This is a genomic window from Rhizobium sp. R693, from assembly GCF_002211315.1.
Classification (GTDB): Bacteria; Pseudomonadota; Alphaproteobacteria; order Rhizobiales; family Rhizobiaceae; genus Rhizobium.
On sequence record NZ_LOKY01000011.1, the window covers coordinates 55,342 to 110,893 of the forward strand.

At 61.5% G+C, this 55,552-nt stretch carries 54 protein-coding genes and 3 pseudogenes (2 of these 57 running past the window's edge); 29 read left to right on the plus strand and 28 right to left on the minus strand.

The window, feature by feature from the left end; all coding sequences use genetic code 11:
- Window positions 1-1,435, plus strand: the final stretch of a protein-coding gene (locus tag ATY79_RS11585) for a PAS-domain containing protein (protein ID WP_088703958.1). Its footprint begins 2,069 nt before the window's first position; the window shows 1,435 of its 3,504 coding nt (coding positions 2,070-3,504); its start codon lies beyond the left edge, outside the window; the stop codon is at window positions 1,433-1,435.
- Between the two features lie 75 nt (window positions 1,436-1,510).
- Here the strand turns inward: ATY79_RS11585 and ATY79_RS11590 are convergent, their stop codons facing one another.
- Window positions 1,511-1,915: a GFA family protein gene (locus tag ATY79_RS11590; protein ID WP_088691316.1), complete on the minus strand. Its 405-nt coding sequence runs from the start codon at window positions 1,913-1,915 to the stop codon at window positions 1,511-1,513.
- Between the two features lie 53 nt (window positions 1,916-1,968).
- Between ATY79_RS11590 and ATY79_RS11595 the strand changes: the two genes are divergently transcribed.
- Window positions 1,969-2,469 (plus strand): MarR family transcriptional regulator, encoded by a 501-nt coding sequence (locus tag ATY79_RS11595; RefSeq protein WP_088691315.1) that lies wholly within the window; start codon window positions 1,969-1,971, stop codon window positions 2,467-2,469.
- A gap of 117 nt (window positions 2,470-2,586) precedes the next feature.
- On the opposite strand, the gene ATY79_RS11600 is transcribed toward ATY79_RS11595, so the two are convergent.
- From ATY79_RS11600 to ATY79_RS11625, 6 genes and pseudogenes are all read right to left on the minus strand, one after another.
- Complete coding sequence (locus ATY79_RS11600) at window positions 2,587-2,802, minus strand: hypothetical protein (RefSeq protein ID WP_088691314.1); 216 nt, start codon at window positions 2,800-2,802, stop codon at window positions 2,587-2,589.
- A 307-nt stretch (window positions 2,803-3,109) separates the two neighbouring features.
- Window positions 3,110-6,904, minus strand: a complete 3,795-nt coding sequence (locus ATY79_RS11605; RefSeq protein WP_088703959.1) for an SEL1-like repeat protein — start codon at window positions 6,902-6,904, stop codon at window positions 3,110-3,112.
- A 331-nt stretch (window positions 6,905-7,235) separates the two neighbouring features.
- Window positions 7,236-7,937 (minus strand): SDR family NAD(P)-dependent oxidoreductase, encoded by a 702-nt coding sequence (locus tag ATY79_RS11610; protein WP_088703960.1) that lies wholly within the window; start codon window positions 7,935-7,937, stop codon window positions 7,236-7,238.
- Between the two features lie 139 nt (window positions 7,938-8,076).
- On the minus strand, window positions 8,077-8,424 hold the full coding sequence (locus ATY79_RS11615) for a hypothetical protein (RefSeq protein ID WP_088691501.1): 348 nt from the start codon (window positions 8,422-8,424) through the stop codon (window positions 8,077-8,079).
- A 204-nt stretch (window positions 8,425-8,628) separates the two neighbouring features.
- Window positions 8,629-10,024, minus strand: a pseudogene (locus ATY79_RS11620) (sulfatase-like hydrolase/transferase).
- Window positions 10,025-10,335: 311 nt separating this feature from the next.
- Window positions 10,336-10,794 (minus strand): Lrp/AsnC family transcriptional regulator, encoded by a 459-nt coding sequence (locus tag ATY79_RS11625; RefSeq protein WP_088691311.1) that lies wholly within the window; start codon window positions 10,792-10,794, stop codon window positions 10,336-10,338.
- 120 nt (window positions 10,795-10,914) lie between these two features.
- On the opposite strand from ATY79_RS11625, the gene ATY79_RS11630 reads away from it, so the two are divergent.
- Window positions 10,915-12,198 (plus strand): cystathionine gamma-synthase family protein, encoded by a 1,284-nt coding sequence (locus ATY79_RS11630; protein WP_088691310.1) that lies wholly within the window; start codon window positions 10,915-10,917, stop codon window positions 12,196-12,198.
- 13 nt (window positions 12,199-12,211) lie between these two features.
- On the opposite strand, the gene ATY79_RS11635 is transcribed toward ATY79_RS11630, so the two are convergent.
- Window positions 12,212-12,583, minus strand: a complete 372-nt coding sequence (locus ATY79_RS11635) for a hypothetical protein (RefSeq protein ID WP_088703961.1) — start codon at window positions 12,581-12,583, stop codon at window positions 12,212-12,214.
- Between the two features lie 365 nt (window positions 12,584-12,948).
- Between ATY79_RS11635 and ATY79_RS11640 the strand changes: the two are divergent.
- Window positions 12,949-13,906 (plus strand): annotated as a pseudogene (locus tag ATY79_RS11640) (hypothetical protein).
- 131 nt (window positions 13,907-14,037) lie between these two features.
- Here the strand turns inward: ATY79_RS11640 and ATY79_RS11645 are convergent.
- Window positions 14,038-14,511, minus strand: a complete 474-nt coding sequence (locus tag ATY79_RS11645; RefSeq protein WP_088691308.1) for a VOC family protein — start codon at window positions 14,509-14,511, stop codon at window positions 14,038-14,040.
- 202 nt (window positions 14,512-14,713) lie between these two features.
- On the opposite strand from ATY79_RS11645, the gene ATY79_RS11650 reads away from it, so the two are divergent.
- From ATY79_RS11650 to ATY79_RS11660, 3 genes are read left to right on the plus strand one after another with little or no spacing between them, the layout of a single operon-like run.
- Entirely contained in the window at window positions 14,714-16,510 is a 1,797-nt protein-coding gene (locus ATY79_RS11650; RefSeq protein WP_088703962.1) for an acyl-CoA dehydrogenase C-terminal domain-containing protein, read from the plus strand.
- A 36-nt stretch (window positions 16,511-16,546) separates the two neighbouring features.
- Window positions 16,547-17,755, plus strand: a complete 1,209-nt coding sequence (locus ATY79_RS11655) for an acetyl-CoA C-acetyltransferase (RefSeq protein WP_088691306.1) — start codon at window positions 16,547-16,549, stop codon at window positions 17,753-17,755.
- A gap of 12 nt (window positions 17,756-17,767) precedes the next feature.
- Entirely contained in the window at window positions 17,768-19,981 is a 2,214-nt protein-coding gene (locus ATY79_RS11660; protein ID WP_088703963.1) for a 3-hydroxyacyl-CoA dehydrogenase NAD-binding domain-containing protein, read from the plus strand.
- 68 nt (window positions 19,982-20,049) lie between these two features.
- Here ATY79_RS11660 and ATY79_RS11665 read toward each other — a convergent pair whose 3' ends face one another.
- The 5 genes from ATY79_RS11665 to ATY79_RS11685 all read right to left on the minus strand — a co-directional run bounded on the left by ATY79_RS11665 (window position 20,050) and on the right by ATY79_RS11685 (window position 25,701).
- Window positions 20,050-20,478 carry a plastocyanin/azurin family copper-binding protein gene (locus tag ATY79_RS11665; RefSeq protein ID WP_088691304.1) on the minus strand — a complete coding sequence of 143 codons (429 nt, stop codon included), beginning with the start codon at window positions 20,476-20,478 and terminating at the stop codon, window positions 20,050-20,052.
- A gap of 131 nt (window positions 20,479-20,609) precedes the next feature.
- Window positions 20,610-21,725: an NAD(P)/FAD-dependent oxidoreductase gene (locus ATY79_RS11670; RefSeq protein WP_088691303.1), complete on the minus strand. Its 1,116-nt coding sequence runs from the start codon at window positions 21,723-21,725 to the stop codon at window positions 20,610-20,612.
- A 45-nt stretch (window positions 21,726-21,770) separates the two neighbouring features.
- On the minus strand, window positions 21,771-22,244 hold the full coding sequence (locus ATY79_RS11675) for a VOC family protein (protein ID WP_088691302.1): 474 nt from the start codon (window positions 22,242-22,244) through the stop codon (window positions 21,771-21,773).
- 70 nt (window positions 22,245-22,314) lie between these two features.
- A complete protein-coding gene (locus tag ATY79_RS11680; protein ID WP_088691301.1) occupies window positions 22,315-23,724 on the minus strand; it encodes a DUF1254 domain-containing protein in 1,410 nt (469 codons plus the stop codon).
- Window positions 23,725-24,078: 354 nt separating this feature from the next.
- Window positions 24,079-25,701 carry an ABC-F family ATP-binding cassette domain-containing protein gene (locus ATY79_RS11685; protein ID WP_088691500.1) on the minus strand — a complete coding sequence of 541 codons (1,623 nt, stop codon included), beginning with the start codon at window positions 25,699-25,701 and terminating at the stop codon, window positions 24,079-24,081.
- Between the two features lie 280 nt (window positions 25,702-25,981).
- Here ATY79_RS11685 and ATY79_RS11690 point away from each other — a divergent pair, with 280 nt between their 5' ends.
- Window positions 25,982-26,617, plus strand: coding sequence for a TerC family protein (locus ATY79_RS11690; RefSeq protein WP_088691300.1), 636 nt, complete (start codon window positions 25,982-25,984; stop codon window positions 26,615-26,617).
- 23 nt (window positions 26,618-26,640) lie between these two features.
- Here ATY79_RS11690 and ATY79_RS11695 read toward each other — a convergent pair whose 3' ends face one another.
- Complete coding sequence (locus ATY79_RS11695; protein ID WP_088691299.1) at window positions 26,641-27,252, minus strand: DUF922 domain-containing protein; 612 nt, start codon at window positions 27,250-27,252, stop codon at window positions 26,641-26,643.
- 255 nt (window positions 27,253-27,507) lie between these two features.
- Here ATY79_RS11695 and ATY79_RS11700 point away from each other — a divergent pair, with 255 nt between their 5' ends.
- Together ATY79_RS11700 and ATY79_RS11705 are read left to right on the plus strand one after the other, a co-directional pair.
- Complete coding sequence (locus ATY79_RS11700; protein WP_088691298.1) at window positions 27,508-28,428, plus strand: sulfite exporter TauE/SafE family protein; 921 nt, start codon at window positions 27,508-27,510, stop codon at window positions 28,426-28,428.
- Window positions 28,428-29,234, plus strand: coding sequence for a TIGR02186 family protein (locus tag ATY79_RS11705; protein WP_088691297.1), 807 nt, complete (start codon window positions 28,428-28,430; stop codon window positions 29,232-29,234). Before ATY79_RS11700 ends, ATY79_RS11705 begins: the two co-directional genes overlap by 1 nt.
- Here the strand turns inward: ATY79_RS11705 and ATY79_RS11710 are convergent, their stop codons facing one another.
- Entirely contained in the window at window positions 29,235-29,741 is a 507-nt protein-coding gene (locus ATY79_RS11710) for a helix-turn-helix domain-containing protein (protein WP_088691296.1), read from the minus strand.
- Window positions 29,742-29,836: 95 nt separating this feature from the next.
- On the opposite strand from ATY79_RS11710, the gene ATY79_RS11715 reads away from it, so the two are divergent.
- Complete coding sequence (locus ATY79_RS11715; RefSeq protein WP_088691295.1) at window positions 29,837-30,400, plus strand: dihydrofolate reductase family protein; 564 nt, start codon at window positions 29,837-29,839, stop codon at window positions 30,398-30,400.
- Window positions 30,401-30,443: 43 nt separating this feature from the next.
- On the opposite strand, the gene ATY79_RS11720 is transcribed toward ATY79_RS11715, so the two are convergent.
- A complete protein-coding gene (locus ATY79_RS11720; RefSeq protein WP_088691294.1) occupies window positions 30,444-31,511 on the minus strand; it encodes a cyclic nucleotide-gated ion channel in 1,068 nt (355 codons plus the stop codon).
- 175 nt (window positions 31,512-31,686) lie between these two features.
- Here ATY79_RS11720 and ATY79_RS11725 point away from each other — a divergent pair, with 175 nt between their 5' ends.
- From ATY79_RS11725 to ATY79_RS11735, 3 genes are all read left to right on the plus strand, one after another.
- A complete protein-coding gene (locus tag ATY79_RS11725; protein WP_088703977.1) occupies window positions 31,687-32,151 on the plus strand; it encodes a GNAT family N-acetyltransferase in 465 nt (154 codons plus the stop codon).
- Between the two features lie 106 nt (window positions 32,152-32,257).
- On the plus strand, window positions 32,258-32,839 hold the full coding sequence (locus ATY79_RS11730; protein WP_088691292.1) for a transglycosylase SLT domain-containing protein: 582 nt from the start codon (window positions 32,258-32,260) through the stop codon (window positions 32,837-32,839).
- A 148-nt stretch (window positions 32,840-32,987) separates the two neighbouring features.
- Complete coding sequence (locus ATY79_RS11735) at window positions 32,988-33,218, plus strand: hypothetical protein (protein WP_088691291.1); 231 nt, start codon at window positions 32,988-32,990, stop codon at window positions 33,216-33,218.
- Window positions 33,219-33,247: 29 nt separating this feature from the next.
- Here ATY79_RS11735 and pdeM read toward each other — a convergent pair whose 3' ends face one another.
- From pdeM to ATY79_RS11755, 4 genes are all read right to left on the minus strand, one after another.
- A complete protein-coding gene (pdeM, locus tag ATY79_RS11740) occupies window positions 33,248-33,973 on the minus strand; it encodes a ligase-associated DNA damage response endonuclease PdeM (protein WP_088691290.1) in 726 nt (241 codons plus the stop codon).
- 118 nt (window positions 33,974-34,091) lie between these two features.
- Entirely contained in the window at window positions 34,092-36,602 is a 2,511-nt protein-coding gene (locus tag ATY79_RS11745; RefSeq protein ID WP_088691289.1) for a ligase-associated DNA damage response DEXH box helicase, read from the minus strand.
- Between the two features lie 51 nt (window positions 36,603-36,653).
- Complete coding sequence (locus ATY79_RS11750; protein ID WP_088691288.1) at window positions 36,654-37,904, minus strand: FAD-dependent oxidoreductase; 1,251 nt, start codon at window positions 37,902-37,904, stop codon at window positions 36,654-36,656.
- A 63-nt stretch (window positions 37,905-37,967) separates the two neighbouring features.
- Window positions 37,968-38,723 carry an ABC transporter substrate-binding protein gene (locus ATY79_RS11755; RefSeq protein WP_088691287.1) on the minus strand — a complete coding sequence of 252 codons (756 nt, stop codon included), beginning with the start codon at window positions 38,721-38,723 and terminating at the stop codon, window positions 37,968-37,970.
- A gap of 173 nt (window positions 38,724-38,896) precedes the next feature.
- On the opposite strand from ATY79_RS11755, the gene ATY79_RS11760 reads away from it, so the two are divergent.
- Window positions 38,897-39,397, plus strand: a complete 501-nt coding sequence (locus ATY79_RS11760) for an Rrf2 family transcriptional regulator (RefSeq protein WP_088691286.1) — start codon at window positions 38,897-38,899, stop codon at window positions 39,395-39,397.
- A gap of 25 nt (window positions 39,398-39,422) precedes the next feature.
- A complete protein-coding gene (locus tag ATY79_RS11765) occupies window positions 39,423-39,884 on the plus strand; it encodes a carboxymuconolactone decarboxylase family protein (RefSeq protein ID WP_088691285.1) in 462 nt (153 codons plus the stop codon).
- Between the two features lie 44 nt (window positions 39,885-39,928).
- Here ATY79_RS11765 and ATY79_RS11770 read toward each other — a convergent pair whose 3' ends face one another.
- Together ATY79_RS11770 and ATY79_RS11775 are read right to left on the minus strand one after the other, a co-directional pair.
- The gene (locus ATY79_RS11770) at window positions 39,929-40,564 is read right to left on the minus strand and encodes a YitT family protein (protein ID WP_088691284.1); all 636 of its coding nucleotides are present in this window, start codon (window positions 40,562-40,564) and stop codon (window positions 39,929-39,931) included.
- Window positions 40,565-40,774: 210 nt separating this feature from the next.
- Window positions 40,775-41,707, minus strand: coding sequence for a methyltransferase domain-containing protein (locus tag ATY79_RS11775; RefSeq protein WP_088691499.1), 933 nt, complete (start codon window positions 41,705-41,707; stop codon window positions 40,775-40,777).
- 145 nt (window positions 41,708-41,852) lie between these two features.
- Here ATY79_RS11775 and ATY79_RS11780 point away from each other — a divergent pair, with 145 nt between their 5' ends.
- The 3 genes from ATY79_RS11780 to ATY79_RS11790 are packed head-to-tail and all read left to right on the plus strand — an operon-like array spanning window position 41,853 to window position 43,996.
- Window positions 41,853-42,119, plus strand: coding sequence for a DUF6460 domain-containing protein (locus tag ATY79_RS11780; protein WP_088691283.1), 267 nt, complete (start codon window positions 41,853-41,855; stop codon window positions 42,117-42,119).
- A gap of 1 nt (window position 42,120) precedes the next feature.
- Window positions 42,121-42,618, plus strand: a complete 498-nt coding sequence (locus ATY79_RS11785) for a CAP domain-containing protein (protein WP_088691282.1) — start codon at window positions 42,121-42,123, stop codon at window positions 42,616-42,618.
- 31 nt (window positions 42,619-42,649) lie between these two features.
- On the plus strand, window positions 42,650-43,996 hold the full coding sequence (locus ATY79_RS11790; protein ID WP_088703964.1) for an MATE family efflux transporter: 1,347 nt from the start codon (window positions 42,650-42,652) through the stop codon (window positions 43,994-43,996).
- Here ATY79_RS11790 and ATY79_RS11795 read toward each other — a convergent pair.
- The gene (locus tag ATY79_RS11795) at window positions 43,972-45,060 is read right to left on the minus strand and encodes a quinone-dependent dihydroorotate dehydrogenase (protein WP_088691281.1); all 1,089 of its coding nucleotides are present in this window, start codon (window positions 45,058-45,060) and stop codon (window positions 43,972-43,974) included. The two genes, ATY79_RS11790 and ATY79_RS11795, sit on opposite strands and share 25 nt — an antisense overlap.
- Window positions 45,057-45,470: a DUF952 domain-containing protein gene (locus tag ATY79_RS11800; RefSeq protein WP_088691280.1), complete on the minus strand. Its 414-nt coding sequence runs from the start codon at window positions 45,468-45,470 to the stop codon at window positions 45,057-45,059. The genes ATY79_RS11795 and ATY79_RS11800 overlap by 4 nt, the downstream gene beginning before the upstream one ends.
- Before the next feature lie 48 nt (window positions 45,471-45,518).
- Between ATY79_RS11800 and ATY79_RS11805 the strand changes: the two genes are divergently transcribed.
- The 5 genes from ATY79_RS11805 (at window position 45,519) to ATY79_RS11825 (ending at window position 48,638) form a co-directional block, all read left to right on the plus strand.
- On the plus strand, window positions 45,519-45,917 hold the full coding sequence (locus tag ATY79_RS11805; RefSeq protein WP_088691279.1) for a hypothetical protein: 399 nt from the start codon (window positions 45,519-45,521) through the stop codon (window positions 45,915-45,917).
- 89 nt (window positions 45,918-46,006) lie between these two features.
- Window positions 46,007-46,654 (plus strand): response regulator transcription factor, encoded by a 648-nt coding sequence (locus tag ATY79_RS11810; RefSeq protein ID WP_088703965.1) that lies wholly within the window; start codon window positions 46,007-46,009, stop codon window positions 46,652-46,654.
- A 102-nt stretch (window positions 46,655-46,756) separates the two neighbouring features.
- A complete protein-coding gene (locus ATY79_RS11815; protein WP_088691277.1) occupies window positions 46,757-47,422 on the plus strand; it encodes a helix-turn-helix transcriptional regulator in 666 nt (221 codons plus the stop codon).
- 11 nt (window positions 47,423-47,433) lie between these two features.
- Window positions 47,434-48,171, plus strand: a complete 738-nt coding sequence (locus ATY79_RS11820; RefSeq protein WP_088703966.1) for a thermonuclease family protein — start codon at window positions 47,434-47,436, stop codon at window positions 48,169-48,171.
- Window positions 48,172-48,224: 53 nt separating this feature from the next.
- Window positions 48,225-48,638, plus strand: coding sequence for a tellurite resistance TerB family protein (locus ATY79_RS11825; RefSeq protein WP_088691275.1), 414 nt, complete (start codon window positions 48,225-48,227; stop codon window positions 48,636-48,638).
- Here ATY79_RS11825 and ATY79_RS11830 read toward each other — a convergent pair.
- Complete coding sequence (locus ATY79_RS11830; protein WP_088691274.1) at window positions 48,635-49,510, minus strand: transporter substrate-binding domain-containing protein; 876 nt, start codon at window positions 49,508-49,510, stop codon at window positions 48,635-48,637. The two genes, ATY79_RS11825 and ATY79_RS11830, sit on opposite strands and share 4 nt — an antisense overlap.
- Window positions 49,511-49,786: 276 nt before the next feature.
- On the opposite strand from ATY79_RS11830, the gene ATY79_RS31485 reads away from it, so the two are divergent.
- From ATY79_RS31485 to ATY79_RS11840, 4 genes and pseudogenes are all read left to right on the plus strand, one after another.
- Window positions 49,787-50,413: a hypothetical protein gene (locus tag ATY79_RS31485; protein ID WP_245312367.1), complete on the plus strand. Its 627-nt coding sequence runs from the start codon at window positions 49,787-49,789 to the stop codon at window positions 50,411-50,413.
- Window positions 50,397-50,723 carry a hypothetical protein gene (locus tag ATY79_RS31890; RefSeq protein WP_280950881.1) on the plus strand — a complete coding sequence of 109 codons (327 nt, stop codon included), beginning with the start codon at window positions 50,397-50,399 and terminating at the stop codon, window positions 50,721-50,723. Before ATY79_RS31485 ends, ATY79_RS31890 begins: the two co-directional genes overlap by 17 nt.
- Window positions 50,720-51,145 (plus strand): annotated as a pseudogene (locus ATY79_RS31895) (glycosyltransferase family 2 protein); the annotation flags it as partial. The gene ATY79_RS31890 and the pseudogene ATY79_RS31895, both read left to right, overlap by 4 nt.
- A gap of 585 nt (window positions 51,146-51,730) precedes the next feature.
- Complete coding sequence (locus ATY79_RS11840) at window positions 51,731-53,752, plus strand: methyl-accepting chemotaxis protein (protein ID WP_088703967.1); 2,022 nt, start codon at window positions 51,731-51,733, stop codon at window positions 53,750-53,752.
- Window positions 53,753-53,886: 134 nt separating this feature from the next.
- Here ATY79_RS11840 and ATY79_RS11845 read toward each other — a convergent pair whose 3' ends face one another.
- Window positions 53,887-54,072 (minus strand): hypothetical protein, encoded by a 186-nt coding sequence (locus ATY79_RS11845; RefSeq protein WP_088703968.1) that lies wholly within the window; start codon window positions 54,070-54,072, stop codon window positions 53,887-53,889.
- 333 nt (window positions 54,073-54,405) lie between these two features.
- On the opposite strand from ATY79_RS11845, the gene ATY79_RS11850 reads away from it, so the two are divergent.
- Window positions 54,406-55,431 (plus strand): glycosyltransferase family 2 protein, encoded by a 1,026-nt coding sequence (locus tag ATY79_RS11850; protein WP_088703969.1) that lies wholly within the window; start codon window positions 54,406-54,408, stop codon window positions 55,429-55,431.
- 43 nt (window positions 55,432-55,474) lie between these two features.
- On the opposite strand, the gene ATY79_RS11855 is transcribed toward ATY79_RS11850, so the two are convergent.
- A protein-coding gene (locus ATY79_RS11855) for a CsbD family protein (protein ID WP_088691270.1) crosses the window boundary here: on the minus strand, window positions 55,475-55,552 show its final stretch. The gene runs 129 nt beyond the window's last position; only the last 78 of its 207 coding nucleotides appear in the window; its start codon lies off the right edge, out of view; the stop codon is at window positions 55,475-55,477.

The following is a 55,552-nucleotide window of genomic DNA, read 5'->3' on the forward strand; positions in this document are numbered from 1 at the left end:
GCTGGCCGACATCGTGGCGATCCTCAGCCAGCGCGGCGACATTGCGGCCGGCGACGTCAACCAGACAGTCCGGCATTTCCTGACGCTGGACAAGCCCTTCGCGCTGGTGCTTGGCGGTGGCGAGCGCATCATCGAAGTGCGATCCAATGCCATGCCTGATAAGGGCATCGTTGCGACTTTCACCGACATCACCCAGCGGGTCGCCGCCGACCGGGCATTGAAGCAGGCGAATGAAACGCTGGAACAGCGCGTCGTCGAGCGCACGGCAGAGCTCACCCGCGTCAACCACGAACTCGGCGAGGCGCGGGCTGCGGCTGACGAGGCCAATCTCGGCAAGACACGGTTCTTCGCCGCCGCCGGCCACGACATCCTGCAACCGCTCAATGCCGCCCGGCTCTATTCCTCGGCGCTGGTCGAGCGCATGGGCCAATCGGAAAGCAGCGCCATCGTCCGCAATATCGATTCCGCGCTGGAATCGGTCGAGACCATCCTTGGCGCCGTGCTCGATATTTCGCGGCTCGATACCGGGGCCATGCGGCCACGCCTCGCCTCCGTGCCCCTCTCCGATCTGCTGGAGCGTATCCAGACCGATTTCGCACCGATCGCCCGCGAGAAAAGGCTGAAGCTGGTGGTGATGCCGACCTCGCTGCGGGTTCGCTCCGACCCCAACCTGCTGCGCCGCCTCGTGCAAAATCTGGTCTCCAACGCGATCAAATACACGATCGACGGCAAGGTGCTGGTCGGTGCGCGCCGGCGCGGACACCAGGTCGTCATTCAGGTGATGGATTCGGGGATCGGAATTCCGCCGTCGAAGTTCCGGACCGTCTTCAAGGAATTCGCCCGCCTCGACGAAGGCGCCAAAACAGCCTCGGGGCTCGGCCTTGGCCTTTCAATCGTCGATCGCATCGCGCGCGTCCTCAACCATCCGGTGGAATTGCACTCGACACACGGCAAGGGCACGGATTTCCGCATCATCATGCCGCGCGACGCGTCGCGACTTCCCGAGCGGTTGGGTGTTGCTCAAACGGTGGAACATTCAGCGCAGAACCTCAAGGGGCTGAAGGTCCTCTGCGTCGACAACGAACTGCATATTTTGGAAGGTATGCAGCTCCTGATCAGCGGCTGGGGCTGCGAAGTTCGATGCCTGGGCTCGCTGGCAGAGGTCGACGCACTCGATGCGCGCCAGGCGCCGCCCGACCTTGTTATCGCGGACTATCACCTTGGCGACGGCACCGGCGTTTCGGCCATCCTGACGCTCCGAGAGCGGTTCATGGCGTTCATTCCAGCGCTGATCGTCACCGCGGATCGCACGCCGGAAGTCCGCGCCGAAGTCGAGCGGCACGGCATCGGCCTCCAGCACAAACCGGTCCGCCCGGCGGCGCTGAGGGCCTACATTACACAGATTTCCGCTCAGAAGCGTGCAGCGGCGGAGTGACATTCCCGTCCGTCGTCAGGACCCCGGGATCGCAAGTCGCCGAACGCAGTAGCGCTGCGCGGCTGCCGGTCTGAGTTAAAGGTAGCTCGTCACCGCGGGTTCGTTCCACCAGTTGTCGTGACGCCCGTCCATATAGCGAACCGGCAGAGCCGCAAGCTCTTCGGGCGATATGTCATCAAGGCAGGCGATGTTGATCGAAACATAGTCTCCGCCAATCTCTGGAATTTGACCATGCCCATAGGCATGAAGGCCGCATGTCGGGCAGAAGCGGTGATGGCCGCTCATCGTTGCGAACTGATAGTCAGCGGCCGCCGTCTCCTCGCACAGCAGACGGAAATCCTCGGGCTTCACGACCGCGCCCCAATAGCGCCGCTTGCCGCAGACGGTGCAATTGCAGCGGCCGGTGCCGGCCTGGAGATCGGCATCGACCTCGTAGCGGATTTTGCCGCAATGGCAGCTGCCCGTGTAGGTTTTCTTCATGGATTTCCTCCTCCGCCCTTTGCAAGGGTCAATCGTCATGACAATATGTTGTCATGACCGATGAAATACCAATACGACAACATATTGTCAAACAAAACCGCCCGAGACGGACCGCCGAAGGCGATGCCTTCTCGCTGTTCACCATCGCTGCGCTGCGGCTCGCAGGCCGGTTGACCGCCGCCGGCGACGAGTTGGCGAAGCCCGCCGGACAGACGAGCGCCCGCTGGCAGGTACTTGCCGGTGCGCGAAGTGGCGCGCATTCCGTCGCGCAGATTGCGCGCCTGCTCGGGGTCGCCCGACAGGGCGTGCAACGGCTGGCGGATGCACTCGAAGGCGACGGGCTGATCAGCTATGTCGATAACCCGCAGCATCAGCGCGCCAAACTGGTAAAATTGACGGAGGAAGGCGAATCCCGCCTCGCCGCGATCGAGACAGCGCAGGCGGAGTGGGCCGACAGGCTCGGGCAGTCATTTGCCGTCGCAGAGATGGAGGCAGCCCTGGCCGTCATGACCAGAGTGATCGAAACCCTCGACACGGAAACTGGCAAGGCATAGGCCGGCTATGGCGCCGATCGGCCTGAAGCAAGTAGCTTATGGATATCTGCTAAAGGACGCGAGCAATCGCGGGGTGGCCCCTAAGCCGGAGGCTACAGTACATAGAGCAACGCGGTATCAGGTTCCCTGGACGGCCTGCGCCCCATTGGAACTGACATTGGCTGCATGCGCTTCGAGGATTGCGGCGGCTATGACCTTCTGAAGCTCGTAAACCAGTGTGCGCGAGCGCTTGCGATCCAGATCCTGCGCCGCCTTCGCAAGATTCAATCCTTCGTTCAGGACGATATGGTGAGCTCGCGTCAGCGCCCAGCTTTCAATATCAAGACTTATCATTCGGAATCTCCGCCAAATCATTCAGCATCAACGACATTCACCGAATCACGATACGCAGAGCGCTTACACAGCAAGAAGAATCACAGTTGCAATATTTCGCAAATAACATTTTCCGAAGAATACGCGCGCAATGCGAAATTTCTTCTTGAGCTGCGATAGATACAACCGCACTACCTCTGAGCCCGCACAACTGAGTCCGGGCTCTGCTCAAAAATATTCGGCGAAGCTTGCACGGACCTGCACACACCACGGCGCGCATTTTTATCGATCGCCCGTAAGCGCACGGAAGACCGGGAGGGCGCCGCAATCAGACTTTCGTGGCCGGGCCCTTGTTGCGATCCAAGAGGGCCTTCACCGTAACATCGTTGATCTTGCCGCTCGGCTCCTGGCCGATCGACTTCTGGAAGCTCTTGATCGCCGCAACGGTCTTCGCGCCCATCTCGCCGTCCGGCTGGCCGGCGTCGAAGCCGTTGTTGTTGAGAATCGCCTGGATGTTGCGGATCGCTCTCTTCATGTCGACCGTCGAGGTCTTGGTGGCATTGCCGACCCATTCATCCGGAACGTCGACGCCGTTCGCCTTGCTGTCGAGCGGCGCGGCCTTCCAGAGGTCTGCCTTGGCACGCGCCTTTTCCAGCTGGTCCGGCTTCATCGCGTTGGCAACTTCGTCGCGCTTCTGTGCCGCGTCCTTGTCACCGCCCTTGGCCGCAACCGCGAACCACTTGTAGGATTCGGTCAGATCCTGCGTGACCCCATTGCCGCGAGCGCAGAGGATCGCCAGATTGAACTGGCTGTCGGTAACGCCGAGGTCGGCCGCCTTGATGAACCAGTCCGCCGCCACCTTGTAGTCCTGCTGGCCGAGCGCACCGGACGCGTAGAGCACGGCGAGATTGTGCATCGCACTGGCATTGCCCTGGTTGGCGGCCTGTTCGTAATATTGCGTCGCCTTGGCGATATCGCGTCCGACGCCCGTGCCCTTCTCGTAAATGTTGCCGAGACGATATTCGGCCGGCGCGAAGCCCTTGTTTGCGGCGAGCTGATACCAATTTGCCGCTTCCTTCGCATCGACGGCGACACCGGCACGGCCCTCGCTATAGCGGGCACCAATTTCGAAGAGTGCCAGCGGATCGCCGCTCTTGGCTGCATCGGCGAGTGACTTCGGCTGCACCGTATCCGGGACGGCAATGCTTGCCGTTTCCGCGGTCGGTGTGGTGGCCACTCCAGCCGCAACCGGCGCAGTATCCTTGGCAACGAAACCGGAGGCGTCCTGAGGAGCGCCGGAAGGCGCAAGCGGCGCCGCCGCATCACCGTTCAGCGGCGCGGTCGCAGTCAGATGGTCGGGTGCTGCCGGTGCGGGTGCCTGATCGCTGCTCGTCATCGGCGCGACAGGGGCCGCTGCAGCCGGGACTTCCGGAGCGATTGCAGCGACTTGGTCCGGCGCGGTTTCGCTGTCGGGCGGCAGCGAATTGCTTGATGTATCCGTCAGCACGGCAACTTCGGCGGACGGCGCCGGCTGACCGCTCGTCAGCGTGCGTGCGAGCGGAAACGCCATGATCGCCAGAAGCACGGCGCCGACGGCAAGCAGGATCGGACGGCGGAAGCGCGAGAAGGCGCCTCCCTTGGTCGAATCCTTAACCTTTGCCTTCTTGTCGGCTTTGGCGGGCTGCGGCTTGGCGCCGGGTTCGGTCTCCATTGCCGCGGCCTGCGCGGCGCGGCGGGCGGCGGCAATGTAGTCGGCGCGCTCGTTTTCCGTTGCGGGCTTGGCGTTCGTTCGCGCAGCGTTCTGGCTGGCGCGCACGCGTTCCAGGATTTTCTTGACATCGGGCGCACCCGAGCCCGGCTCCAGTGGCTCATTGGCGGCTTCGGGCGGCATCACATCGACGGGATCGATGGATGGAGCCGGATCGATCACAGTGCGCTCGGCGGCAGTGGTTTCCGCCTTCACCTTTTTGCTTGGCAGCAGACGCTTGCCGAGGCTCGCAAGGAGGCTGCTCTTTGAGGCATCGGCGGATGCGACAGGCTTCGTCGCCGCCTCAATGGCGACCACGCTGGTATCGGTCGCAGCCATAACCGGTATGGCCAGCGCTTGCTCGGTGACCTCTGGCTGGCGGCCTGCAGGGGCGCGGGTTCCGAACACCGCCGGTCTCTGCGCGTCCTCGGTACCGGCCTGCATCATCGCGTAGGTATCGACCGCGAAATCGACATCGGCGCTCGGCATTCTCGGCGCAGGCCTTGCGGCGGCGCGATCTTCCATCGTGTCCAATCGCTCGGCGATCTGGACCAGTGTTTCGTGCAGGGCCTGGAAGGTCTTGTGCGTGCGCTCCTCGCTGCTGCGGCTGAGGTCCTCAAGCTGGCGGAGATCTTCGGCAAGCGCAGTGAGCGCAGAGATGTCGGCTGCGGCCGGCGCACCGCCCTGGAAGACGCCGCTTCTCGCATAGGCTTCGACCACCGCTTCCGCCGCCTGGCGGGCGGCCTCGATGATATATTCGTCGCTGGTCGCCATGTAGTCTTCGATCGCACCCATGCGGCGGTCGAAATCCAGCGGCAACTCGGCTGCGGGCCGCGGCTCGCTCATCAGGGCCGAGAGGTTTGCGATCTGGTCTTCAAGGTTCTTCAGCGCATAGGAATCGGCCGCCGGCGCGGCGGTGCTTTCCTCAAGGCGTGCGGCGATATCGCCGAGCCGGCTTTCGATGCGACGGATGGCGCTATCGTCCGCGGGAGCGGCGACAGGTTGAAGCGGCTGGAAATCCATTTCGTCGATGCGGCGTGCGAGATAGTCCAGGCGCTGCGCCAGCGCATCGTTGACCGAGCCGACCTCGAGCGCATCGATCTTGCGCGAGATGTCGGCAAGCGCGCCGGTCAGTTCCGGTTGCGGCGCGGCCTTGTGGCTTCGCTCGAGCAGGTAGGACAGATGCTCCAGGCGTTCGTCGAGGCGCGAGGCGGCCTCGGCGTTGGCGAGTTCCTCGACGCGCAGCGTCAGCGTTTCGAGCCGATCCGCCATGGCATCGGTCGGAACTGCGCGGCTCGCGACGCTATGGCCCATCATGTCGATCTGCTCGCCCAAGGCGTTCAGGCGGCCTTCGAGGCGATGCATCATGGCGGGATCGCCGCTGGTGGCAGCGCGGCCGGTTGCCGCAATGGCGCGGCTGATTTCGTCGAGCCGGCTATCGACCGCCGCAAACTGCTCGGCCATCGCCCGATCATGCGGCTGGATCATCGTGCCAAACTGCTCCATCGCCGTCGCGATAGAGAGAAGCTTGTCTTCCAGCGCCCGCACGGCCGGGCTTTCGCCCAAGCCGCCGATATGGCGCTTGATGTCGTCGAGCCGGTAGGCAAGCGCCACCAGCTCTTCCTGCAGGCCCGCCGTATCGAGCGCATGCAGCTGGTTCTCGAAGCCGTCCCAGCGCGTCTCCATATGGCGGATTGAATCTTCCCGCGCGAGCCCGTCCATCAGCGAGCGCAGCTCTTCGAACTCGCCGCGCAACCCTTGCGCTTCGGGCGCATTGGAGCGACCGGCAAGCTGGTCGATGCTGCTGGCGAGACGGCCCATATCGGCGCGAATGTCATCGGCGAAACGGCGGTCTTCGGCACCGACCTTGATGCTGCGGATCTCCTCGCGCAGCGCGTTCATTTCCCGCGTCACACCATCGGAGATGTCGCGTTTCAGGTCCTGACGAAGATTGACGAGCGCCTGAGCGATCTCGGTCATGGTGTCGTCTGCGGCGCGATAGGCCGGCTTTGGATCGGCCGGACGCAGGGCGCGTTCGGCAACCGGAAGCGGCGCGCGCGATGGGGCCGGCTGCTCGCGCGTATGTGATACGGGCTCGTGCACTACAGGGCGTTCCCGGCTTGCCTCCAGAACGCGCTGGCGCTGGCGAATTTCGGCGAAAGGATCCGGCCGGGCTTCAGCGCCATAGGGTGCGCGGCCGGCATAGGGATCAGCGTAGGCCTCGCGCTCCGGCGACGGGGCGCGCTGGCGCTGGTCGCGAGCGCTCGCGCCCATCAAACCCTCGATCCTCGCTTCCAGACCTTCGATGGTGCGGTTCAGCGCATCGAGCGACGCCCTGTCGGAGTGCCGTGGGGAATTTGATCGCGATCCGTTCATTTTCTTGCTCGCTTCATCTGTCCGAACCCTCGTCAGGGCCGATCATTGGCTTCCGTCAGCGCCGCATCGAGATGCGGACGTGAGCACCGTTCATGAAGGGATAATCAATTAGACTTTCCTCAACCTGTGCGGCGTAGCGGCATTCCATGAAACGCGAGACTGAAAAAAGGAATGCAAGTCGCCAATGCTCAGACAGCACCTTTCATGAAACGTGGTAAACAACCCGTTAATCGGCGTGAGATTTTTTTAACTTTTCAGTATTTTCAGCCGTTTCCGTGCTGAAACGGGCCGCAAGCGCTCCGCGCGCGTCCAGCGGCATGTTAGGCGGATATCAGAAGGATTCCGTCCACGGCCGCACCTCGATTTCCTGCGACCAGGCGCTCCGGTGTTGCAGGAGCACATTGATATAGGTCTGCGCGATGGCGTCAGGATCGAGCGTCGCATCCGGCTTGGTCGGGTCTTCCCGGCGCATCTCCGAACGGATTCCACCGTCGATGATGAAATGGGCGACGTGAATGCCCTTTGGCCCGAGCTCACGGGCAGCGCTCTGGGCAAGACCGCGAAGCGCAAACTTGCCCATGGCGAACGCGGCCGACTGGGCATATCCCTTGATGCTCGCCGTCGCCCCGGTAAACAGGATCGCGCCGCGCCCATGCGGAAGCATGCGCCTTGCGGCCTGCTGGCTGACCAGGAAGCCCCCGTAGGCGCTGATGGCGATTGCCTGTTCCACGGCGGCTGGATCGAGTTCCGCCAAAGGACCGCGCAGGCGGCCACTGGCGTTATAGATGACGACATCGGGATCACCGATCGCAGCCGCGACGTCGTCAAAGAGTGCGGCGACGGAAGCTGGCTGCGCGGCATCCGCGGCAAAGGTCAACGCGCCGGTTTCGCCGGCGAGTTTGCTCAGCTTGTCGGTGTTGCGCGCCGCCAGCGCAACCTTGACGCCGCGCTCGCTCAACTGACGCGTAAGCGAGGCGCTGAGCCCCGGGCCTGCGCCGACGATGAGAGCGGAACTGTAAGGAAACTCGGTCATGGCTGTCCTCCGGTCGTTGTCGCCGAAACCTGCGGCTCAGAATACCCGTCGTGTTTGCCTGCGGATACCAGGCGAACCAGCATATGAAGCCAATTGCGGGTAAGCGCGTGTGCTGCTCGCTTGCATGATCCGCCGACACTCACTCGATCGCGCCGCCACGCCAAGCGCGTGCGAGCAGGATCGACAGGACAAAATGCAGGACGACTGCTGGCCAAAGCAGGACGCCCGTCAGCCCATGGGCGAGGCCGAGATAGGCGAGATATAGTGCCACGAGCGCGCTGTAGAACAGCATGCCTTCGAGGGGCCGACTCCGCCAGCAGGCGATCCCCAGTCCGATCAGCGCGAGGCCTGCAACGCGCGCGGCGGCCGCCGCCACGCCCACCAGCGCCTCCCCAAGCAATAACTCACCGACGAGCGCGGGAATGGCCACCAACGCGAGGCCAGTCACGATTTCACCGATGGCCGCGACAGCCAGCGCCCTGTTCATCACGCCGATCCTCCTCTCGGACCTCGGGTCAAGACGACACTGCAGCACTAGCACGGAGGCAGCAGATAGTAGCCGCAGGCCCGTGGCGGTGCCGATGGACTTCGTCGCCGGGCGCGGCAATGGCATTTTCGGCCAAAGCCGTCGACGATATGAGAACGCCGGGTGTCGCGGCTACAGCTATGGTGCTGATGGCGTGCTTGAGGCTCATTGGTTGCTCCTCCCTAGCTTGAAGGTCAGCTTGTCGATCTTGCCTGTGAACTTGAACGGCGTGTCGTAGCGATACTCCAGCAGCGCCACGCTGGTGCGGGTGCCCTGGCCGATGTCAAAAGTTTCGTCCTCGGGGCAGGTCACCGGAATGCCGTGCTCCAGGGAGTTCGTGGCCACTTGCTTTCCGTCGACGGAGAGGACGCCCGTGCCACCCGTACCAAGTTCGGTGCCGGCCGTTTTGTAGTCGAAGACGACGGTGTGCTTGCCGGCCTCGAGTTCCGGCCCCTCCCACATCGTGCGCTTGAGGTCGAGGAGGTTGTAGAGGTACACGACCCGGCCTCTGCCGACGCCGAAGTCCCCCCTGCTGAGGAACAGACCGTAGCCGCCGAAGCGCCCGCCCTGCGTGACGATCATGCCATCCGCGCCGCCTTCGGGAATCTCGATGTCGGCGGTGATCGTATAGGACTTGTTCAGGATATCAGGGGCGGCGCTGGCCGGCACGCCGGTCAACCCCCCGGGATAGGTGAATTCCGTCCCGAAAATCGTCTCGCGCAGCTTGTTCCAGTCGTCGTCGAACAGGTGCATGTCGCCGATCTTCTTGATCCATTCCGGCGTCGGGTGGTGTGGCGCATGGGTGGCACCAGGCACGTAATAGACGAGCCAGGGCTTGCCAGGAGCAACCTCCTTGAGCTGTTTGATGTAGCCGATGGCCTCGTCGGCCATTGCCGTCTCCATGTTCCAGCCGGGATTTCCTTCGAAGGGGTAGATGGCGGTTGTGTTGCGGAAGAGGTTCGGCTGCCACTGACTGGCATCGCCGCCGACGAGGCCATAGAAGTAATCGAAGCCCATGCAGTTCGGCCACTGATTGAACGGCCCAGCCTGGCTTGATTGATAGTACGGCGTGCTGTGGTCCTTGCCGAACCATGAGGTAGCGTATCCATTCTCCTTGAGGATCGTGCCCTTTTCGATGGGGATGATCGAATCGTACCCTGGATACCCTGTCGCTAATTCGCCGATGACGCCGAAGCCGACCGAATGATGGTTGCGCCCGGTGATCAGGGCAGCCCGCGTCGGCGAGCAGAGCGACGTGGAGTGGAAATTGGTGAAGCGCAGCCCCTGCTTGGCGATACGATCCATCGCAGGCGTAGGAATGACACCGCCAAAGGTACTCGGAGCACCGAAACCCTGGTCGTCCGTCATGATCAGGAGCACATTGGGGCGCCTTTCGGCGCACACCGCCGAAATTCGGATCGGGCGGTGGAAGTTGTTTTCCGGTGATCGTGGCGGTGGCTTCGGGCGAACCTGGAGTACCGGTGACCTGTTGAGCCCATCCTGAGGCACAACCAAGAGCTAGGAAGCCCGCACATGCAAGCAAACTGCGAACGATCGGTATCTCGGTAGCCCCCTCAAGCGTTGCAACCGGATTTCTCGCACAACTCGCACAATTAGAAGTTTCTAATATACCATGAGGGCGAAGCCAGGTCGAGCCTTGCCTTTGGGTCCACAACCCCAAAGGCAGTGACGGCAGCCCGATCCCCACCTGCAGCCCGCGCTGCAATGTTTGTGTTGAAACATGCCTCTGCTGCGGGTACCCAGTCAGCGATTCCCGCTGCATCCGGGTCCAATGAAATAGAGGCGCGAATGGTGACAAGTCGACTGGGGCGGCTGCGGTTTAGCATCTTAAAGCGGCCCGGGCCGCGGGGGCTACACCCGCCGCGCCTTGATCGTATTCATCACGAAGCTCGTCTCGATCGTATCGACGCATTTCAGGCGGGCGATCTTTTCCTTGATGAACCGCTCGTAGTCTTCGAGGCCCGAACTCATCACCTTCAGCACGTAGTCGCGCGACCCGGTCACCAGATGGCATTCGAGTACCTCGTCCCACTCGCGCACGGCGCTCTCGAACATCTCGATCTCGTCCTCGTGCTGGCGGCTGAGGCGAATGGAGGCCAGCGCCGTCATCGTCCAGCCGTCGATGGCAGGATCGACGAGCGTGGTGTAGCCCTTGATAATCTCCGCGTCCTCAAGCCGGCGTAGGCGACGCAGGCAGGCCGATGCGGAAAGCCCAACGCGTTCCGCAAGCTCGTTGTTCGGAAGGCGGGCATCGACCATCAGTTCTTTCAGGATCTTCCGGTCCATATCGTCAGCAATTTTCTGCGTCACAATTCGCCATTCTCCGCACTAAGTTGCTCAAGAGAGCATGGCGACGCGGCAAATAGCAAGAACAGCCCGCGCGTTCTGATATAATTTGCGAGCATCACGGCATCTCTCGAGGAGACGACAATGACCGCACCGCACCCTTCCAAGACTCATATCGGCAATCATGCGCTGCATCCCGAGACGCAGATGCTGAATTATGGCTACGACCCGGAACTGTCGGAAGGGGCGGTGAAGCCGCCGGTATTCCTGACGTCGACATTCGTCTTCAAATCCGCCGAGGATGGCCGGGATTTCTTCGACTACGTATCCGGCCGCAAGGAGCCACCGGCCGGCAAGGGTGCGGGTCTCGTCTATTCGCGTTTCAATCATCCCAACAGCGAGATCGTCGAGGACCGGCTTGCCGTCTATGAGCGTACCGAAAGCTGCGCCCTCTTCTCGTCCGGCATGTCGGCGATCGCCACGACCCTCTTGGCCTTCGTTCGTCCTGGTGATGCGGTGCTCCACTCCCAGCCGCTCTATGGTGGAACGGAAACCCTGCTGGCAAGGACGTTTCTCAATCTCGGCGTTGCGGCTGTCGGCTTTGCAGACGGCGTCAGCGAGGCATCGGTGCAGGCGGCTGCGGAAGACGCCATGGCAAAGGGCCGCGTGTCTGTCATCCTCGTCGAGACGCCAGCCAATCCGACGAATAGCCTCGTCGACGTCGTAATGATCCGCCGTGTCGCCGACGCGATCGGCCGGAAGCAGGGCCATACGCCAATTATCGCTTGCGACAACACGCTGCTTGGCCCCGTCTTCCAGCGGCCGATCGAACACGGCGCCGATATCTCGCTCTATTCGCTGACCAAGTATGTCGGCGGCCATTCGGATCTGATCGCCGGTGCGGCACTCGGCTCGAAGGCCGTGATGAAGCAGGTCAAGGCGCTGCGCGGTGCCATCGGCACGCAGCTTGACCCGCATTCGTGCTGGATGCTGGGCCGTTCGTTGGAAACGCTGCAGATCCGCATGGAGCGAGCCGATAGCAACGCCCGCGTGGTCGCCGACTTCCTGCGCGAGCACCCGAAGGTCGAGGGGATTCACTACCTGCCCTATCACGATGCCAATTCGCCAGTCGGGCGCGTCTTCGCGGCGCAGTGCAGCGGCGCCGGATCGACCTTCTCCTTCGACATCAAAGGCGGCCAGCCCGCATCCTTCAAGTTCCTGAACGCCCTGCAGATCTTCAAGCTGGCGGTCAGCCTGGGCGGTACGGAATCGCTTGCCAGCCACCCGGCAACGATGACCCATTCCGGCGTGCCGGCCGACGTTCGCCAACGGATCGGCGTCCTGGAATCAACCATCCGCCTATCGATCGGCATCGAGCATCCGGACGATCTCGTCGCCGATCTGCAGCAGGCGCTGGACGCCGCGTGATTTTAGTGGCGGCTCAGGCGGCCGCCGTTTCCCTTACATCGTCGAGCAGGAAATGCACGACGACATATTTCGTCGTGTAGTGTCGGCCGCTGTCGGAAACATTGTCGACGCTGCCGCCATCGGCGGGGTGCCAGCGATGATAGTGCGGACTGGTGGTGATCAGCGTGATCGCCTTGCCGGCCATCTTGCCGTCGAGACGGTAGCGCATCTCGGCGAGCGGCCAGATGCGTTCATAGTCATCCATTGAAATGCGGACTTTCAGTGCCTTGCGGCTGACCGCTTCGCTGCGCGAGCCGTCCTCGTGCTCCACCGCCGGCAGTTCCAGCGTGACTTCCTCGGCTCCGTCGAGAATGGAATTGAACTCCTCCGGCCATATCCGTCTCATAAAATCGCTCCTCCAAGCTCTTTCATCGGTCTGCCTGTGAAATGTAGCCGGTCCCGCCGCAGAAGCAACCGGTAGCGGGCGCTGTGAGGAGGATTCGGCCTCCCCCGCGGTGGCCATTCACTGCGACAAGATAACGCGCCGTCGGGAAGAACTATCGGATGGCCAGCGCAACACTCGCCCGACGCAGTGCAAATGCTTCACCGCACTCGACATGGACCAATGACTGCCAGAATAAGGGATACATCAATTATTCTAGAATATACACGGCCTCATATTGCATTGCATCATTGCGGTGAGCTGTCTAGTCTGGACCAGCGTCAGGGGGGAAACGCCATAAGAAGCCATCTTCGCGAGAAGGATGTTAGATGCTTGATACGCCGAGCTCAAAAGACCTGGAAACCATAGCGCGCACAGGTGGGACCTTTAGACGTATGGCCGCCCGCGTTCCGACCTATTTGAAACGGATCTGAGGGAAAACCCCACCTGGTTGCCGATGTTCCTTTTCGCCCGAATGATACCGTTTCGTCGGGCACACTCACCGCCAAACGTGTTCCACCGGTGGTGGACGATGCTCCGTCGATGTTCGGCGAGATAAAAGCGGCGGACGTCGCGGCGGAACTGAGAAGAACCGGTATCTTTTCCGGTCTGACACTCCCCACAGCAGTTCAAGAGGAAATTGCGCGCTTCGCCAACGAGACACCGTGCTTCGGCAACTTCGACCGGAGAATCGAATTTCTAGCCAGCGAGCATGCCGAAGCCGAGCAGCGCTTCGGGCGCACGATATTGAGCGGCCATCATTTCGATCGGATTGTAAGATGCGAGGCAGCGCTTGCCGTGCAGAAGGACCCGCTGCTTCTGAACGTGGCAAAGCATTGTCTTGGCGGCGAAACGAAGCTGATCACAACCCGTACCTGGTGGAGCTTTCCGACCAAGACCGCTTCGGAAGCCGATCTAAGCCGGGCATCGTTCAAGTTCCATTTCGATCTCGATGATTGGCGAATGCTGAAATTCTTCTTCTATCTGTCGGATGTGGACGCCGATGCTGTGCCGCATGTCTACGTCCGGGGCAGCCACAACCGACGTCGCATGAAACACCAGTTGACGCTGCTCGTCGGGCATCCATCGGAAGAGGTCCTGGGCTTTTACGGCGAAGAGAATGCCGTCACGCTGACCGGGAAAGCCGGTACCGGTTTTGTCGAAGACCCCTTCGGCTTCCACATGGGAACCCTGGCGAAGCACACGCCGCGCCTGATGATGGAAGCCGGATTTGGAGTATCGAAACCGTCGAAACGCCGCTATCACGGAGAGCCCGTGATACGCTAGGCGATCACTTCGCCCGCAGGCCACGGCGCCTTTAACCCCAGGGAGCCATTCTCGACCACATGGCCGAAGCGGCTCCCAGGAATTCCCAGTGAGCCGACGTGGCCCACTACGGCCATAGTCGCCGCCGCCTCTTACCGATAGGCCTGCTCCAGTTGCGCGATATCGAGCTTGATCATGCCGAGCATGACTTCGGTAACCCGCTTTGCGCGCTCCCGGTCGGGATCGGCAACCATCTCGATCAGCGCACGCGGAACGATCTGCCAGCAAAGGCCCCAGCGATCCCGCAGCCAGCCGCACTGCTCCTCCGCCGCGCCGTTGTCAAGGAAGGCGTTCCAGATCCTGTCGATCTCCGCCTGCGTCTCGCACTGTACCGAGATTGAGAAGGCGTGGTTGAAGGCATCGAGCGGACCGGCTTGCATGGCCACGAAATCTTGGCTCCCGAGCTTGAACTCGGTGATGATGACGCTGCCCGGAGGGCCGCTAGGTGTCTCGGCCGGAAGGACGGTCGTGCGGCCCCTCGACGAATTTGGAATCGTCGCCACATAGAATTCGACGGCTTCCTGGACATCCTTCTCGAACCAGAGATTCGACGTCACCTTAAGCATGGATTGTCCTCCTCATTGCTGCTCTGACGAAATGTTCGACAGTTCGAGGACGTTCCGGCCCGGCTCTTTCCGACAACGGCGCGGATCATTTTCACAAATTCGCGCGACATCAACATTTGACGTTTACGCAAACGTCAATATTTTGTAAGAGACTCTCAAATGCCGGTTTCGTCCGGCGTGCCGAATTGGAGGAATTCGAACGATGCCAGTCTACAAGGCCCCGGTTAACGACACGCTCTTCGTGCTGAACGACGTGCTCGGCCTGGAACGCTACAATAATCTCCCGGGGTTTGCCGACGCGACGCCTGACATGATCGAGGCGATCCTCGGCGAGGCCGCGAAGGTTGCCGAGGAAGCGCTCTTCCCGCTCAACTATTCCGGCGATCAGGAAGGCTGCGTACGCCACGACGATGGTTCGGTCTCCGTGCCTAATGGTTTCAAGGGCGGCTATGACGCCTATTGCCAGGGCGGCTGGATCGGGCTTGCCGTTCCCGAGGAATTCGGCGGCCAGGGTCTTCCCTATGCGCTGCATGCCGCCGTCGGCGAATATACCTCCGCCGCCAACATGTCGCTGATGATGTATCCCGGGCTGACCCAGGGTGCGATCGCGGCTATCCTCGTTCATGGATCGGACGAGCAGAAGCAGACTTACCTGCCGAAGATGGTCTCCGGCGAATGGTCCGGCACCATGAACCTCACCGAGCCGCATTGCGGCACCGATCTCGGCCTCCTGCGCACCAAGGCGGTGCCTCAAGGTGACGGCAGCTACAAGATCTCCGGCCAGAAGATCTTCATCTCCGCCGGTGAGCACGACATGACGGACAACATCGTGCATCTCGTACTGGCCCGCATCGAGGGTGCACCCGAGGGCACCAAGGGCATTTCGTTGTTCATCGTGCCGAAATATCTCGTCACGGCGGATGGCACGGTTGGCGAGCGCAACCAGGTCTCCTGCGGTGCGATCGAGCACAAGATGGGCATTCACGGCAATGCCACCTGCGTCATGAATTATGACGGGGCGACCGGCTTCCTCATCGGCGCTGAGAACAGGGGCCTCAGTGCCATGTTCGTGATGATGAACGAGGCGCGTCTCAGCGTCGGCCTGCAGGGACTGGCAATCTCCGAGATCGCCTACCAGAACGCCGTCAACTACGCCCGCGAGCGCATCCAGGGCCGTTCTCTGTCAGGCCCGAAGGCGCCGGACAGACAAGCCGATCCGATCATCGTGCATCCCGACATCCGCCGCTCGCTGATGACGATCCGCGCCTTCAACGAGGCCGGCCGCGCCTTCCTGCTATGGACGGCGCTGAAATCCGATATCGCCCACCGTTCGGCGGACGAGAAGGAGCGCCAGACGGCCGACGACATTCTCGGCCTCGTCACCCCAATCCTCAAGGGCGTCCTGACCGACAAGGGCTTCGACCACGCCGTCATGGCCCAGCAGGTCTTCGGCGGCCACGGCTACATCGAAGAGCACGGCATGAGCCAGTATGTGCGCGATGCGCGCATCGCCATGATCTACGAAGGCGCCAACGGCATTCAGGCGCTCGATCTCGTTGGCCGCAAGCTTGCACAGAACGGTGGCCGCGCCGTCATGGCGCTGTTCAAGGAGATCGGTGATTTCTGCGAAGAGAAGCGCAACGACGAGCAGATGACCTTCTTCACCAAGAACCTGAAGAAGGGCTTGAACGACGTGCAGGCGGCGACCATGTGGTTCATGCAGCACGCCATGGCCAAGCCTGACAATGCCGGCGCCGGCTCGACCGACTACATGCACCTCTTCGGCCTTGTCGTACTCGGCTATATGTGGGCGAAGATGGCGAAGGCTGCCGAGGACGGCCTTGCGGCAGGAGAGGCGGAGCGCGAGGCGTTCCTTCGCAACAAGCTGATCACCGCCCGTTTCTTCATGGAGCGGATCATGCCGGAAACGGCGCTGCGCAAGGCCCGGATCGAGACCGGCGCGGAAACGATGATGACCTTGGCCGCCGAGGCCTTTTGAGTTCAACGGCGCCCGCGCCGATAGGGAGATAGAGGAATGACCGAGGTTTTCATTTACGACCACGTGCGTACGCCACGCGGCCGGGGCAAGAAGGATGGCTCGCTGCACGAGGTGCCGTCGGTGCGGCTGGCAGCAAAGACGCTGGAGGCGATCCGCGATCGCAACGGGCTTGATACGGCAACGGTTGACGACATCGTCATGGGCTGCGTCGACCCTGTCATGGAAGCAGGCGCGGTGATCCCACGCGGTGCCGCCTTCGAGGCAGGCTACTCCACCAAGGCGCCCGGCATGCAGATCTCCCGCTTTTGCGCCTCCGGTCTCGACGCGGTGAATTTCGGCGCGGCGAAGATCGCCCAGGGTGCCGATGACATCGTCATCGCAGGCGGCGTCGAAAGCATGTCGCGCGTCGGCCTCGGCATGTCCGGCGGCGCATGGTTCATGGACCCGTCGGTGAACTTCCCTGCCTACTTCATGCCGCAAGGCGTATCGGCCGACCTGATCGCCACCAAGTACGGCTTCTCGCGCGACGACGTCGACGCCTATGCTGTCGAGAGCCAGAAGCGCGCGGCAAATGCCTGGGAGAAGGGCTACTTCAAGAATTCCGTCATCCCGGTGAAAGACCAGAACGGCCTTGTTATCCTCGCCCATGACGAGCATATGCGCCCGGGTACAGACATGCAGGCCCTGGCGGCGCTCAACCCCTCCTTCCAGATGCCGGGCGAGATGGGCGGCTTCGAAGCCGTCGCCATCCAGGCCCATCCGGAAGTAGAGCGCCTCAACTATGTCCACCACGCCGGCAATTCCTCCGGCATCGTCGATGGCGCGGCCGCCGTGCTGCTCGGCTCCAAGGCCGGCGGCGAGAGCATGGGCGTGAAGCCCCGCGGCCGCATCAAGGCCTTCGCCAACATCGGCTCCGACCCGGCGCTGATGCTGACCGGCCCGGTCGACGTTACCGAGAAACTGCTGAAGCGCACGGGCATGACGCTTGCCGACATCGATCTCTTCGAACTCAACGAGGCCTTTGCCGCCGTCGTGCTGCGCTTCATGCAGGCCTTCGAGGTCCCGCACGACAAGATCAACGTCAATGGCGGCGCAATCGCCATGGGCCACCCGCTCGGCGCCACCGGTGCGATGATCCTGGGCACGGTGCTGGACGAACTGGAGCGGCGCGACCTGAACACCGCGCTCGTCACGCTCTGCATCGGCGCCGGCATGGGCACGGCAACGGTAATCGAACGCGTCTAAGGGAGAGAGACGATGACCTACAAGAACTTCACCGTCGAAACAGACGCAGACGGCATCGCGCTTGTCACTTGGGACATGCCCGGCAAGTCCATGAACGTCTTCACCGAGGAGGTGATGGACGAGTTGAATGCCATCGTCGACGCCGTGGTTGCGGATGGCGCCGTCAAGGGCGCGGTCATCACCTCGGGCAAGTCGAGCTTTTCCGGCGGCGCGGATCTCTCGATGATCAAGTCGATGTTCTCGCTCTACCAGCACGAGAAGGCCACCAACCCTGATGGCGCCGCCCAGAAGCTGTTCGATCTCGTCGGCCGCATGACCGGCCTGTTCCGCAAGATCGAAACCTCGGGCAAACCCTGGGTCTCGGCGATCAACGGCACCTGCATGGGCGGCGCCTTCGAAATGTCGCTCGCCTGCCACGGTCGCGTCGCCTCGAATGCCAAGTCGGTGAAGATGGCACTGCCCGAGGTCAAGGTCGGCATTTTCCCCGGCGCCGGCGGCACGCAGCGCGTCTCGCGCCTGGCGGATGCCCAGTCTGCCCTGCAGATGATGACGACGGGCCAATCGCTGACGGCAGCGCGCGCCAAGGCGATGAACCTCGTGCATCAGGTCGTCGAGCCGGATCAGCTGATCCCTGCCGCCAAACAGATGATCAAGGACGGACTGAAGCCTGTCGCCCCCTGGGACGAGAAGGGCTTCAAGGCGCCCGGCGGCGGCATCTGGACGCCGGCGGCAGCGCAGCTCTGGCCGGCCGCACCGGCGATCCTGCGCCGCGAGACATCAGGCAACTATCCGGCAGCCCTCGCCATCCTCAAATGCGTCTATGAAGGCCTGCAGGTGCCCTTCGACACCGGCCTCAAGATCGAACAGCGCTACTTCACCGAGATCCTGCAGACCAGCGAAGCCTTCTCGATGATCCGTTCGCTCTTCATCTCCATGCAGGAGCTCGGCAAAGGGGCCCGCCGCCCCGCCGGAGTCCCAAAAGCGGAGTTGAAGAAAGTGGGTGTCGTCGGCGCCGGTTTCATGGGAGCCTCGATCGCCTATGTAACCGCCGCCGCCGGCATCCCCGTCACCCTTGTTGACCGTGACATCGAGGCCGCAACCAAGGGCAAGGGCGTCGGCGAAGGCTTGGTGAAGGACTCAATCGGTAAGGGCCGCCTTACGCAAGATGAGGGTGCAGCACTACTCTCGCGCATCATCCCCTCCGCTGATTATGCCGACCTTGCCGATGCCGATCTCGTCATCGAGGCCGTGTTCGAGGATCGTGAGGTCAAGAAGGCCGTCATCGAGGCCGTTGAGGCCGTGTTGCCTGAAGGCGCCATCTTCGCCTCCAACACCTCGACGCTGCCGATCACGGGTCTTGCTAAGAACTCCAAGCGCCCGGCCGATTTCATCGGCGTGCATTTCTTCTCGCCGGTCGAGAAGATGATGCTGACGGAGGTCATTCTCGGCAAGCAGACCGGCGACAAGGCGCTGGCCGTCGCGCTCGATTATGTCGCCGCGATCAGGAAGACGCCGATCGTTGTCAACGACACGCGTGGCTTCTTCGTCAACCGCTGCGTCTTCCGCTACATCCACGAAGCCTATGATATGCTGATCGAGGGCGTCCCGCCCGCGATGATCGAGAATGCCGCCAAGATGGCCGGCATGCCGGTTGGACCGCTATCCCTCAATGACGAGGTGGCGATCGATCTGTCGCAGAAGATCCTCAAGGCCACCGTCGCCGATCTCGGCGAGGCCGCCGTCGATCCGAAGCACATGGCGCTGATCAACAAGATGGTCGACGAGCTCGACCGTCGCGGCCGCAAGAATGGCAAGGGCTTCTACGATTATCCAGCGAAACCGGCCAAGAAGTCGCTTTGGCCGGACCTGAAGACCTTCTACCCGCAGAAGAAGGCGGAGGAGGTCGATGTCGAAGTTCTGAAGCAACGTTTCCTCGCCACTATCGCGCTGGAGGCGGCGCGTACCATCGAGGAAGGCATCGTTACCGATCCGCGCGAGGCCGACGTCGGCTCCATCCTCGGCTTCGGCTTCGCCCCCTACACCGGCGGCGTACTCTCCTACATCGACGGCATGGGCGTGAAGACCTTCGTGGGGCTCTGCGAGAAGCTTGCGGCAACCTACGGCGCACACTTCAAGCCGACGGCACTGCTGAAGGACATGGCCGCCAAGGGCGAGACCTTCTATGGCCGTTTTGATCCTTATACGAAGGAGAAGGCGGCGGCTTAATCCGCCCCGGGCACTCTCAAGCAAAAGCCAGCCGGTGCTTTCGGCTGGCTTTCGGTCTCCGCTGACAGCTATCTGGTAACCGTCAGGCCGGCCTGCATGCCAGCTTCGTAATGCCCTTTGATATTGCATAGCAGCAGATAGGCGCCGGGGGCGAGTTTCGCTTTCAACTGCCCGTCTGCACCCGGCTTAAGGTCCGAGACTTCGCCGATGCTCTTGAGCTGCTTTTCGTCGACCCGATGTCTGGAAGCAATCACCGGGATCTTCTGGTCGGGAGATTTCAGCTTGACGAGCACCATCTCGTGCTCCTCGGTCATCGCGTCGTTGTGAACGGCGAAGATCGTTTCGCCCGCCTTGATCGTGGTCTGGTCCAGCGTCAGCGTCATCGGCCCTCCGCCCTCGCCACCTTCGGTGACCTTCACGGTCGTCGCCGCCCATGATGGCGAAGCAATTGCGACCGCGGCAGATGCGGCGAGAGCGTACCATGCGTACCTGTTCATCAAATCAGCCTTTCCGTTGCAGCCCGCGCTTCGTGTAGGCAGCACGTCTGACACTCACCTGAAGGGCTGGTTCAACCGTCACAGGCTCCGCAACGCGACGTCGGCGCTCGGAACGGGCGGTGTGCAACGCCTCATCTGCCGGCGATCGATGCGGCAATCTTCTCCGCCTCACGGCCTATTTCCCGGAGCAGGCCGGTCGGCACGGCGGTGAAGCCGCAAAAGTAAAGGCCGTCATTCGCCGGCTGCAGCACGCCGCGGCCAGGGCCGTCGGCGTCGCCAAATCGCTGTGGGAAATCGGGCAGAAGCGCCTCGAGCCCGGGCCGGCAACCGGTCGCCAGGACGATCGCGTCGAAGATCGCGGATCGGCCGTCGACGAAATGCACGCGCCACTCCTCTGACGTCGAGATTGCGGGGAACACCTTGATATCCCCCGACCGGATGCGCTCGATCGTTCCGATATTGATCAGAGGCGTGCGGCCCCGTTCGATGATACCGGCCAGTGGCCCGTCTTTTGCCCGCTTCAGCCCAAATTTCCCGAGATCGCCGAACCGCAGGCTGAGGATCAGCGCGTTCACAGCATCGACCAGGCGATAGGGAAGGAACTGCTCAGCGATGGCGATGCTGGCGCTCGTCAGTCCGAACAGCTCGAGCGGCACGACATTGACCGGGCCGCGCACGGACATCGCGACATCGAAGCCGGCCTCGGCGCATTCAAGCGCGATCTCGCCGGCCGAGTTGCCAAAACCGACAACGAGGACGCGCTCGGCCGCAAGCTCCCCAGCATTCCTGAACTCCGAGGAGTGCAGAAGCTTGCCGGCAAACCGCCCCTGCCCTTCCCAGGTCGGCCGTATCGGCGCGTTCGCGAGGCCGGTCGCCATGATGATATTGCTTGCCTCGAATGTTCCGTCGGAACTCTCCACGGTCCACGTCTTGTGCTTTCGGATCGCCGTCGCGAGCACGCCAAATCTGACCTCGATGTCGTTCGACGAGCTGTAGGTTTCGAGATACTCGATGACCTGCAGCCGCGACGGGTACCTTGGAAACCGTCGCGGCATCGGCATTCCCGGCAGCGCTGAGTGCATCTTGTGGGTGTGCAGACGAAGGCGGTCGTAGTGGTGATGCCAGGACGCTGCCAACGTATCGCCCTTCTCGAGCACCAGAAACGAGCGGCCCCGTACGTGCAGCGCCGCGGCGCAGGCCAATCCCGCCGGTCCGGCTCCGATGATGATCGTCTCTGCATCCGTCATGGAGATCTCGCAGCTGCCAGAGGTCTGCGCGAATTATACTATGGACTAGCCGCGCCGCGCCGCTTCGATCGCCGCGACGTCGATCTTCCTCATGGTCATCATCGCATCGAAGGCGCGCTTTGCCTCGTCACCGCCGATCGCCAGCGCTTCGGTCAGCACCCGTGGGGTGATCTGCCAGGACAGGCCCCATCTGTCCTTGCACCAGCCGCACTCGCTTTCCTGGCCGCCGTTGCCGACGATTGCGTTCCAATAGCGGTCGGTTTCCTCCTGGTTGTCGGTGGCGATCTGAAACGAGAAGGCTTCGTTGTGCTTGAACACAGGCCCTCCGTTCAGGCCGATACAGGGAATGCCGGCAACGGTGAACTCGACCACCAGCACATCTCCCTGCTTGCCGTCGGGATAATCTCCGGGCGCACGGATGACGGCACCCACCGCGCTGTCGGGAAAAGTTTCGGCGTAGAACCGGGCTGCAGCCTCGGCGTCCTTGTCGTACCACAGGCAGATCGTGTTCTTGGCCATTGCGCGAGTCCTTTCGCTCTTCGCTTGCTATTCCCTTCCTTGACATAAGAGGCAAGCCACCTTTCTCCACCTAGCGCGTGGTGATTTTGACCACATCGGGTAGAATCCATTTCTTGTCGAAGAACTCCTTCGTCGGACCATAGGCGCGGAACATCAGTTCGAACGACCGCTTCGGATCGGTCGGCACCCAGTTGGCGTCCTTGCCCTTCGGGGCCTTGGGACCAAAGTAGAGATCGACAGAACCATCGCTGTTCTTCACTAGATCGGGAATCTGCGATGAGCGGCTTGCACGCGCGACATTCTTGATCAGCGCGTGCGTCTGCCGGTCATAGGCCGTCACCGACCAATACTGCTGAACGGGAACATCGGCGGGTATATTCAGGTGATAGGTCCCGCTGCCGTCGAAGGCGTCGCCGTTCTTGTCGCGGATCGAGATCGAATAGAATTGGCCGGCCCCCAGCCTCTTGATGCCGATATAGGCGTAGCTGTAAGCGACGCCGCGATGGTCGACCGGATAGGCGTCCGGCGCATCGAAGTTGGATTGCGCGGCGGTGATAAGATCCGGATAGGCCGGGAAAGTCCATCGGCTCTTTTCGGTAAAGAATGGCGGCAGGCCGGCATCGTATTTTGCCTCCAGCAGCGTCTCGGCCTCCTTGATGCCCTTGGTCAGCAAGGATTTCGTGTGCTGATCCGGCTCAAATGGTTTGCCCTTCTCGATTCCGAGGGACTTCAGCTGGTCGATCATCACGCGGTCGCGGGCGATCCAGGGTTCTTCCTGGATGACACGATTCAGATTGTCGAAAAAGCTCTCGTCCCATCTGATCGTGGAGTCGAACACGGTATCCTTGACGTCGGAGAAGACGGTCTCCGACGGATTGCCTGCGGTCGACAGGGGATAGACCCTAAGCTTCCTTCCGTAGTCGATGGAGGCCTGGACATCGGCATCGTCATGGCTTGCGAGGTTCGAACGAAACAGCATGTAGCCGCCGTAGACTTCGGACTGCAGTGGAATGAACCCGTCCGGCAGCTTTTCCTTGTAGCCTGGAGGCAGGACGACGAACTTGCCGCCCTTGCCCTTGTCGTATCCAAGCAGGCCGGCATCCTCGAGCGGCAACTGCCATGCGGTAACGATGTTGCCGTTGAAGGAGGCCTTTTCCCCGGCCGGTGGCAGATCGAGAACGACAGGGCCATCCTTCGTGCTGAAGAAAACCATGAAGTACAGGGCGTCGGGATTGGGCGTCAGCGTCTGGTTTCTCCAATCCAGCGGACGCCCCCAGTAGATGACCTGTCCGACCTTCCCTGGTGTCTTGGCAAGCATTTCCTGCCGCATCAGATCGTAGTTGACTGCCGGTATTCCCCATACGACGGCCTGGACCGCCTTGCGCTCTATTTCCTGGTCAAATGTCTGCCGCATCGCCTTGTCCGCAGAAAGCGCGGGGCCCGCGAGCAGCAATGTGCACAGTAAAGCGATGAACCTCATGATGGCATTCCTCCGATCCTGATGCGCTTTGGGGAGTGAATGCCTGAGAAACGCAAATCGGAAGTACGTTACGGTAAATCGGCCCGCAAAAGGCGGCGGCCATCCCCGCCTGCTGCCGCGGCCGCGCATGCCGGGCAAGCTGGCGACGGCACAGCGCGATTCCGGCTATCACCTCTATTCCCGCCTTACGCGCCAACGAGGACCGGCGCCAGATCATTCACGGCGGAATACCGTGATCTGGAGCGCCGCTTGGCCGAGGCGGCGAGGGATAGCCGGGCCGACCTCAAAGGACGGCATCCCGGCGAGGCATCTGCTTTGTATCGAACGCACAGGCCGGCGGTCGCGACGTTCTTCTCAGCCCTGCAGGCCGGGTGCCTCGTAACCGGTGCGCTCGACGTATTCCGTATAGCCACCGCCATACTGATGGATGCCGTCAGGGGTCAGCTCCAGCACGCGGTTGGAGAGCGCCGCGAGGAAATGCCGGTCGTGCGAGACGAACAGCATCGTGCCCTCATATTGCGACAGCGCCTTGATCAGCATTTCCTTGGTATCGAGATCCAGATGGTTGGTCGGCTCGTCGAGGACGAGCAAGTTCGGCGGATCGAAGAGCATCTTGGCCATGACCAGCCGCGCTTTTTCGCCACCCGACAACACGCGGCACTTCTTTTCGACGTCGTCGCCGGAGAAGCCGAAGCATCCGGCAAGTGCGCGCAGCGGGGCCTGCCCCGCCTGCGGGAAGGAATCTTCCAGCCATTCCAGCACCGTCCGCTCGCCGTCGAGCAGATCCATCGCATGCTGCGCAAAATAGCCCATCTTGACGCTGGCGCCGAGAGCGACGCTGCCCTGATCCGGTTCGGTGGAGCCAGCCACCAGCTTCAGCAGGGTCGACTTGCCGGCGCCGTTGATGCCCATGATGCACCAGCGTTCCTTGCGGCGGACCATGAAGTCCAGACCTTCGTAGATGGTCCGGCTGCCGTACTTCTTGTGAACATTCTTGAGGTTGATCACGTCTTCGCCGGAGCGTGGTGCCGGCAGGAAGTCGAAGGCGACGGTTTGGCGGCGCTTCGGCGGCTCGACCCGGTCGATTTTCTCAAGTTTTTTCACGCGGCTCTGCACCTGCGAGGCGTGCGAGGCGCGCGCCTTGAAGCGCTCGATGAACTTGATTTCCTTGGCAAGCATCGCCTGCTGGCGCTCGAACTGCGCCTGCTGCTGCTTCTCGTTCTGCGCCCGCTGCTGCTCGTAGAACCCGTAATCGCCGGAGTAGCTGTTCAGCGAGCCGGCGTCGATCTCGATGATCTTGCCGACGATGCGGTTCATGAACTCGCGGTCGTGCGAGGTCATCAGCAACGCGCCGTCGTAGGTCTTCAGGAAATCTTCCAGCCAGATCAGGCTCTCGAGGTCCAAGTGGTTGCTCGGTTCGTCGAGCAGCATGACATCAGGGCGCATCAGCAGAATGCGCGCGAGTGCCACGCGCATCTTCCAGCCGCCCGACAGCGCACCGACATCGCCATCCATCATTTCCTGCGTGAAGCTCAGGCCGGCCAAAACTTCGCGCGCACGGCCCTCGAGCGCATAGCCGTCTAGCTCCTCGTAGCGCGCCTGGACTTCGCCGTAGCGCTCGATGATCCGGTCCATCTTGTCGAGCTTGTCGGGGTCGATCATTTCCGCTTCGAGCTCACGCAGCTCCGCTGCGACGACGCTGACGGGGCCGGCGCCTTCCATGACCTCGGCCACGGCGCTGCGGCCCTCCATCTCGCCGACATCCTGATTGAAATAGCCGATCGTCACACCCTTTTCGGCGGCGACTTGGCCTTCGTCGGGCTGCTCCTGCCCCGTGATCATGCGAAAGAGCGTCGTCTTGCCGGCGCCGTTCGGGCCGACGAGACCAATCTTCTCGCCTTTGTTGAGGGCTGCGGAGGCCTCGATAAAGAGGATCCGGTGGCTGTTTTGCTTGCTGATATTCTCGATGCGAATCATGTCTGCGTGGAGTCCGAAAGCGTTGCTATGCCCCTCGACCATGCGGGCCGGGGCGTTTTGCGGCTCTCGCTAGCACGTTCGCCGCGTCATGGCCAATCCCGGCCCGTGCAAAGAAGCTTAAGTCAGGAAAATGAAGGGCGTTTGTCGGCTGGACGGAACTGCAACGGCCGGCAGAACTTTTCCACAATGCGCCCACGCCACTTGATCAGCCGATCAGCGATCATTTATGCGTTGTCAGCACGCCGGGGGGCGTTTTGCATATGTCAGGGATTGTCACATCATGGAAATCTTCACTTCGGCCGGCTTGCTGGCACTTCTGCAGGTCGTTCTCATCGACCTCGTGCTCGCCGGCGACAACGCCGTAGTCATCGGCCTTGCCGCGGCCGGGCTGCCGGCCGACCAGCGCAAGAAGGCGATTCTCGTCGGTATTCTTGCTGCCACCGTGCTGCGCATCGCGCTTGCCAGCGTCACCGTCCAGCTTCTCGAGATCATCGGCCTGCTGCTGGCCGGTGGTATTCTCCTGCTCTGGGTCTGCTGGAAGATGTGGCGCGATCTGCGCAACGGCAGCAGCGGCGAAGCAGATGGTGCCGAGGGCGGCGCGGCGGCACCGAAGAAGACCTTCTTCCAGGCAGCCAGCCAGATCGTCATCGCCGACGTGTCGATGTCGCTCGACAACGTGCTTGCCGTCGCAGGGGCCGCCCGCGAGCACCCGACGATCCTTGTCATCGGCCTGATCCTGTCGATCGCCATGATGGGGATCGCGGCGAACTTCATCGCACGCCTGCTCAACCGCTACCACTGGATCGCTTATCTTGGTCTGGCCATCATCATCTATGTGGCGCTGAACATGATCTATCGCGGCACCCTGGAAGTCTGGCCGCACCTGGCTCCGGTCGCTGCTGCCGCCTTGGGCTAATCCGGCCTAGGTTCGAACGGCCCTCAGGGGCCGTTCACCAGCTGCAGGACGAGACGGCGGATATTGCCACCCTCGCTCATCTCCAGCTTGTCGAAATCGCGCCCCTGCTGTCGCTGTCGCGCGGAAAGTTCGCCAAGCCGCTTCGTGAGTTCGACCCGGATCTTGCTACAGTCAGGGTCATCGTCGGCGGAAAAACCGATGCTCATCGCCTCGATGTCCCTGACCATTTCCTTGATATAGTCGCCGTGCACCCGCTCATGCGTTTCAATTCCGGCAATGAAAGTCGCCCAGCTTGCCTGCGTGGCCGTGGGAAGCTTTGTGGCGGGCTTCGGCAGTGTATAGGTGATAATCAGCTTCGGCCGCGCCACGGCAAGTACGCAGGCGTTTCCCCGGCGCTCGTATTTTCTGGTCCAAGTCAGCTTAAACGTCGTATGCGCCACCGCGCGACCGCCGCCAAGCTCGGGACCGTGCTCGCCGATGGAATCGTAGAGCGCCGCACCGGAACTGCCGGTCACCGCATATGTCTGCACCTGTTCAACCGGTTGCCATTCCGCCCTTGCTGCGATCGGCTGCAAGACCGAAGCAGCCAACAACCAACGAACCAATCCTGCCTTCACGCGAATCCCCCGGATCATGCCGTGTCGACCCTAGTTGGCAGGTGCGTCACGTTCAACTGCAACGGATCAAGCATAACGATGGATCGGGCTCACCTCTCTAAAGGTCTGTCATAAAACCCAAAAAAAGCCTGAATATTCGAGAGTGATCACACTATCGAGCGGATTACGTCGCGTATCGAAATCCTCTGGCAACGATTTCACCGTATGATGCGCCATTCGAACGGGATGTAGGAACGCCTGCCTGCGGGGGCAGTTCATAGATCGGGGTCTGCTGTGACAATCTATCTGCCTATCGCAGAATTGTCGGTGAACATCTTCATCATTCTCGGCATGGGGGCAGCCGTCGGCTTTCTCTCCGGAATGTTCGGTGTCGGCGGCGGCTTCCTGATCACGCCGCTGCTGATCTTCTACAACATCCCACCGGTCGTCGCCGTCGCCACCGGCGCCAACCAGGTTGTCGCCTCCTCCATATCGGGTGCCATCACGCATTTCCGGCGCGGAACGCTCGACGTGAAACTCGGAACCGTGCTGCTCATCGGCGGTCTGACCGGCGCGACGGTCGGCATCTGGATCTTCTCGCTGCTCAGGCAAATCGGCCAGCTCGATCTTATCATCTCGCTGCTATACGTCATCTTTCTCGGCATGGTTGGCGGGCTCATGCTGCTCGAAAGCATCAATGCCATGCGCCGAGCGGCGAAGAACGTGCCGCCGACACCACGACGCCCCGGCCATCATCATTGGGTGCACAAGCTACCGCTCAAGATGCGGTTCAAGAAGTCGAAGATCTTCCTGAGCGTGATCCCTGTCGTTGCCCTTGGCTTCGGCATCGGCATCCTGACGTCGGTCATGGGCGTCGGCGGCGGCTTCATCATGGTGCCGGCGATGATCTATCTCCTGCGCATCCCGACGAACGTGGTTGTTGGTACATCGCTGTTCCAGATCATCTTCGTGACCGCCTATACAACGGTCGTACAAGCCGCCACCAACTTCTCGGTCGATATCGTGCTCGCGTTCATCCTGATGATTGCCGGCGTGGTCGGCGCACAATATGGCGTGCGTGTGGGACAGAAGCTGCGCGGCGAGCAACTGCGTGCGCTGCTCGGGCTTCTCGTACTCGCCGTTGGCCTTCGCCTTGCCATTGCGCTCGTCGTAACGCCGGCGGATGTCTATTCCGTGGTCATGGGAGCTAATTGATGCGCCGCTTCCTCGCCGCTCTGCTGTTCTGCGCCACGATGCTACCTGGTATCGCGACCGCGCAGATGCTGCTCCCGGGCCAGGCTACACAAGCGACCGCCGAAGGGCTTGAGATCGGTACATCCACCAGCGAAATCGCCATCACCTCGGATTTCCGCGGCGCGGATCTGACGATCTTTGGAGCCGTGACCAACACCGACAGCCTGCTTTTGGCGATCGGCCAGTATGATGTGGTCGTTGTTCTTGAGGGGCCACGGGAAAATGCGACAGTGCGCCGGAAGGAGCGCGTGTTCGGCATTTGGGTCAATACGCGCTCGATGACCTTCGAGGCTGTGCCACACTCCTATTCGATGTCGAGTTCGCGCATGCTGGATGATATCACCACGCCGCTCGACCTGACGGATATGGGGATCGGAATCGACCATATTCCGCTGACACCGGTCGGCTTCGTCGGCAATGCCAGCAATCTCGGCGAGTTTCGGCAGGCCTTTCGCCGGCTGCAGGAAAACGGGGGGCTCTACGATCGCGACCCGAGCGGTGTGCGTTTCGTCAGTTCCAGCCTCTTCAAGGCAAGTCTGCGACTACCGGCAAACATTCCGAACGGGGTGCACACCGTACGCGCCTATCTCTTCAAGAGTGGTAGCTTCGTCACTGAGAAGTCGGTTCCGCTGCGCGTTATCAAGACCGGGATCGAGCAAATGATTACCGACGCGGCGCACGCGCAGCCGATCGCCTACGGCCTGCTCTCTGTCTTCCTGGCGCTGATCACCGGCTGGGGCGCCAGCGTGGTGTTCCGCAAGGATTAGTCAGGCCGATTTCACCTTGCGGGCCACGACATCGAGATAGGCTTCGGTCAGGCGTGCGAGCACGGACGGCGTTCCAGCGGCCAGCTTCTTGCCTAGATGCTTGGCGCGCAACTCGTCCATGAAAGCGTCCCAGAGCTCTGCACCTCCGGTCTCCAGAAGCTCGGCCCGGATGGAAAGCTCCTCGGAAACTGGGAGATGTCGTCTGCCCCAGGCCCCCATATGCGCGAAGATCGGCACCAGCTGGATCGCCATTTCGGTCAGACTGTAGATTGCCTTCTGCTTATGGCTTGGATCGTCCTCACGGGTCAGCAATCCTCTGTCGACCAAGCGACGCAAGCGATCGGCCAGAATGTTCGAGGCAATCCTCTCCTCCGAATTCTGCAGCAGTTCGCGGAAATGGCGTCGATTGCCGAACATGATGTCGCGGATGACAATCAGGCTCCAGCGATCGCCGAGAACCTCGAGCGTCAGATTGATCGGGCAGCCGGAGCGGTGAGCGTCGTCCATTAGCACCTTCCAAGAAACTGCTTGCATTTTGCCACCGGTCGATCTAGCTTTCAACCAGTTGCTAATTGCAATCAGTTTCGAGAGAGGACGAAGGGATGAGAAAGCTTATCGTTTGGAATCTGATGACGCTTGACGGCTATTTCGAAGGCACGAAGCCTTGGGATATCGATTTTCACACTCTTGTCTGGGGTCCCGAACTGCAACAGTACTCCGAGCGTCTTGGCGAAGAGGGCGACCTGCTCATCTTCGGCCGCAAGACATATGAGGGTATGGCCGCCTATTGGCCGACGGCCACGGACGAGGAAGGCGAGAAGATCAAGACCTATATGAACGGCATTGCCAAGATAGCCGTCTCGAGGTCGATGACGACAGCCGACTGGAACAATACCCGCGTCGTGAGTGAACCCGTCTCGGAACTCAAGAAGCTGAAGGCCGAAACCGGCAAGTCGATCTTCATTTTCGGCAGCGCCGAACTGGCGGATTCACTCCTGAAGGAAGGACTGGTGGATGAAATCCGCATCTGCCTTGTGCCTATCATCCTCGGCGGCGGCAATCCGCATTTCAAACCGGCCAAGCAGCGGCTTCCACTGAAGCTACTCGACAGCGCGACGACCGCGGCCGGCGCAGTTATCCTGCGCTATGAGCCGGCCACGGCGTAACGCCGCCGGCTGCGGCAAGCCGCAGCCATCCCCCAGGCTTGAATCAATCCTTCGGCATCCCGCCCCGTCGCTCCAGCGCCGTCTTGCGGATGGTCTCCGCGATCTCCGGACTACTGCTCGACAGCATCTGGAAGTCCACCGCGTAGAGCGACAGCAGCGACACCTCCGTTGCTGCGCTGACCGTCGCTGAGCGCGGTTCGCCACTGATGAGCGCCATCTCGCCGAAAAAGCTTCCGGCACCGAGTTCCACCGGACGGTCGGGTGTCGCCACGCTGACCCGCCCCTCAACGATGAAAAACATCTGATCGCCAACATCGCCCTTGCGACAGATCACAGCACCGGCGGGGACAATGCGCGGTCGCAACGCCCGAACGATCTCGATCAGTGCCGCGGAGCCAAGCTTCTGGAACAGGGGTACGGCGGCGACCAATTGCCAGTTGCGAACGAAGTCCTGGCGGCGAACCTCTTCGTAGAAGCCGGTGGCGAGGATGCCGGCCCAAAGCGCAAAAATGCCGATCCCGCTCATCATCACCAATCCGGCAAGAACTCGACCTGCGAGGCTCTGCGGGATCTCGTCGCCATAGCCGGTCGTCGACAGCGTCACGACCGCCCACCACATCGCCTGCGGGATGCTGCCGAACTTATCCGGCTGGACATCTCGCTCGATGACGTAACCGGCCAGCGCGGCGCCAAAGAGAACGATACCGAACACCGACGTCACACCAAGCAGATTGCGCGATTCGTTCGCGACCACCTTTGCCAGCAGCCTGAAGAAGGTCGAATCCCGCAATGGCTTGAGAAGCCAAATGGCGCAAAAGAGGTTTCGATCACGGGACCCGACGAACAAGAATGCAGCAGCTGGAACCAGAACCGCGAGCAAATCAATCAAAAGGGCCAGCATCCCGTCCGACAGGCGGTGTCGCCGTGAAAGCAATGTGCCGCTCAATTGAAGGACATAGGCCAGCCAAATTGCCGCAAGTAGCAGCTCAAAGGCGAGCCTCTCCTGTTCAGCAAGGCCCTGCGTCGTCAACGCGGCAACGACCAAGAGACCGATTGCAGCGAGCAGCGCATTGAGCGGCGTCGAAATTTTCGAGAAAGGCACTGCCGACATCACATACTCCCAACCGCTCAGGCATTAGTCGACAATAGATGCCTTCGGGCCACACGCAAGGGACACAGGGACTGCGCTGTGTCCTCCGTACCAAGCAATTTGGCAACCTGAATCGCGTTACAGCATTTCCCAAAGAGTGTAGATCATCCAGCCAGCGAAACGGATGCTTGCGACCATGCTAACCTTGCGACGCTATGTGCCGGCAGACTGCGATAATGCGGCGGAGATTTTCCTCCGCGCGATCCGCGAGGTTGCATCCCGGGACTACACGCCGGCGCAGATCGAAGCCTGGGCTAGGGTAGACGACCGACAGGTCTGGACGGAGCGCCGGGCAAGCCGGCCAACCTGGATTGCCGAAGTGCAGGATTTGCCGATTGGCTTTGCCGACCTGGAGCCCGACGGGCATCTGGACATGATGTTCGTTCACCCCGACCATCAAGGGATCGGTGCGGCGAGTACGCTGCTGCAAAGGATAGAGGCAGAAGCTCAGAAACTCGGCCTCAAACGCATCTCTACCGAAGCAAGCCTGACGGCCAGGCCCTTCTTCGAACGGCGAGGTTTCGTCGTGTTGGCACGACAAAGCGTCGAGAAGCGCGGACAGACGCTGGCCAATTTCCGGATGGAAAAGCTGCTCTCATAAATGGACTGGCCCCTGTCGCCATTTGCTGCGGCAACTCGCATCGACTAAAAACCGCTCGTTAATATTTACGAGTTAGTAATCTCTCGGAAACGAGAGGTTCCTTGTAATGCGTATCCGTGCCCTCCCCGTTCTCGTGCTTCTGGCACTTGTTGCCGGCTGCGCGACGGCTCCCAAACAGACCCGAAACATCTGCGCCGTTTTCGACCAGCGCGACGGGCTTTTCACGAGCTGGCAGCACGCGGCGGAAAAGACCGAGCGCAAATATGGGGTTCCGGTTCCGATCCTGATGGCGACTATGTACACCGAGTCCGGCTTCCAGCCTTATGCGCGACCGCCGCGCACCAAGCTGTTCGGCTTTATTCCCTGGACGCGCCCATCCACCGCCTACGGCTATTCGCAGGCGCTCGACGGCACCTGGGATCACTATCAATCCGCCACCGGCAGCTGGGCGGCGCGCCGCACCAACTTCGCCGATGCGATCGACTTCATCGGCTGGTACCATTCACAAAACAGCCAGTTGACGGGCATCCCGCTGAACGATGCCTACAACCTCTACCTCGCCTACTATTCCGGCCCGAAAGGCTATATGCGCGGCGACTGGCGCTCGAATGCGCAATTGCAGAAGACGGCGCAGCGGTTCAACAACATGGCAGTGACCTATCAGCGGCAGCTGCAGGAATGCAACTAAACTCTTCGGAGCGAACTGAAACCTAGTAAAAGTCGTATGTAACAGCCCAGTACGAGAAAAATTGGGTTGATCGGCACATAGCGACAGTATTGTTTGACACTATAAGACTTATCGTGGGATTCCTTCTGACATAGAATCAGGAGAATAGATGGCCGAGCGCTACTTATACGACTACAGCTCGCACCAAGCCGTCATGTATGAGGTTGGCGACTATCTCTATGCGCTTTCTGGCAGCAAGGCGGAGCACTGGATCTCCGGCGACTATATCTTCAGCCTGAAGACCCAGGCGATTTCGTTCTGGATCCTGGGAAACGATGTGTACGGCCATCTCGGCCGCGGCGAGCTGACGCGCCAGCCTCTCTACTATTTCGGTGACTGAGGTGAAGACGGCCGGCAGCCTATGGGTGTTTAGCCCACGAGGTTGCAAAATCTGACGGAGTAGATCCGATCACGCCCGAGGAGATGGGCAATCAGCGCGGTGTGATCGAACAGACCTCTCATCGCCTTGTGGCGAAGGTCGAGGCCGCCGGTCATGACGCCGAATGCAGGCATCAGCAAGCGGGCGCCGTCGGTGGCAAAGCACGGGCGGCGGACCGATTTTTCGCGGCGCCGCACGGTTGCGGCTGGATGCAGGTGTCCCGCGATCTCGCCTTTCTGCAGGCCGCCTTTCGGCTCGTGGCGGAAGGTCAGGCCGCCATAATGCATTTCATCGGCAGATGTGCCCGGCAGGTCGACTGTGCCATCCGGATCGTGGTTGCCGTTGATCCAGATCCATTCGCGACCGCGCGCCATTTCGGCAATCAGGCTGCGGAATGCCTCGGGCAGATGCGCCGAGCCGACGCGGTCGTGGAAACTATCGCCGAGCGACACCACCAGCTTCGGGTCGTAGCGGGTGATGACGGCCGAAAGCACGGTCAGTGTTGCCAGCGTGTCGTAGGGCGGCAACATCATGCCGCGGCGGGCGAACGCCGCGCCCTTCTCGAGATGCAAATCGGAAACGACGAGAATGCCGGCATCGGGCATGTAGAGCGCGCCGAGCGGATCGCAAACAGCGGCGACGCCATGCACGGAGGTCTCGACGCCCGGTAGCGCGGCCAGTCCGTTCAGTTCACGCGCGAGCGCCAAGCGGTTCATCACGTCTCGTATCTTTCCAGTGTGCGGGCGGCGTGTTGCCGTCGGTTCCTTTTGTTCGATTGCCCGAGGATCCAAACGCAAACCCAGTGTCACGCCGGCTTTCGCCGTTAAATCGTCTTCACGCCATCGCTTCCGCAATCAAGTCATCTGCGGCTTCCGCCAGCACCGCATCGTGGGCCTCGCCATGCACCGGCTCCTTGCCGATCTCCAGCATGACCGGCACCGCCAGCGGCGAGATGTGGTCGAGCGCACGATGCGTGATGTGGCCCTTGATTCGCCTGAGCATATCGCCAAGCCGGGAGATATCCAAAAGCCCGGTTGCCGCATCCTGCCGCGTCGCTTGCAGGAGGATGTGATCCGGCTCGTGGGTTCTGAGCACATCATAGATCAGATCGGCCGAGACCGTGACCTGTCGCCCGGTTTTTTCCTTGCCCGGGTGACGGCGCTCGATCAAGCCTGCAATCACGGCGCAGTTGCGGAAGGTGCGCTTCAAAAGGAAGGATTCCGCGAGCCAGCTTTCGAGATCGTCGCCCAGCATGTCCTCGTCGAAGAGATCAGCGAGGCTGAGCCGGCCGTTGCGGATCATCAGCCCCATGTCTTCGAAGCCCCAGATACCGAGCGAATAGTCCGTCGCGACGAAGCCGAGGGGCTTGGCGCCGGCCCGCTCGAGCCGCCGCGTCAACAGCATGCCGAGCGTCTGGTGCGCCAGCCGCCCCTCGAAGGGATAAATGACCATGTAGCAGCGGCTGCCGCGTGGGAAGGTTTCGATCAGCAGTTCGTCGCGCTTCGGCAGCATCGACTTTTCCTGCTGGATCGCCAGCCAGTCGCGCACCTGCTCCGGCAGGCGGCGCCAGCGATCGGGATCGGCGATCATCGAGCGCACCTGGTCCGCCAGATAGGTGGAAAGAGGAAACTTGCCGCCGGCATAGGATGGGATCTTCGGATCCATCGAGAAGGCCTGCGAGGCGAGCGCCTCGTTCTCGCGGATGCCCTCGAAGCGGAGCACCTTGCCGGCGAAGATGAAGGTGTCACCGGGTGAGAGCTGCTCGAGGAAATATTCCTCGACCTTGCCCAGCGTCGCGCCACCGCGACCGATCCGGCCGCCTTCGCCGCGTTTGACCATGCGCAGATTGAGCATCGGACTCTCGACGATGGTGCCGAGATTCAGCCGGTATTGCTGCGCGACCTGCGGATTGGAAACACGCCAACGTCCCTCCTTGGTCTTGCGGATCCGGGCGTAGCGCTCATAGGTACGCAACGCGTAGCCGCCCGTTGCGACGAAATCGACGACGCGCTCGTAGGTCTCCCAGGAGAGATCGGCGTATGGCGAGGCGCTTGATATCTCGTCGTAGAGTTCCAGCATGTCGAAGGGTTCGGCGCAGGCCATGCCGAGCACATGCTGCGCCAGCGCATCGAGCGCGCCCTTCCCGACCGGCGGCGTATCCTGCGCGCCGATATAGTTCGCGTCGAGTGCTGCCTGACATTCCATCACCTCGAAGCGATTGGCGGGCACGAGGATCGCCTTCGAGGGCTCGTCCATGCGGTGGTTGGCGCGGCCGATGCGCTGGGCAAGCCGCGAGGCGCCCTTCGGCGCGCCGACATGGACGACGAGATCGACATCGCCCCAATCGATGCCGAGGTCGAGCGTAGAGGTAGCAACGACAGCGCGCAGACGGTTTGCCGCCATCGCGACCTCCACCTTGCGTCGCTGCCCGACATCGAGCGAGCCGTGATGCAGCGCGATCGGCAGGTTCTCCTCGTTGACAGTCCAGAGTTCCTGAAACAGCATCTCGGCCTGCGACCGGGTGTTGACGAAGAGCAGCGTCGTGCGGTGGTCGAGAAGTTGCTTGTAGACGTCGGGGATCGCGTATTTCGCCGAATGGCCCGACCAGGGGATGTGCTCCTCGGTCGACAGGATCGAAATGTCAGGCTTGGCGCCGCCTTCGACGATGACCAATCCGGCGTGGTGATCCTCGCCTTCCCGCTGCGCGACCAGCCATTTCTGCAGGTCCATCGGGTCGGAGACGGTGGCCGAAAGGCCGATCGTCTGCAAGGCGGGCGCCAGCCGGCGCAGGCGGGCAAGGCCGAGCGAGAGCATGTGGCCGCGCTTCGAGGTAACGAGCGAATGCAATTCGTCGAAGACGATGTATTTGAGATCCTTGAAGAAGCGCTCCGCCTCGCGATTTGCGAGCAGCAGGGCCACCTGCTCCGGGGTGGTCAGCAGAATATCGGGCGGATTCAGCTTCTGGCGCTGGCGTTTGGCAACAGGTGTGTCACCGGTGCGGTTCTCGACCGTCACCGGCAAACCCATTTCTTCCACCGGTTTCATCAGGTTCCGCTCGATATCGACGGCAAGCGCCTTCAGTGGCGAGATGTAGAGCGTATGAATGCCTGTGAAGGCGGAGCCCGGCGGAATCCTGCCGCGGCGGGTCAGATCGGTCAGCGACGGCAGGAAGCCGGCGAGCGTCTTGCCGGCGCCGGTCGGCGCGATCAGCAGTGTGCTTTCGCCCGCCTCGGCGCGGGCCAACAATTCCAGCTGATGGGCGCGCGGGCGCCATCCCTTGTCCGCGAACCAGCGGGTGAAAGGCGGAGGCAGGACAACGCGGGCTTCGGAATCGATCTGGTCCACGGCGCTAAAGGTAGTGCACCGGGAACCGAAATAGAATGGCGGGCCCGCGAACTAGAGAAAGCGATGCGGATGGAAGGGCTTGGGATCGGCGAAAGTGTCGTTGCCTGCCATCTGCTCGGCCAGCAGCCGGCCACATGCCGGGCCAAGCGTCAGGCCGTGATGGGCGTGGCCGAAATTGAACCAAAGGCCGCGATGGCGCGGCGCCGGGCCGATCACCGGGCGCATGTCAGGCAGACAGGGACGCAGACCCAGCCAGGGCGTCGCCTCTACCGGCTCGCCGAGCGGAAACAGCGCGCGGGCATGTTTCTCATCGCGGCGGAGTTGGATGGTATTCGGCGGCGCATCGGGCGCGGCGAATTCGATGCCCGTCGTCAGCCGGATGCCGCGCGCCATCGGCGCCAGCACGTAGCCGGCTTCCTCGTCGACCACGGAATGATCGAGCGGCTGGCCCTCCCGCTGCGCATAATGCCGGTGGTAGCCGCGCTTGACCGCCAGCGGCAAGGAATAGCCGAGCTTGCGGAAGATCAGACCGGATTGCGGTCCGAGGGCGACGACAACCTCGCCTGCTTCGATGATCTCGCCATCGGCGGTGGCAATCGACCAGCCACTCTTCTCCTCGCGCAGAGCGGATGCGTCGGCGCGAACAATCTTGCCGCCAGCAGTCGTGAAGAGGTTTGCATAGGCCGCCGTCAGCGCCTGTGGGTCGGTCACGGTCTTCGGGTCGAGCCAGTGGACGCCGCCGGCGATGCGGCCGCTCGCGGAGAAAGCGGGTTCCAGCGCCAGAAACTCGCGGGCGTCGAGAATGCGGATAGCCAGACCATGAGCGGAGAGGCTTTCGGCCTCCGCACGCGCGGCCTCGAAACGCCGCGGGTTCCTGTAGAACGACACCCAGCCGCGTGCACGGATGAGGTCCGATGCGCCGGCCCGGCCAATCAGCTTGTCGTGCTCGGTGACGCTGGCTTCGATCAACGGCAGCAACGCCCGCGTCGCCTTCTCCAGATTGGTCGGCGAGGAATGCCACCAGTAGCGCGCCAGCCATGCGGCGATGCGCGGAAGGTAGGTCGGATCGTAACGGACATCCGACGAGCCGTTCAGCGCATACTTGGCAATGGCGCCGAGCTGCCGCGGGAAGGCGTAGGGGACGACGGAGGAACGCTCGATCAGCCCGGCATTACCGTAGCTGGTGCCACCACCCGGCTCGCCGCGATCGGCAAGCACGACGGAGCGGCCGCGATCCTGCAAATGAATGGCCGCGCCGACGCCGACAATGCCGGCACCAAGAACGAGAATATCTGTTTTCATCGGATGGACTTGGTCAAAGGGCGCGGAGGCTTTCGGCCTCCGCGCGATTGGATCGACGAGCGATCAATAGATGTCGAAGGGGAAGTACTTCTTGGTGATCTGCTGATACTTCCCATTGGCGACGAGCGCGTCGATCGCCTTGTTGAAGCGCTCCTTCAGCTCGGTTTCGCCCTGGCGGATGCCGATGCCAGCCTGCGTTTCCGTGCCAGGGACATCGCCGAGCAGCTTGCAGCAATCCTTGCCTGCCTTGTTCAGCCAGTCGACCACCACGAACTTGTCGGAGATCAGCGCGTCCATACGGCCGTTCTGGAGGTCGGCCACGGCTTCGTCCTGCGTCGGATACATCTTCGCTTCAGCGCCACCCTTGGCGTAGACGTCGTTGGCATAGTCGGCCTGCGTGGTCGAAGCCTGCGCGCCGACGACCTTGCCCTTCATGTCGTCGACCGTGACGCCCTTGAGCGGACTATCCTTCGGCACGGCGATCGCAAGCGGCGTCGTGTAGTACTTGTTCGTGAAGTCGATCTGCTTCTTGCGCTCGTCGGTAATGCTCATCGACGCGATGATGGCATCATACTTCTTGGCCAGAAGCCCCGGGATGATGCCGTCCCAATCTTGCGCGACGATCGTGCACTTGGCCTTCATCTCCTCACAGAGCGCATTGGCCATGTCGACGTCGAGGCCCTTCAGGCTGCCGTCGGATTCGACGTAGTTGAAGGGAGGATAGGCACCCTCGGTTGCGATGCGGATCGTGTCCTCGGCGGAGGCGAGGTGCGTCGCCGCAAGCAAGGCAGCGGCCGCCAGGAAAATGGTCTTTCTCATTGCTGTTCCCTTATTGGAATTGTTTTTGCCCAACAGAGACAACTTTAGCGAATCCTTGCCGCTTCACAACCCCGCACCCACAAAACAGGCCTCCATTTGATCCTTCACATATAGCCGCTTGACACACCCAAAAATCATGGATATTTTTTATCCATGAATTGAGGAGATGTCCGATGAAACTGGGTGATGGTGTCGAGCAGGCGATACACAGCGTTGCGATGCTGGCCGGCCTGTCAGACGGTGGCGTGCTTTCAGCCGCCGCACTGGCCGAATTCCACGGCGTCTCGACCAGCTATCTTCTGAAGCATCTGCAGGCACTCTCCGGCGCCGGCATCGTGAACACGGTTCCGGGACCGAGGGGCGGGTATCGGCTGGCGAAGCTGACGGAAGAGATCAGCCTCCTCGACATCGTCATTGCGGTCGAAGGGCCGGAGCCGGCGTTCCGTTGCAGTGAGATCCGCCAGCGCGGACCGAACCAGCTGCCGGGACGCTATTTCACGAAACCATGCCAGATCAGCGCGGCAATGTTGAAGGCCGAGCGCGCCTACCGCGCCGAACTTGCCAAGACCAGCATCGCCGACATCCTGGCGCAGCTTGCTGCTGATGATGACGGCGGGATCGCCGCCCGCGGCTGCGCCTTCCTTGAAATGAATGAACGCAGAACGGCTCGCTGAGCCCGAAACCAAAGGAGAATGAATCATGCAAGCACGTTTCAACTTCGCTAAGGCATCGCCGGACGCGTACAAGGCTGTCGCCGCACTGGAGCAGTATGTTCAGGGATCTGGCCTCGAGCGCCGCTTCATCCACCTGATCAAGCTGCGCGCCTCGCAGATCAATGGCTGCGCCTATTGCGTCGACATGCATGTCAAGGAAGCCCGGCACGACGGGCTTAGCGAACAGTGGATCAACCTGATGTGCGTCTGGCGGGAATCCCCGGTCTACGACGCCAGGGAACGCGCCCTGCTCGGCTGGGTCGATGCCGTCACCCGCATCGCCGAAACCGGCGCGCCGGACGCCGATTTCGAAGCCCTGAAGGCCCACTTCACCGAAGAAGAGATCACCAAAATCACGGTCGCCATCGGCACGATCAATATCTGGAACCGGCTCGCCGTCGGCTTCCGCTCGCAGCACCCGATCGACAAGCCTGCGCAGGCTGCGTGACAATCGCAGCCCCTCTCCCCGTGGTACGGGGAGAGGGAGTGTATTTACAGCGCGATATAGCGATCGGCGCGGTGGTTGATAGCCACGAAGAGGTTGAGCACCACCGCGCCGAGCACGGAATAGAAGACCACCGGCGGTGTGGCGACGAAGAAGGCGGCGGCCAGCACGCAGAGGTCAATCGCCATCTGCACGAGGCCGGCACGGATGCCGAAGCGCTCCTGCATGTAGATGCCGAGAATGCCGACTCCGCCGAGGCTGGCACGGTGGCGATAGAGCGCCAGAAGGCCGAAGCCCAGCAACAGCCCGCCGAGAAGCGCCGCCCAGGCCGGATGGATGGCGGAAATGTCCATGACCTTCGGCTGCAGGCTGGTCATCAGAGATGTCAGGCCGATGGCGATGAAGGTCTTGATCGTGAAGGCCACGCCAAGCCGCGTCCATGAGAGATAAAAGAACGGCAGGTTGAGCAGGAAGAAGGCGAGGCCGAAGTTTACTCCGAAGGCGTAATGCAGCAGGAACGCTATACCGGCGGTGCTGCCGGTCAGCAGACCGGCGCTGGCCAGAACATAAAGCCCGAGCGCCGCAACGAGGCTGCCAGAGAAAATCCCCTGAACGTCTTCGATCGGGGTATGGCGGCTGGCGCTGGTATTCCAGAAGCCGAGGGCGTTGAAAAGTTGTGCCATTGTTTTTGATCCCCAAACGGCAGACATGTTCAAATGCGCCCGAGCAAGACCCGAGCGTGACGAAACGTGCTTGATGAATGATGTCGGACGCCTCAAACTCCTGAGGACATTCCTAGTGAATTAGCCAGCATTATCAGTGGTTTTTGCAGTGCAATCAAGCGAAATACGTAAGTAATGCTGACCTATTATCACTTCGCAAGAATCGTTCCGCTATGCCGCCTTGCGCGTAAGGAACAGAATGCCTGAAATGATGTTTGCGCCATCTTTGCGAATGGCCGTCTTGCTGACGGCGACGACCCCAAAGCCAAGGTGGGCGCAGAGCGCGCGGACGTAGCTTTCGGAATGGGTGTAGCGCAATGACTGCGCGAGGTGGAAACCATCCCCCTCGCCCGCGTCCTCGACGGAAAAAGCGAAATCGGCACCCGGCAAAGCAAGTGCTGAAACAGCCTCGAACACACTCTCGAGATTGCCGAGATACATCAAAACGTCAGCGGCGGTGACGAGGGCGGCACGATGCATCGTGCCCTCGGCAAAGAGGCCCGTCGCCTCAGGAGGCAGCGACAGGTCGGCTTGTGCCAGATGATCGTAGACGTGCTTCTCGGCGGCCTTGGCAAGCATGTTCTGAGATAGGTCAAACCCCTCGAGGCGCGCAACGCGTTCACGGATTTCCGGCCCCAGCAGGCCGGTGCCGCAACCAAGGTCCACGGCCAGCGCATAGCTCCTGCCGGTCGTCGCAACGAGTGCCGCAAGCTTGGCTGGTACGCTGTAATCCAGTTTCTCAATCAGCGACGTCTCGAAGCGATCGGCATAGTCGTCGAAGAGGCGTTCGACGTAGCAGCTTGGTGGCTGGTTCGGCGTCTCGACATCGCCGAGCAGAGCTAGCTTAAGCTCGGCGCCGAAAATATCGACCGGGCTTGCTTCTAAGGTCTGCCTGTAGGCCTCGATCGCGCCCACCTTGTTGCCTGCCTTCTCGCGGTAGCCCCCCAGCCGATACCAGCCGGCCGCCCAGCGCGGCACCAGCTCCAGCGCCTGTTCCATGAGTTCGGCGGCCGCATCCGGCTCGCCGCTTTCGTCGAGCATCTTGGCATAGTCGGCACGGCGGTCGGCGATGACATCGCCTGAAGTGAACTGGTTGGGCTGCATGGTGAAGACCTGTTGGATCGACCCGCATTTGGCTGCGGCCACAAAAAAACTCAAGTCCTATTTCAGAGGCGGGAACGCCAGACCTGAAAAAGGCTTGCGAGCGACGATTCGCGCCCGTATTTCAGGGATAAACAGGAGATGGCGCATGTCCGATCAGATGAACAAGTTTCTCGGCGATTCCCTCGGCCGCACATTGGTCAAGCTTTTGGTCGTATCGCTGATCGTCGGCTTCATCATGGCCGTGTTCGGCTGGGCGCCGCTGGATTTCATCTACGGCTTCCGCAATTTCGTTCTGGAAGTCTGGCATCGCGGCTTTGCCGCTTTGGGACGCGTCGGTGATTATCTGCTGCTTGGCGCGACCGTCGTGATCCCGGTCTTCCTCATCATCCGTCTCTTCAGCTATCGGCGATAATATGACCTCTCTCATCCTCTCGCGGCGCGGCCTGCTGCACATATCCGGCCTCGTACTGGTTGCTGGCGTTGCAAGCTGCACCACGGCGCCCAAGTTCTCTTCCACGCCTTCGGACGGCGAAGACGAAACGGCCGACGCATTGCCACTGGTCAACCAGTTGCGCGCCAAGAATGGACTGCCGCCGCTTTCGGCGGATCCCGCGGCCAAGGACGCGGCGATGTTCCAGGCCAAGCGCATGGCATCGGCCGGCAAGATGAAGCACGTGATGGGCATCGGCGACGGCTTCGGCCCGCGCGTCAAGGCAAGCGGCGTGCAGATGCCAGCCGCGGAAAACATCGCAGCCGGCCAGCAGTCGGTTCCCTCCGTCGTGACCGCCTGGATCAACTCTCCGCACCACCTGGAGAACATGCTCGGTCGTTACAATGGCCTAGGCGTTGCTATGGCGCGCAATTCCGCTTCCAAAAACGTCCCCTACTGGGCCATGGTGCTTTCCGGCTGAGGCGATTCCGCCTCGCCTCTCAGAGGCAGACATGGATACTCACGGTCACCAGAACAGGCTGGCATTCGACGTGACGCACCGGCTGGTGTTGTCGATCGCGATCCCGATGACGCTCGGCTTCATGACGACGCCCCTCCTTGGCCTCGTGGATACGGGGGTCGTCGGCCATATGGGTCAGCCCGATGCGCTGGCGGGGCTTGCGATCGGCGCCATGCTCTTCGACCTCATCCTCGGCAGCTTCAACTTCCTGCGCGCCTCCACGACGGGTCTGACGGCGCAGGCCTTCGGGCGGCACGACCGGCATGCCGAACAGGGCGTCTTCTGGCGAGCGCTGATCTCCGCGCTTGGTTCCGGCATCGCACTTCTCTGTCTGTCGCCGTTGCTGCTTGCGGCGGGGCTGAAGCTGATGGGACCCGAGAGCGCAGTTGCGGCCGCCACCAGCACCTATTTCTCCATCCGCATTCTTGCCGGTCCGGCAGCGCTGGCCAACTACGCAATCCTCGGCTTCGTGCTTGGCCGCGGCCAGGGCACCGTCGGCCTGTTGCTGCAGACGATCATCAACGGCATCAACATCGTGCTGGCGATCTACCTCGGCCTCTGGCTCGACTGGGGCGTGGCGGGCGTCGCCTGGGGTACGATGGTCGGCGAGACCGCCGGCGCTGTTGTCGGCCTGCTGATCGTCCTTCGTGGCTTCGATCGCGCGCATCGACCGAGACGTGCGGAGATTTTCTCGCGGCATCGGCTGGCCGAATTGTTTGCGTTGAATCGCGACATCCTGATCCGGACCTTCGTGCTGTTGGCCGCGTTCACTATCATGACACGGATCGGAACGAGCTTCGGGGCGGTCACACTTGCCGCCAACGCCGTGCTGATGAACTTCTTCCTACTCTCCGGATATTATCTCGACGGACTTGCCAACGCGGCCGAGCAAATCACCGGTCGGGCGATCGGCGCGCGCTACCGGCCGGCGTTCGACCGCGGTCTGAAGCTGACGGCGCTCTGGTCTTTCGGGCTCGCCGGTATTATTTCGGTATTCTTCCTGTTGGCTGGTCCATGGCTGATTTCCGTGCTGACGACGTCACCGGAGGTGCAGCAGGCGGCCGAAACCTACCTGCCCTGGGCGGCTGTCACCGGGCTAACCGGCGCCTTGGCCTTCCTGATGGACGGCGTATTCATCGGCGCCACCTGGTCAATCGACATGCGCAACCGGATGCTCATGTCGTTTGCCGGCTATCTGATAGCGCTGGCCGTCTTCGTGCCGCTATTCGGCAATCATGGCCTATGGCTGGCGATGAACGGCTTCCTGCTGTTTCGCGGTGTCTTCCTGGCGATGCTCGTGCGGCCGCGGGCGGATCAGACGTTCCGCGCCGCCCAGTAATCCGTCCTCGTGTCCCTGAGATCACGGATGGATCTGACCTGCTCGCGATCGAGCAGCTTCGAGAGACCGCGAACGATCGTGCCCGGCAGGCCCGGCCCCTCATAAACCATGCAGGAATAGAGCTGCACGAGATCGGCACCGGCCTTGATCTTCTCGAGCGCCGTTTCCGCGGACGAGACGCCGCCGACGCCGATGATCGGGAGGCCTGAGCCGACGCGCTTGCGCATCTTCGCTAGTACCGCGGTCGACTTGTCGAACAGCGGCTTGCCGGAAAGTCCGCCCGCCTCCTTGGCCTGGCGCCGGTCCCTGAGGCCCTCACGGGAAAGCGTGGTGTTCGAGACAATCAGGCCATCCAAGGCATGCGCCAGCGCTTCGGCGGCGATATCGTCCAGCCCCTCTTCGGTAAGATCTGGCGCGATCTTCAGGAAGACCGGGATCTTTCTGCCTGCCTTCTCGGCTTCGGCGTCGCGGGCGGCAAGCACTGCCGACAAGAGCGCGGCGAGGCTTTCCCGCGCCTGCAGATCGCGCAGGCCCGGCGTGTTCGGTGATGAGATGTTGGCGGTAAAATAGCGGGCGACGGAATAGAACCGGCGAATGCCAAGGACGTAGTCGCCGATGCGGTCTTCGCTGTCCTTGTTGGCGCCGATGTTGACGCCGATGATGCCGTTGCCGCGAATGGCCGACAGACGCGCCAAGGCGGCATCGTGGCCCTCGTTGTTGAAGCCGAGGCGATTGATGACGCCTTCGTCCTCGACCAGCCGGAAGATGCGCGGGCGCGGATTGCCGGGCTGCGGCTTCGGCGTCACGGTGCCGATCTCGGTGAAGCCGAAGCCGATCTTCAGCAACGCCTCCGGCACCTCTGCGTTCTTGTCATAACCGGCCGCCATGCCGATCGGGTTGATGAAATCGAGCCCGGCAACGCTCTGTCTCAGGCGCGGATCGGGCGCGATCCGGCAGGCCGGCACAGCACCCGCCTTCAGTGCGGCAATCGACATGCCGTGCGCCGTTTCGGGGTCGAAGAGGAACAGGCCCTTGCGGGCGGCGTGCTTGAAAAGATCGATCATGGCTGAAGGTCCGGAAAGATATGCTGGCCGGCGACATCGAGCGGCAGCGGCGCCTCCCACAACACGGCCGAAAGCGGCAGTTCGGCATAGAGATGCGGAAAGAGAGCACCGCCGCGCGAGGGTTCGAAAACGAGCTCGTCGCCGAACTTGCTGCTGTCGACGGCAACGAGCAGGAGCCCGGTCTGGCCGGCGAAGTAGAGTGCTGCCGTCTGCCTGACCTGTGTGGCGGTCGAGAAGTGGATGTAGCCGTCCGTAAGGTCTATCGGAGCGCCGTGAAAAACGCCGACCGCCCTTGCCTCCTGCCAAAGCGTTTCCGTCACGATCTTGTAAAGCGTGGGTGTCAGGGTCATGATGGCCTCAGAATGGCTGGTCTTTCCCGGGCTTTGCCGCAAAGCGGCGGCGATGTCCACGCCTCGCCGTGAAAAATGCGGTGGCCACCGAGATTTCCGGAGGAAACCATGAACAATATCGCAATCGGCCTTTTCGCGCTTCTCCTGCCGCTCGGCGTTCATGCGGCCGAAACCGACGCATCGCGCTTCCAGCTGGAGCGCAGCGGTGACCACTTCGTGCGCCTCGACAAGCAGACCGGCGCCATGTCGCTTTGCGAGGAGAAGGACGGCGCCCTGGTCTGCCGGATGGCCGCCGATGAGCGCGCCGCCTATGAGCAGGAACTCGACCGGCTTTCGGCCCGTGTCACGGCGCTGGAGAACAAAAGCATCGTCAACAAGGCGCTGCCCTCCGACGAGGAGATCAACCGCTCGATCGGCATCATGGAGCGCTGGATGCGCAGCTTCATGGGGATAGTCAAGGAATTCCAAAGCGAAGAGGAGCGCAACGCCCTTCCGCAAAAGACATGATTTGATATAGTCATATCAGAATGGCGGGATGTATCGCGTGGGAGCGCGAGGCATGACGCGGCGATCGAGCTCTTGGGAGGGAGTTATCGATGCAGGAACAGACAATCATCATTGCCGACGACCATCCGCTTTTCCGGGATGCGCTACGCCAGGCAGTGATCGGCATGGAAGGCCACCCTGTTATCGTCGAGGCCGGCGATTTTGCTGCGGCACGGATGGCCGCCGGGAAGCACCCTGAAGCAGACCTGATGCTGCTTGATCTTTCGATGCCAGGTGTCAGCGGCTTTTCCGGTTTGATGGCGCTGCGCTCCGAATTTGCCGGACTGCCGATCGTCATCATTTCCGCGACTGACGATACCACCACGATCCGCCGCGCGCTGGAACTCGGCGCATCGGGCTTCATCTCCAAATCCTCGGGGATCGACGATATTCGCCGCGGCATCCAGACGGTCCTTGCCGGCGATATCGCCACACCCGAAAGCTACCGCGGCGGGCAGGAGCAGGACCCTGATGTCGCCGACCTGATCCACCGGCTGCATACGCTGACGCCGCAGCAGAGCCGTGTGCTGACAATGCTGGCGGAAGGCCTTCTCAACAAGCAGATCGCCTACGAGCTCGGCGTTTCCGAGGCGACGATCAAGGCGCATGTTTCGGCGATCCTCCTCAAGCTCAATGTCGACAGCCGCACGCAGGCGGTGATCCAGCTCGGCAAAATCAACATGGCCATGGTCGCCTGAGGCGAGACAGGATTTTATTCCTTTCTTCTCTTTACTCCAACTGGGCTTGCGGTTAATATTTCGTCGTTAAAGGATGGCGCAGGCGCGCAGGAATCAGGCGACATGCTGTCACACGAGCAGATCTGGGGCGCGATCGACAGGCTTGCCGAACGGCATGACCTGACGCCATCCGGTCTTGCCCGGCGGGCGGGGCTCGATCCAACCTCCTTCAACAAGTCCAAGCGGCTTTCTGCCGATGGGCGGTTGCGCTGGCCGTCGACGGAATCGATCGCCAAGGTGCTGGATGCAACGGGCGCCAGCATGGAGCAGTTCCTGACCTTCATGCGCCCGGCCGGCGGTTTTTCCAGCCTTCCGGACGGCGCCTTCCCGCCGCAGGGCAGCTCGATCCCACTGCTCGGCTTTGCGCAGGCTGGAGCTGGCGGTTTCTTTGATGATGGCGGTTTTCCGGCCGGGCAAGGCTGGGATGTCGTGGAATTTCCTGCGGCGCCATCGCAGAAAGCGGGCGTCTACGCGCTCGAGGTGCAGGGCGAGAGCATGATGCCGCTCTACCGCGACGGCGACGTGCTGATCGTCGAGCCTGGCGCGCAGGTTCGCCGCAACGATCGCGTCGTCGTCAAGACCCGCGAAGGCGAGGTCATGGCCAAGGTGCTGTGGCGCCAGAGCCCGCGATCGATCGAATTGATGTCGCTCAATCCAGAACATCCGAACCGGACGATCGAGCTTTCCGACGTCGATTGGATCGCCCGTATCATCTGGGCCAGTCAGTAGGAAGATATTCCATGCGTCCTGCGGCCATTCTGACGGCTATTGCAGGAATCGGAACGGTCGCCGGTCTGATCGCGGCGGGCGGACAAAGGCTTGGCTCGGCCATTGATCCGGTGGAAACGACAGCTCCGACGGAAATCCACGCGCCGCCGCCCGCGCCAGTTGCTCAACCGACGACAAATCCCGAGGCCAGCATGCATGCCCGGCGCGTCGACGATGCCAGCCAGTTCTATCCTGCTGTTATCAACGGCAAGCCACTTGAACGCATCGCGGCGGTGAAGCCGCAGCGACCGGCGAAGCCTGCCGAAAACAGAGGCGTGGACCTCGTTCGTCCGATCGCCGAAAGCGCCGGCGTCCTTGCCTTTGGCAACCGCCGCCTACGGCTTGCCGGCATCACCCCCACGGCGGCGGACAAGACTTGCACCGACAGCAAGGGCCGGGAATGGCCATGCGGGATGCTGGCAAAAACCAATGTGCGATTGTTTCTGCGCTTGAGAACCGTCCGCTGCGATCTCGACGGCGCCGATTGGACCGGCACCGTGACGACCGCCTGCCGGATCGGCACGCAGGACATTTCGCGGTGGCTGGTCGAAAACGGCTGGGCAGAGGCAGAAAAAGGATCAGCGCTTACCGAGGCCGGCGAGACAGCAAGACAGGCAGGCAAGGGCATCTATGGTGATGACCCTCGCAGCGTCGCAGAAACCGGCACCCTTGAGAATCTGCCTGCCGATCTGCCGCCCGACGGCTTGTAATGTCGCCGGTCAGTTCCTAGACTCTTGGCTCATTCCAGAGGGATCATCGAGATATGAGCAAGCCGCTTTCCGCCCATGACGCACTGATCTACGTGATGGTTATGGCATCCGCCGTCGACAGCACGATGAACGATCGCGAGATGGAACGTATCGGCCAACTGATCGGTTTCCTGCCAGTTTTCCGTGATTTCGACGACGAGAAGCTGATTTCGGTTGCGCGCGATTGCGCGGCACTGCTGGCCGGCTCCGAGGGACTCGACATCGTGCTTGAAATCGTCAAGGACACCCTTCCTTCGCGCCTTTACGACACGGCCTATGCGCTCGCTGTCGAAGTTGCCTCGGCCGACCTCTCGGTAAAGGCGGAAGAACTACGGCTTCTCAGCCTGCTGCGTGACCGCCTCGGTCTCGACAAGTTGACCTGCGCCGCCATCGAGCGCAGTGCGATCGCACGCTTCCGCAAGGGCTAATACAAGCCGTAAGGGAAATAGCGCAGATAGATTTCCTGCAGCCGGCCGCTGCGCGAGAGCGCTGCCAGGGCGTGGTCCAGCGCGGCCGTCAGCACATCGTCCTTCTCGCGCAGCATGATCGTCATGCCTTCGCCAAGAAACTGCTCGGAGAGATAAGGCCCGTCAAACAGCGCGCAGCATTTCGTCGAAGCCTGCGACGAAACCCAGAACGAAAGCTGGAGAGAATCGGCGAAGGCGGCATCCACCTTGCCGTCTCTCAATGCCGCCAAAAGGGCATCCTTGCTGTCGAAGGGTACGGCCTTCACTTTCGGGAAATAGGCGGACAGCATGGCTTCGTGCGCCGTCGCCTTGACCACGCCAACCGAATGGTCCGCGAGAGCGCCCGCATCTTCACCCTTGATGGGAGCCTTCAAGTTTCGAACAAAGCGAGCGGGCAGCATCAGATACGGTCGCGAAAAGGCGAACTGCTGCCGCAGTTCTTCGCTCACGGCAATGCCGGCGATCACGGCGTCGCCTTGTGATGCCGCCAGCGCAACTTTCAGGTCGGCGAACGGCAGCGCCTGGATCTGGCATTTGCTTGCAATCTCCAGTTCGTTACAGATCTCGCGCGCAAGATCGATGTTGAAACCGGCCAACTTGCCATTCTGATCCGTAAAGTTGAACGGCGGAAAATCGATCGTCGTCAGGAAGCGCAGCCGCACGAGCGACGAAAGATCCGGCTTTGCAAGCCGCTCCCTGGAATCGAAAAGCAATGGCAAGTTTGGCGTTGCCTGCTGGGCCGACAACGAGAACGGGCAAAAAAGCACAACCAGAAACAGCCAAAAGCTGCATAGTCCCTTAAGATTTAGGGATGCTAGTTTAAATTGCATCATTATGATCGGCCTCGGGGACAAGCATGCACTGCCATTCTGGAAACGGTGTATCAGAGTCATGCCTATCGGGGAATATGCGCCGGCCGGGGATTGATGACCGCGTGCGCTTGGATGATCGTTCAACACGCCATGACGCACCGCCGACGGTGCGCACGATCAACGATTCCTACTAGCAGGAAGCAGAGGTTCTGCTGCAACTCGGCATCGGCAAGCCGATCATCGCGCGGGCGATGTTGCTCGCCCGCCGCAATGGCACCAGCATCGAGCAGGAACTCCTTGCAGGCGGTTTCATCGACGCCGACAGCTCCAACGCGTCGCTGGCGCGGGCTTCGGCTTCCCTTTCTTTCGGCAATCGACAGTTCCCTTGTCAACGACGACAAGGCACCCGACAGCCAGCTCCTGCAGGCTCGCTGCATCCGGCTAAACTATATTAGCAAATGCATGCTCGCGATTGTGCCGGAGGCCCGGAACCTCGCGGCACTCTCGCAGACATTCGAGAAGAAGCCGGGATTGGCCGACAGCATCGTCGTCACGACGCCCGCAGCATTGCGGGCCGCGGTGTGGCGCGCCGGTAGCAGCAGACGATTGCGGGAAAGCGTCAGCACCCACTTCGAGGACAAGGCGCGCTTCAGCGCGCGGATCGTTCTTTCAGGCAAGCAGGGATTTCTCGCGGGCGCAGGCATCTGCGCATTTGCCTTCGCCCTCACTACCGGCACGCTCACGCTGGTCGCCCTGCACGCAGCGATCTCGCTGCTCTATCTGGCCGTCATCCTTGTCCGTGCCGCAGCACTTCTCGACCACAGGTGTCGGGAGCCGGACCCGCCCCCTTCAGACCATCTCCCTGTCTACACCGTCCTTTGTTGCTCTCTATCGGGAGGCAGACGTCGTGGCTCAACTCGTTAGGTCCCTTAGCCGGCTGAACTGGCCACCTTCGATACTCGATATCAAGCTGGTGTGCGAGGCGGACGATCACGCGACGATCGATGCTCTAAGGGCTGAGCGGCCTGGACCGCAATTCGAGATCGTCGAGGTGCCGCCGGCCCACCCGCGTACGAAACCCAAAGCGTTGAATTATGCGCTGGCCGGTGCCCGCGGCGAATTCGTCGTGATCTACGACGTGGAAGATCATCCTCATCCCGACCAATTGCGTGCAGCCTATTCGCAGTTGCCACAAGCCCTCACGACGTCGTGTGTCTTCAGGCGCCGCTCGTGATTTCCAACGGGGCGGCATCCTGGATCACCGCGGCATTCGCGTTGGAATATGCGGCGCTGTTTCGCATGCTGCTGCCGATGTTGACTCGGCGGCGCATGCCGGTTCCGCTCGGCGGCACCTCCAACCATTTGCGCGTTGCGGTACTGAGGGAATGCGGCGGTTGGGACCCGTATAACGTGACCGAGGATACCGATCTTGGCATGCGGCTTCATAGGCTCGGCTACAAGTGCGGCGTCATCGATTGCCCGACCTATGAGGATGCTCCGGCCACATTCAGGGTCTGGCTCAACCAGCGGACTCGCTGGTTCAAAGGCTGGCTGCAGACATGGCTGGTGATGATGCGAGAGCCGACGCGTCTCCTGCGCGAGATGGGCACGGGCGGCTTCCTGATGTTCCAGTTGCTGATCGGCCGCATGCTACTGTCCTCGCTCACCCATCCCTGGCTGATCATGCTTCTCATCACTACCGCCGGCTACCTAGCCCTCGGTTTTCCACCCACCGATAGCAGCGAAGGCGGGCTCCTCCTCCTCGATCTCGCCAATATGGCGGCAAGCTATGGGCTTTTTTTGCTGCTCGGCAGGGTCGTGATGCTGCGCGAAGAGAAACGCAGCATTGGCTGGCGCTGGATCTATGTCCCACTCTACTGGCTGATGATCTCAGTCGCGGCGTGGCGTGTCCTTCTTGAGCTGCCGAGAAGGCCCTTTTCTGGGACAAGACGCCTCATGTCCCGGTCAGCACCAGTGAGAAGTTGCGCCGCGCTTAGCACTGCTCATCCTTTGGCGGCGGGGTCGAAATTTTTCCGGGGACAGGCAGCATGCGTTAGGAGCACATTAAGCAATCTCCCATTCTATTCGCCGGGACGACGCCGGCTCACGGGCCGAATGCATGATGCGCATGTCGAGCCTTTTGGGCATCCTACCATGCCGTTTCCTGCGACATGCCCTGCATCTCAAAATGCTTCAATAGCCGGCCGCCCAATCGGCCGGATCAAGCGATTGGACATATCCATGCTGAAGAACCTCAAAATCCGGACGAAGATTATATCCGTCGTCGCGCTTCTCGGGGCGATCGCGCTCGGGGGGGTCGTTTACGTCATCACCGAATTCCGCGGCGCCGACGCCACCTACAGCGCCTTCATCGATCACGAGGCGCTGGCCGCCATGCTGGCATCGCGCGCCAGCGCTTCGGCAAACGCAGCCGTGCTCCAGGTGACGCTGATCGCCGGCCTCAAACCGGACACGCCCGCTTTCAACACGGCGCTCGCGACGCCAAGCAAGATGTCGCAAGCGCGCGAACGCCTCGAACAGGCGGCCGCTTTGGTTCCGAGCCGCAAGCAAGCGATTGATGACATTCTCGTCGGCATCGGCGAGATGGAAGCGCTTTCCAGCAAGGTCGTCGACCTAGCCAAGGCACAGGACAGCGCCGGCGCGCAGCTCGCAGCCAGCATGCTCAACGCCAAGCTGAGCACAGTCACTCCGAAAATGATCGCCAACAATGATGCACTGATGGCATTGCTCAACGATGGCGGCGACGCGCTCTCCGCGACTGTCAACCAGCGCATCACCCTCTGCTTCGCGCTGATCGGCCTCGCGGTACTGGGCGCGCTCTGCCTTGCCGTATGGGTTGCTCAAGCGGGGATCACTGCCCCGATGGCCCGTTTGCGTGACCGCATGACACAGCTCGCTCAGGGCGATACACAGAGCCCCATCGACGGTCTCGATCGTCGCGACGAGGTCGGCCAGATGGCCGGCGCCGTTGCCGTCTTCCGCGACAATGCCGTCGATCGTATCCGGCTTGAGGGCGAGGCCGAAAAGAGCCGCAATCTCGGTGACAGTGAACGCCGTGAACGCGAAGCGCAGCGCGCAACCGAGGCGGCGGACCTTTCGCGCGCCGTCGGCGCACTTGGCGACGGCTTGCGCCGGCTGGCGGCCGGCGACCTCGCATCACGGATCGACGCGGTTTTCGTCGGCGACCTCGATACGCTGCGACAGGATTTCAACAACTCGATCCTGAGGCTGAACGACACGATGCAGACGGTCGGCGCGAACGCCCGCGCCATCACCGCCGGTGCAAGCGAAATTCGCGCCTCGGCGGACGAGCTTTCGAAGCGGACGGAGCAGCAGGCAGCGTCCGTCGAAGAGACGGCGGCTGCTCTCGAAGAAATTACTACCACGGTCAAAGATGCCGCACGACGCGCCGAGGAAGCACGCGGGCTGGTGGCGCGCACGCGCGAAGGCGCGGAAAAGTCCGGCCAGGTCGTGCGCAAGGCAGTCAATGCGATGCAGAAGATCGAGCAGTCCTCCGCAGAGATCGGCAACATCATCGGCGTCATCGATGACATCGCCTTCCAGACGAACCTGCTTGCCCTCAACGCCGGCGTCGAAGCCGCCCGCGCCGGCGAGGCCGGCAAGGGCTTTGCCGTCGTTGCCCAGGAGGTGCGCGAACTCGCCCAGCGCTCCGCCAACGCTGCCCGGGAGATCAAGTCGCTGATCACGACATCCGGCGGCCATGTCCAGACGGGCGTCTCGCTAGTCGGCGAAACCGGCAGGGCGCTCGATGCGATCGTTCATGAGGTTCAGGAGATCAACCAGCATGTCGACGCGATTGCGGAAGCCGCCCGCGAACAATCGACCGGCCTGCACGAGATCAATACGGCCGTGAATACGATGGACCAGGGAACGCAAAAGAATGCGGCCATGGTCGAGGAAAGCACGGCTGCGAGCCACAGGCTCGCAACGGAAGCGGCGACACTGAACAATCTGCTCGACCAGTTCAAGCTCACCGGCACCGGCGGCTTCAGCGCGACGGTTGTCGCAGCGCCGCTGCAGAGCGCTCCGATCCACTCCGCGCCGCGCCCGGCCGCACCGCCGGTCGCAGCCAGAAAGGCGCCAGTCCGCATCGCCACTCCAGGGGTCACGCGCCCCTCCAATTCGCCGGCTCGGGCGCTTGGGCAGAAACTTGCAAGCGCATTCGGTGCTGGTAGTGCGCCTTCCAGCCCGCGCGACGACGCCGACTGGACAGAGTTCTAATCTCAGCAAGGGTAGAAAAACGAAGGGCGGCTCGATGCCGCCCTTTTCGATTACGGTTTTCTGATTTCATGCAACAGACCATGGCTTCGCTGCAGGGCACGAGCTCGCGCCGGGACAAAACGAAAAAAGGAAACTCAGGCGAACCCCGGCGGAACCTGCTCTACCTTACGGCCGCGACCATAATCACGTTCGTAGGATGCACGATCGTCATTGCGCGCAGACGCAAGAGCTACCTCAGGCGCAAGGTAACCGTCGGCGTATGTGCCGGTATCGCCATTGTCCCGGATTTCGCGCTTTGCCGTGAAAATCTTCAAAAGCATTCTGCAACTCCTCCTGATCATGCCGACAACAACCAAGGGTCGTCTGCGTTCCCGTGATATCGGAGAATAGTTAAAAATTAACTATGTTTATTAGAAGATTGTCAACTATCGTAATTTTCCTTCGGCTTACTTCCTAGCATCGTCTCTTGGTGCTCAAGGCACTCAAGGCAGGCTGGCAACGTGGGTCGTTGCATTTCCGTGGCAACGAAGTAAACCAGCGGGGATCAGGCATCCTTGCACATCGGCCTGATCGATGAAGTTGCCGTGGTGCCATACCGATGAATGTCAGGTCTGTGGTAATATTTCCGGTTCTAGGAGTCCTGTGTTCCTCTCATGAATTACCCATTTCCATCCGGCGCGCCGGACCTTACGCACTCATTTCTGGAACGCCTCCAGACGGCCTACGACACATTTCGGGTAACTCGTCGTGAACGGCGCAATCGGCCCGATGTGAGCATTTCGCCCGTCGGCGAGATCCGGCCCCTGGGGGCAACCGATGTGCCGCTTGTTTTTGTCACGCATAACGACATCGTTCTTCTCAATGCTTTCATTCAACATTATCGCCAACTGGGTGTGACGCGGTTCATCTGTGTCGACGACGTCTCGACCGACGGGACAAGAGAAGCGCTGTTGAACGAGCCGGACATTGACGTCTGGACTTCTCCGGTGAGGTATGGCCAAGCGAGGCGTGGCCGGAATTGGCGAGAACGCCTCTTCTCCGAGTACGGCTTCAACCGATGGTACCTGAACGTCGATTCTGACGAATTCCTTGTCTACGACGACTGCTTCGAAAGACCATTGCCTTCACTCATCCGCGCACTTGAAGCCGCAAACCTCCGCCGAATGGCGGCACCGATGTTGGATATGTATCCCAACCTGAGCGAAGTCGCCGGAGGGCAGTCTTTCGTCGACAGGCCATGGCAGTTCTCGCGCTATCTTGATGGCAACAGCTATGTGTCAATGCTCACAAAGCGCGGCATCAGCATCAAGGGCGGACCAAGAGGTCGGAAATTCTCCGAGGGCAATGAGCTTATCAAGTACCCCGTCATTTACTGGGACAGGAAATGCTTTTTCGGAAGCAGTCCGCATCAACCGCTGCCCTACGAGCGCAATTTCCCCTCTGTCTGGGGCGCCATTTTGCATTTCAAGTTCTTCACCAATTACAAGGCGAAGATTACCGAGGCGGCTGAGGGTAAACAGCACTATAACTCCTCCGAACACTACCAGAAGATGATGAATGTGCTTCACCGCGAAGGGGAGATAGATTTCAGCTACGATCAGTCAATTCGTTATGAAGGGCCGCAGCAACTGGTCGAGCGCGGCTTCATGACGAAGATCGACTTTCCGCAGGAACGCTAGTGGTGTGAGGCCCGGAGAAGCCGTCTCTCCGGGCTTACCCTGATCAATGCCAGGTTTGATGGCCGTACCAGTCATCGATATCGCGCCGTGCGCGATCGCGTGCGATGCCGTAGCGCTCCTG

Coding starts and splice junctions, on each gene's coding strand:
- ATY79_RS11590 (WP_088691316.1), bottom strand. CDS start 1,915: ATGAAGAAAACCTACACGGGCAGCTGCCATTGCGGCAAAATCCGCTAC.
- ATY79_RS11595 (WP_088691315.1), top strand. CDS start 1,969: ATGACCGATGAAATACCAATACGACAACATATTGTCAAACAAAACCGC.
- ATY79_RS11600 (WP_088691314.1), bottom strand. CDS start 2,802: ATGATAAGTCTTGATATTGAAAGCTGGGCGCTGACGCGAGCTCACCAT.
- ATY79_RS11605 (WP_088703959.1), bottom strand. CDS start 6,904: ATGAACGGATCGCGATCAAATTCCCCACGGCACTCCGACAGGGCGTCG.
- ATY79_RS11610 (WP_088703960.1), bottom strand. CDS start 7,937: ATGACCGAGTTTCCTTACAGTTCCGCTCTCATCGTCGGCGCAGGCCCG.
- ATY79_RS11615 (WP_088691501.1), bottom strand. CDS start 8,424: ATGAACAGGGCGCTGGCTGTCGCGGCCATCGGTGAAATCGTGACTGGC.
- ATY79_RS11630 (WP_088691310.1), top strand. CDS start 10,915: ATGACCGCACCGCACCCTTCCAAGACTCATATCGGCAATCATGCGCTG.
- ATY79_RS11635 (WP_088703961.1), bottom strand. CDS start 12,583: ATGAGACGGATATGGCCGGAGGAGTTCAATTCCATTCTCGACGGAGCC.
- ATY79_RS11645 (WP_088691308.1), bottom strand. CDS start 14,511: ATGCTTAAGGTGACGTCGAATCTCTGGTTCGAGAAGGATGTCCAGGAA.
- ATY79_RS11650 (WP_088703962.1), top strand. CDS start 14,714: ATGCCAGTCTACAAGGCCCCGGTTAACGACACGCTCTTCGTGCTGAAC.
- ATY79_RS11655 (WP_088691306.1), top strand. CDS start 16,547: ATGACCGAGGTTTTCATTTACGACCACGTGCGTACGCCACGCGGCCGG.
- ATY79_RS11660 (WP_088703963.1), top strand. CDS start 17,768: ATGACCTACAAGAACTTCACCGTCGAAACAGACGCAGACGGCATCGCG.
- ATY79_RS11665 (WP_088691304.1), bottom strand. CDS start 20,478: ATGAACAGGTACGCATGGTACGCTCTCGCCGCATCTGCCGCGGTCGCA.
- ATY79_RS11670 (WP_088691303.1), bottom strand. CDS start 21,725: ATGACGGATGCAGAGACGATCATCATCGGAGCCGGACCGGCGGGATTG.
- ATY79_RS11675 (WP_088691302.1), bottom strand. CDS start 22,244: ATGGCCAAGAACACGATCTGCCTGTGGTACGACAAGGACGCCGAGGCT.
- ATY79_RS11680 (WP_088691301.1), bottom strand. CDS start 23,724: ATGAGGTTCATCGCTTTACTGTGCACATTGCTGCTCGCGGGCCCCGCG.
- ATY79_RS11685 (WP_088691500.1), bottom strand. CDS start 25,701: ATGATTCGCATCGAGAATATCAGCAAGCAAAACAGCCACCGGATCCTC.
- ATY79_RS11690 (WP_088691300.1), top strand. CDS start 25,982: ATGGAAATCTTCACTTCGGCCGGCTTGCTGGCACTTCTGCAGGTCGTT.
- ATY79_RS11695 (WP_088691299.1), bottom strand. CDS start 27,252: ATGATCCGGGGGATTCGCGTGAAGGCAGGATTGGTTCGTTGGTTGTTG.
- ATY79_RS11705 (WP_088691297.1), top strand. CDS start 28,428: ATGCGCCGCTTCCTCGCCGCTCTGCTGTTCTGCGCCACGATGCTACCT.
- ATY79_RS11710 (WP_088691296.1), bottom strand. CDS start 29,741: ATGGACGACGCTCACCGCTCCGGCTGCCCGATCAATCTGACGCTCGAG.
- ATY79_RS11715 (WP_088691295.1), top strand. CDS start 29,837: ATGAGAAAGCTTATCGTTTGGAATCTGATGACGCTTGACGGCTATTTC.
- ATY79_RS11720 (WP_088691294.1), bottom strand. CDS start 31,511: ATGTCGGCAGTGCCTTTCTCGAAAATTTCGACGCCGCTCAATGCGCTG.
- ATY79_RS11725 (WP_088703977.1), top strand. CDS start 31,687: ATGCTAACCTTGCGACGCTATGTGCCGGCAGACTGCGATAATGCGGCG.
- ATY79_RS11730 (WP_088691292.1), top strand. CDS start 32,258: ATGCGTATCCGTGCCCTCCCCGTTCTCGTGCTTCTGGCACTTGTTGCC.
- ATY79_RS11735 (WP_088691291.1), top strand. CDS start 32,988: ATGGCCGAGCGCTACTTATACGACTACAGCTCGCACCAAGCCGTCATG.
- pdeM (WP_088691290.1), bottom strand. CDS start 33,973: ATGAACCGCTTGGCGCTCGCGCGTGAACTGAACGGACTGGCCGCGCTA.
- ATY79_RS11750 (WP_088691288.1), bottom strand. CDS start 37,904: ATGAAAACAGATATTCTCGTTCTTGGTGCCGGCATTGTCGGCGTCGGC.
- ATY79_RS11755 (WP_088691287.1), bottom strand. CDS start 38,723: ATGAGAAAGACCATTTTCCTGGCGGCCGCTGCCTTGCTTGCGGCGACG.
- ATY79_RS11760 (WP_088691286.1), top strand. CDS start 38,897: ATGAAACTGGGTGATGGTGTCGAGCAGGCGATACACAGCGTTGCGATG.
- ATY79_RS11765 (WP_088691285.1), top strand. CDS start 39,423: ATGCAAGCACGTTTCAACTTCGCTAAGGCATCGCCGGACGCGTACAAG.
- ATY79_RS11770 (WP_088691284.1), bottom strand. CDS start 40,564: ATGGCACAACTTTTCAACGCCCTCGGCTTCTGGAATACCAGCGCCAGC.
- ATY79_RS11775 (WP_088691499.1), bottom strand. CDS start 41,707: ATGCAGCCCAACCAGTTCACTTCAGGCGATGTCATCGCCGACCGCCGT.
- ATY79_RS11780 (WP_088691283.1), top strand. CDS start 41,853: ATGTCCGATCAGATGAACAAGTTTCTCGGCGATTCCCTCGGCCGCACA.
- ATY79_RS11785 (WP_088691282.1), top strand. CDS start 42,121: ATGACCTCTCTCATCCTCTCGCGGCGCGGCCTGCTGCACATATCCGGC.
- ATY79_RS11790 (WP_088703964.1), top strand. CDS start 42,650: ATGGATACTCACGGTCACCAGAACAGGCTGGCATTCGACGTGACGCAC.
- ATY79_RS11795 (WP_088691281.1), bottom strand. CDS start 45,060: ATGATCGATCTTTTCAAGCACGCCGCCCGCAAGGGCCTGTTCCTCTTC.
- ATY79_RS11805 (WP_088691279.1), top strand. CDS start 45,519: ATGAACAATATCGCAATCGGCCTTTTCGCGCTTCTCCTGCCGCTCGGC.
- ATY79_RS11810 (WP_088703965.1), top strand. CDS start 46,007: ATGCAGGAACAGACAATCATCATTGCCGACGACCATCCGCTTTTCCGG.
- ATY79_RS11815 (WP_088691277.1), top strand. CDS start 46,757: ATGCTGTCACACGAGCAGATCTGGGGCGCGATCGACAGGCTTGCCGAA.
- ATY79_RS11820 (WP_088703966.1), top strand. CDS start 47,434: ATGCGTCCTGCGGCCATTCTGACGGCTATTGCAGGAATCGGAACGGTC.
- ATY79_RS11825 (WP_088691275.1), top strand. CDS start 48,225: ATGAGCAAGCCGCTTTCCGCCCATGACGCACTGATCTACGTGATGGTT.
- ATY79_RS11830 (WP_088691274.1), bottom strand. CDS start 49,510: ATGATGCAATTTAAACTAGCATCCCTAAATCTTAAGGGACTATGCAGC.
- ATY79_RS11840 (WP_088703967.1), top strand. CDS start 51,731: ATGCTGAAGAACCTCAAAATCCGGACGAAGATTATATCCGTCGTCGCG.
- ATY79_RS11845 (WP_088703968.1), bottom strand. CDS start 54,072: ATGCTTTTGAAGATTTTCACGGCAAAGCGCGAAATCCGGGACAATGGC.
- ATY79_RS11850 (WP_088703969.1), top strand. CDS start 54,406: ATGAATTACCCATTTCCATCCGGCGCGCCGGACCTTACGCACTCATTT.